54 protein-coding genes, 1 tRNA gene and 1 pseudogene (2 of these 56 cut by a window edge) are annotated in these 56381 nt (G+C 64.4%); 26 read left to right on the top strand and 30 right to left on the bottom strand.

Annotated features, from left to right (window positions below; translation table 11 throughout):
• The 6 genes from clpB to FJV83_RS25395 form a co-directional block, all read right to left on the bottom strand.
• Positions 1-2084, bottom strand: the 5' portion of a protein-coding gene (clpB, locus tag FJV83_RS25420; protein WP_095772317.1) for an ATP-dependent chaperone ClpB. The gene continues 523 nt to the left of window position 1, outside the view; only the first 2084 of its 2607 coding nucleotides appear in the window; its start codon is at positions 2082-2084; its stop codon lies off the left edge, out of view.
• Positions 2085-2304: 220 nt separating this feature from the next.
• Positions 2305-3246, bottom strand: a complete 942-nt coding sequence (locus tag FJV83_RS25415; RefSeq protein ID WP_142885593.1) for a DUF4167 domain-containing protein — start codon at positions 3244-3246, stop codon at positions 2305-2307.
• A gap of 310 nt (positions 3247-3556) precedes the next feature.
• Positions 3557-4429: a peptide chain release factor N(5)-glutamine methyltransferase gene (gene prmC / locus FJV83_RS25410; protein ID WP_095787846.1), complete on the bottom strand. Its 873-nt coding sequence runs from the start codon at positions 4427-4429 to the stop codon at positions 3557-3559.
• A complete protein-coding gene (gene prfA / locus FJV83_RS25405) occupies positions 4422-5501 on the bottom strand; it encodes a peptide chain release factor 1 (protein ID WP_142885594.1) in 1080 nt (359 codons plus the stop codon). Before prfA ends, prmC begins: the two co-directional genes overlap by 8 nt.
• Positions 5502-5511: 10 nt before the next feature.
• The gene (gene ptsP, locus FJV83_RS25400) at positions 5512-7782 is read right to left on the bottom strand and encodes a phosphoenolpyruvate--protein phosphotransferase (protein ID WP_019861345.1); all 2271 of its coding nucleotides are present in this window, start codon (positions 7780-7782) and stop codon (positions 5512-5514) included.
• Positions 7783-7863: 81 nt separating this feature from the next.
• A complete protein-coding gene (locus tag FJV83_RS25395; protein WP_095772313.1) occupies positions 7864-9117 on the bottom strand; it encodes an aspartate kinase in 1254 nt (417 codons plus the stop codon).
• A gap of 248 nt (positions 9118-9365) precedes the next feature.
• On the opposite strand from FJV83_RS25395, the gene FJV83_RS25390 reads away from it, so the two are divergent.
• Entirely contained in the window at positions 9366-11204 is a 1839-nt protein-coding gene (locus FJV83_RS25390; protein WP_142885757.1) for a CHASE3 domain-containing protein, read from the top strand.
• A gap of 18 nt (positions 11205-11222) precedes the next feature.
• On the opposite strand, the gene FJV83_RS25385 is transcribed toward FJV83_RS25390, so the two are convergent.
• The gene (locus tag FJV83_RS25385) at positions 11223-11792 is read right to left on the bottom strand and encodes a putative glycolipid-binding domain-containing protein (protein WP_142885595.1); all 570 of its coding nucleotides are present in this window, start codon (positions 11790-11792) and stop codon (positions 11223-11225) included.
• 181 nt (positions 11793-11973) lie between these two features.
• Between FJV83_RS25385 and ubiG the strand changes: the two genes are divergently transcribed.
• Complete coding sequence (ubiG, locus tag FJV83_RS25380) at positions 11974-12723, top strand: bifunctional 2-polyprenyl-6-hydroxyphenol methylase/3-demethylubiquinol 3-O-methyltransferase UbiG (protein WP_095772310.1); 750 nt, start codon at positions 11974-11976, stop codon at positions 12721-12723.
• Between the two features lie 234 nt (positions 12724-12957).
• Here the strand turns inward: ubiG and FJV83_RS25375 are convergent, their stop codons facing one another.
• Complete coding sequence (locus tag FJV83_RS25375; RefSeq protein ID WP_095772378.1) at positions 12958-13455, bottom strand: flavin reductase family protein; 498 nt, start codon at positions 13453-13455, stop codon at positions 12958-12960.
• Positions 13456-13479: 24 nt separating this feature from the next.
• Complete coding sequence (locus tag FJV83_RS25370; RefSeq protein ID WP_142877936.1) at positions 13480-14604, bottom strand: LLM class flavin-dependent oxidoreductase; 1125 nt, start codon at positions 14602-14604, stop codon at positions 13480-13482.
• Positions 14605-14691: 87 nt separating this feature from the next.
• Between FJV83_RS25370 and FJV83_RS25365 the strand changes: the two genes are divergently transcribed.
• Positions 14692-15312 (top strand): winged helix DNA-binding protein, encoded by a 621-nt coding sequence (locus FJV83_RS25365; RefSeq protein WP_142885596.1) that lies wholly within the window; start codon positions 14692-14694, stop codon positions 15310-15312.
• 6 nt (positions 15313-15318) lie between these two features.
• Here FJV83_RS25365 and FJV83_RS25360 read toward each other — a convergent pair.
• Positions 15319-16226 (bottom strand): annotated as a pseudogene (locus FJV83_RS25360) (DMT family transporter).
• Between the two features lie 117 nt (positions 16227-16343).
• Here FJV83_RS25360 and FJV83_RS25355 point away from each other — a divergent pair.
• The gene (locus FJV83_RS25355; protein WP_095787852.1) at positions 16344-16829 is read left to right on the top strand and encodes a MarR family transcriptional regulator; all 486 of its coding nucleotides are present in this window, start codon (positions 16344-16346) and stop codon (positions 16827-16829) included.
• A 3-nt stretch (positions 16830-16832) separates the two neighbouring features.
• Here the strand turns inward: FJV83_RS25355 and FJV83_RS25350 are convergent, their stop codons facing one another.
• The 4 genes from FJV83_RS25350 to FJV83_RS25335 are packed head-to-tail and all read right to left on the bottom strand — an operon-like array spanning position 16833 to position 19231.
• Positions 16833-17258: a DUF1178 family protein gene (locus FJV83_RS25350; protein ID WP_095793253.1), complete on the bottom strand. Its 426-nt coding sequence runs from the start codon at positions 17256-17258 to the stop codon at positions 16833-16835.
• Positions 17255-18124 (bottom strand): carbon-nitrogen hydrolase family protein, encoded by an 870-nt coding sequence (locus tag FJV83_RS25345; RefSeq protein WP_095772304.1) that lies wholly within the window; start codon positions 18122-18124, stop codon positions 17255-17257. The genes FJV83_RS25350 and FJV83_RS25345 overlap by 4 nt, the downstream gene beginning before the upstream one ends.
• A gap of 10 nt (positions 18125-18134) precedes the next feature.
• Complete coding sequence (gene grxC / locus FJV83_RS25340; protein WP_095772303.1) at positions 18135-18404, bottom strand: glutaredoxin 3; 270 nt, start codon at positions 18402-18404, stop codon at positions 18135-18137.
• A 26-nt stretch (positions 18405-18430) separates the two neighbouring features.
• The gene (locus FJV83_RS25335) at positions 18431-19231 is read right to left on the bottom strand and encodes a ComF family protein (RefSeq protein WP_095772302.1); all 801 of its coding nucleotides are present in this window, start codon (positions 19229-19231) and stop codon (positions 18431-18433) included.
• 65 nt (positions 19232-19296) lie between these two features.
• On the opposite strand from FJV83_RS25335, the gene FJV83_RS25330 reads away from it, so the two are divergent.
• A complete protein-coding gene (locus FJV83_RS25330) occupies positions 19297-20169 on the top strand; it encodes a methyltransferase domain-containing protein (RefSeq protein ID WP_095787855.1) in 873 nt (290 codons plus the stop codon).
• Positions 20170-20193: 24 nt separating this feature from the next.
• Here the strand turns inward: FJV83_RS25330 and FJV83_RS25325 are convergent, their stop codons facing one another.
• From FJV83_RS25325 to argJ, 5 genes are all read right to left on the bottom strand, one after another.
• Complete coding sequence (locus FJV83_RS25325) at positions 20194-20373, bottom strand: Flp family type IVb pilin (RefSeq protein WP_095772300.1); 180 nt, start codon at positions 20371-20373, stop codon at positions 20194-20196.
• 107 nt (positions 20374-20480) lie between these two features.
• Complete coding sequence (locus FJV83_RS25320; protein WP_142885597.1) at positions 20481-20798, bottom strand: hypothetical protein; 318 nt, start codon at positions 20796-20798, stop codon at positions 20481-20483.
• 202 nt (positions 20799-21000) lie between these two features.
• A complete protein-coding gene (locus tag FJV83_RS25315; protein WP_142885598.1) occupies positions 21001-21423 on the bottom strand; it encodes a (deoxy)nucleoside triphosphate pyrophosphohydrolase in 423 nt (140 codons plus the stop codon).
• A gap of 8 nt (positions 21424-21431) precedes the next feature.
• Positions 21432-22184 (bottom strand): GNAT family N-acetyltransferase, encoded by a 753-nt coding sequence (locus FJV83_RS25310; protein WP_142885599.1) that lies wholly within the window; start codon positions 22182-22184, stop codon positions 21432-21434.
• 29 nt (positions 22185-22213) lie between these two features.
• A complete protein-coding gene (gene argJ / locus FJV83_RS25305; protein WP_142885600.1) occupies positions 22214-23455 on the bottom strand; it encodes a bifunctional glutamate N-acetyltransferase/amino-acid acetyltransferase ArgJ in 1242 nt (413 codons plus the stop codon).
• Positions 23456-23622: 167 nt separating this feature from the next.
• On the opposite strand from argJ, the gene FJV83_RS25300 reads away from it, so the two are divergent.
• A complete protein-coding gene (locus tag FJV83_RS25300; RefSeq protein ID WP_142885601.1) occupies positions 23623-24852 on the top strand; it encodes a caspase domain-containing protein in 1230 nt (409 codons plus the stop codon).
• A 22-nt stretch (positions 24853-24874) separates the two neighbouring features.
• Here FJV83_RS25300 and FJV83_RS25295 read toward each other — a convergent pair whose 3' ends face one another.
• Positions 24875-26092: an MFS transporter gene (locus FJV83_RS25295; RefSeq protein WP_142885602.1), complete on the bottom strand. Its 1218-nt coding sequence runs from the start codon at positions 26090-26092 to the stop codon at positions 24875-24877.
• Between the two features lie 259 nt (positions 26093-26351).
• On the opposite strand from FJV83_RS25295, the gene FJV83_RS25290 reads away from it, so the two are divergent.
• Positions 26352-26948 carry a TetR/AcrR family transcriptional regulator gene (locus FJV83_RS25290; protein WP_142885603.1) on the top strand — a complete coding sequence of 199 codons (597 nt, stop codon included), beginning with the start codon at positions 26352-26354 and terminating at the stop codon, positions 26946-26948.
• Between the two features lie 67 nt (positions 26949-27015).
• Here FJV83_RS25290 and FJV83_RS25285 read toward each other — a convergent pair whose 3' ends face one another.
• Positions 27016-27927 (bottom strand): peptidylprolyl isomerase, encoded by a 912-nt coding sequence (locus FJV83_RS25285; RefSeq protein ID WP_095787858.1) that lies wholly within the window; start codon positions 27925-27927, stop codon positions 27016-27018.
• A gap of 262 nt (positions 27928-28189) precedes the next feature.
• Here FJV83_RS25285 and secA point away from each other — a divergent pair, with 262 nt between their 5' ends.
• From secA to FJV83_RS25260, 5 genes are all read left to right on the top strand, one after another.
• Positions 28190-30922, top strand: a complete 2733-nt coding sequence (gene secA, locus FJV83_RS25280) for a preprotein translocase subunit SecA (protein ID WP_142885604.1) — start codon at positions 28190-28192, stop codon at positions 30920-30922.
• 400 nt (positions 30923-31322) lie between these two features.
• Positions 31323-32723: a lipopolysaccharide biosynthesis protein gene (locus tag FJV83_RS25275; RefSeq protein ID WP_142885605.1), complete on the top strand. Its 1401-nt coding sequence runs from the start codon at positions 31323-31325 to the stop codon at positions 32721-32723.
• On the top strand, positions 32723-34003 hold the full coding sequence (locus tag FJV83_RS25270; RefSeq protein WP_142885606.1) for a GNAT family N-acetyltransferase: 1281 nt from the start codon (positions 32723-32725) through the stop codon (positions 34001-34003). The genes FJV83_RS25275 and FJV83_RS25270 overlap by 1 nt, the downstream gene beginning before the upstream one ends.
• A gap of 149 nt (positions 34004-34152) precedes the next feature.
• Positions 34153-34947, top strand: a complete 795-nt coding sequence (locus tag FJV83_RS25265; protein WP_246691919.1) for a creatininase family protein — start codon at positions 34153-34155, stop codon at positions 34945-34947.
• 161 nt (positions 34948-35108) lie between these two features.
• Positions 35109-36116, top strand: a complete 1008-nt coding sequence (locus FJV83_RS25260; protein WP_246691918.1) for a YncE family protein — start codon at positions 35109-35111, stop codon at positions 36114-36116.
• 21 nt (positions 36117-36137) lie between these two features.
• Here the strand turns inward: FJV83_RS25260 and FJV83_RS25255 are convergent.
• A tRNA-Leu gene (locus FJV83_RS25255) sits at positions 36138-36222 on the bottom strand.
• A gap of 276 nt (positions 36223-36498) precedes the next feature.
• Between FJV83_RS25255 and FJV83_RS25250 the strand changes: the two genes are divergently transcribed.
• Complete coding sequence (locus FJV83_RS25250; protein WP_095772374.1) at positions 36499-37083, top strand: YqaA family protein; 585 nt, start codon at positions 36499-36501, stop codon at positions 37081-37083.
• A gap of 28 nt (positions 37084-37111) precedes the next feature.
• Positions 37112-37630 carry a disulfide bond formation protein B gene (locus FJV83_RS25245; RefSeq protein WP_095772290.1) on the top strand — a complete coding sequence of 173 codons (519 nt, stop codon included), beginning with the start codon at positions 37112-37114 and terminating at the stop codon, positions 37628-37630.
• 19 nt (positions 37631-37649) lie between these two features.
• Here the strand turns inward: FJV83_RS25245 and FJV83_RS25240 are convergent, their stop codons facing one another.
• The 3 genes from FJV83_RS25240 to FJV83_RS25230 form a co-directional block, all read right to left on the bottom strand.
• Positions 37650-37913 (bottom strand): hypothetical protein, encoded by a 264-nt coding sequence (locus FJV83_RS25240; protein WP_142885609.1) that lies wholly within the window; start codon positions 37911-37913, stop codon positions 37650-37652.
• A 31-nt stretch (positions 37914-37944) separates the two neighbouring features.
• Positions 37945-38502 carry an HNH endonuclease gene (locus FJV83_RS25235; protein ID WP_010911702.1) on the bottom strand — a complete coding sequence of 186 codons (558 nt, stop codon included), beginning with the start codon at positions 38500-38502 and terminating at the stop codon, positions 37945-37947.
• Positions 38503-38630: 128 nt separating this feature from the next.
• The gene (locus FJV83_RS25230; RefSeq protein WP_095788036.1) at positions 38631-39272 is read right to left on the bottom strand and encodes a DNA-3-methyladenine glycosylase; all 642 of its coding nucleotides are present in this window, start codon (positions 39270-39272) and stop codon (positions 38631-38633) included.
• Between the two features lie 75 nt (positions 39273-39347).
• Between FJV83_RS25230 and gluQRS the strand changes: the two genes are divergently transcribed.
• Both gluQRS and FJV83_RS25220 read left to right on the top strand, forming a co-directional pair.
• Positions 39348-40223: a tRNA glutamyl-Q(34) synthetase GluQRS gene (gene gluQRS, locus FJV83_RS25225; RefSeq protein ID WP_142885610.1), complete on the top strand. Its 876-nt coding sequence runs from the start codon at positions 39348-39350 to the stop codon at positions 40221-40223.
• Between the two features lie 149 nt (positions 40224-40372).
• The gene (locus FJV83_RS25220) at positions 40373-41287 is read left to right on the top strand and encodes an EamA family transporter (RefSeq protein WP_142885611.1); all 915 of its coding nucleotides are present in this window, start codon (positions 40373-40375) and stop codon (positions 41285-41287) included.
• Between the two features lie 117 nt (positions 41288-41404).
• Here the strand turns inward: FJV83_RS25220 and FJV83_RS25215 are convergent, their stop codons facing one another.
• Positions 41405-42256 carry a YihY/virulence factor BrkB family protein gene (locus FJV83_RS25215; RefSeq protein WP_027047430.1) on the bottom strand — a complete coding sequence of 284 codons (852 nt, stop codon included), beginning with the start codon at positions 42254-42256 and terminating at the stop codon, positions 41405-41407.
• Positions 42257-42314: 58 nt separating this feature from the next.
• Here FJV83_RS25215 and FJV83_RS25210 point away from each other — a divergent pair, with 58 nt between their 5' ends.
• The 7 genes from FJV83_RS25210 (at position 42315) to FJV83_RS25180 (ending at position 47872) form a co-directional block, all read left to right on the top strand.
• Positions 42315-43181 carry an SDR family oxidoreductase gene (locus FJV83_RS25210; RefSeq protein ID WP_095772372.1) on the top strand — a complete coding sequence of 289 codons (867 nt, stop codon included), beginning with the start codon at positions 42315-42317 and terminating at the stop codon, positions 43179-43181.
• Positions 43182-43206: 25 nt separating this feature from the next.
• Entirely contained in the window at positions 43207-43398 is a 192-nt protein-coding gene (locus FJV83_RS25205) for a twin transmembrane helix small protein (protein ID WP_095772287.1), read from the top strand.
• An 18-nt stretch (positions 43399-43416) separates the two neighbouring features.
• Positions 43417-43998 (top strand): cob(I)yrinic acid a,c-diamide adenosyltransferase, encoded by a 582-nt coding sequence (locus tag FJV83_RS25200; protein WP_095772286.1) that lies wholly within the window; start codon positions 43417-43419, stop codon positions 43996-43998.
• A gap of 39 nt (positions 43999-44037) precedes the next feature.
• Positions 44038-44838 (top strand): rhomboid family intramembrane serine protease, encoded by an 801-nt coding sequence (locus tag FJV83_RS25195; protein WP_095772285.1) that lies wholly within the window; start codon positions 44038-44040, stop codon positions 44836-44838.
• Between the two features lie 202 nt (positions 44839-45040).
• Positions 45041-45790 (top strand): electron transfer flavoprotein subunit beta/FixA family protein, encoded by a 750-nt coding sequence (locus FJV83_RS25190; RefSeq protein ID WP_019861385.1) that lies wholly within the window; start codon positions 45041-45043, stop codon positions 45788-45790.
• A gap of 157 nt (positions 45791-45947) precedes the next feature.
• Positions 45948-46877, top strand: coding sequence for an electron transfer flavoprotein subunit alpha/FixB family protein (locus FJV83_RS25185; RefSeq protein ID WP_142885612.1), 930 nt, complete (start codon positions 45948-45950; stop codon positions 46875-46877).
• 116 nt (positions 46878-46993) lie between these two features.
• Positions 46994-47872, top strand: coding sequence for a 3-hydroxybutyryl-CoA dehydrogenase (locus tag FJV83_RS25180; protein ID WP_142885613.1), 879 nt, complete (start codon positions 46994-46996; stop codon positions 47870-47872).
• A gap of 96 nt (positions 47873-47968) precedes the next feature.
• Here the strand turns inward: FJV83_RS25180 and FJV83_RS25175 are convergent, their stop codons facing one another.
• From FJV83_RS25175 to FJV83_RS25165, 3 genes are all read right to left on the bottom strand, one after another.
• Positions 47969-49930, bottom strand: a complete 1962-nt coding sequence (locus tag FJV83_RS25175) for a PAS domain S-box protein (RefSeq protein WP_246691917.1) — start codon at positions 49928-49930, stop codon at positions 47969-47971.
• Positions 49931-50093: 163 nt separating this feature from the next.
• A complete protein-coding gene (locus tag FJV83_RS25170) occupies positions 50094-50732 on the bottom strand; it encodes an NrsF family protein (RefSeq protein WP_142885615.1) in 639 nt (212 codons plus the stop codon).
• A 1-nt stretch (position 50733) separates the two neighbouring features.
• Complete coding sequence (locus tag FJV83_RS25165; protein WP_095772280.1) at positions 50734-51285, bottom strand: sigma-70 family RNA polymerase sigma factor; 552 nt, start codon at positions 51283-51285, stop codon at positions 50734-50736.
• A gap of 318 nt (positions 51286-51603) precedes the next feature.
• On the opposite strand from FJV83_RS25165, the gene FJV83_RS25160 reads away from it, so the two are divergent.
• The 3 genes from FJV83_RS25160 to FJV83_RS25150 all read left to right on the top strand — a co-directional run bounded on the left by FJV83_RS25160 (position 51604) and on the right by FJV83_RS25150 (position 55446).
• Positions 51604-52611 carry an iron ABC transporter substrate-binding protein gene (locus FJV83_RS25160; protein WP_095772371.1) on the top strand — a complete coding sequence of 336 codons (1008 nt, stop codon included), beginning with the start codon at positions 51604-51606 and terminating at the stop codon, positions 52609-52611.
• A gap of 175 nt (positions 52612-52786) precedes the next feature.
• On the top strand, positions 52787-54367 hold the full coding sequence (locus tag FJV83_RS25155; protein ID WP_185973356.1) for an iron ABC transporter permease: 1581 nt from the start codon (positions 52787-52789) through the stop codon (positions 54365-54367).
• Positions 54364-55446 carry an ABC transporter ATP-binding protein gene (locus FJV83_RS25150; RefSeq protein WP_142885617.1) on the top strand — a complete coding sequence of 361 codons (1083 nt, stop codon included), beginning with the start codon at positions 54364-54366 and terminating at the stop codon, positions 55444-55446. The genes FJV83_RS25155 and FJV83_RS25150 overlap by 4 nt, the downstream gene beginning before the upstream one ends.
• 132 nt (positions 55447-55578) lie before the next feature.
• Here the strand turns inward: FJV83_RS25150 and FJV83_RS25145 are convergent, their stop codons facing one another.
• Positions 55579-56381, bottom strand: partial view of a phosphodiesterase gene (locus FJV83_RS25145; protein WP_142885618.1) — the 3' portion only. Its footprint extends 7 nt past the window's final position; only the last 803 of its 810 coding nucleotides appear in the window; its start codon lies beyond the right edge, outside the window; its stop codon occupies positions 55579-55581.

The raw sequence follows: 56381 nt of genomic DNA, 5'->3' as shown, positions 1-56381 counted from the left end.
TCGAGCACCTGCAAGAGCACGTTGAAGACATCGGGATGCGCCTTCTCGATCTCGTCGAACAGCACGACCTGATAGGGCCGGCGCCGCACCGCTTCGGTCAGCGCGCCGCCTTCCTCATAGCCGACATAGCCGGGAGGCGCGCCGATCAGCCGGGCGACCGAGTGCTTTTCCATGAACTCCGACATGTCGATGCGCACCATGGCGCTGTCGTCGTCGAACAGGAAGCTTGCCAGCGCCTTGGTCAGTTCGGTCTTGCCGACGCCCGTCGGCCCGAGGAAGATGAACGAGCCGATCGGCCGGTTCGGATCCTGCAGCCCGGCACGGGCACGCCGCACCGCCTTGGAAACGGCTTGCACCGCCTCGCCCTGGCCGACGACCCGCTTGCCGATCTCGTCTTCCATGCGCAGCAGCTTGTCACGCTCGCCCTGCAGCATCTTGTCGACTGGAATGCCGGTCCAGCGCGAGACGATATGGGCGACGTGGTCCGGGGTGACCACTTCCTCGACCATGCCGGCCTTGCCGTCCTGGGCCTCGGCTTCCTTCAGCTTCTTCTCGAGTTCCGGGATCTTGCCATAGGCAAGCTCGCCGGCGCGCTGGAACTCGCCCTTGCGCTGGGCAATGGCAAGCTCGTTGCGTGCCTCGTCGAGCTGCTTCTTCAAGTCGGCCGCAAGCCCGAGTTTCTGTTTCTCGGCCTGCCACTTGGTTGTGATCTCGGTCGATTCCTCCTCAAGGCCGACAAGTTCCTTCTCCAGGCGGGCGAGCCGGTCCTTCGAGGCATCGTCCGTCTCGACCTTCAGCGCCTCGCGCTCGATCTTGAGCTGCATGATGCGGCGGTCGATCTCGTCCAGCGCCTCGGGCTTGGAATCGACCTGCATCCTCAGCCGCGAAGCGGCCTCGTCGACCAGGTCGATCGCCTTGTCCGGCAGGAAGCGGTCGGCGATATAGCGGTTGGACAGCGTCGCCGCCGCCACCAGCGCCGAGTCCGAGATACGCACCTTGTGGTGCTGCTCGTATTTTTCCTTCAGGCCGCGCAGGATCGAGACGGTGTCCTCCACCGTCGGCTCATCGACAAAGACCGGCTGGAAACGGCGGGCAAGTGCCGGATCCTTCTCGACATGTTTTCTGTATTCATCGAGCGTGGTCGCGCCGACGCAGTGCAGTTCACCGCGCGCCAGCGCAGGCTTCAGCAGGTTCGACGCATCCATCGCGCCGTCCGCCTTGCCGGCGCCGACCAGCGTGTGCATCTCGTCGATGAACAGGATGATGTTGCCATTGGCCGACGTGACTTCGGAGAGCACGGCCTTCAGCCGCTCCTCGAACTCGCCGCGATATTTGGCACCGGCGATGAGTGCGCCCATGTCGAGCGCCATCAGCTGCTTGTCCTTCAGCGATTCCGGCACGTCGCCATTGACGATGCGCAGCGCCAGGCCTTCGGCGATCGCCGTCTTACCGACGCCCGGCTCGCCAATCAGCACCGGATTGTTCTTGGTGCGGCGCGACAGCACCTGGATGGTGCGGCGAATCTCGTCGTCACGACCAATGACCGGGTCGAGCTTGCCGGCGCGCGCGTCGGCGGTCAGGTCGCGCGCGTACTTCTTCAGCGCGTCATAGCCTTGCTCGGCACTCGCCGAATCGGCGGTGCGGCCCTTGCGGACATCATTGATGACCTGGTTCAGCGCCTGCGCGGTCACGCCGGCCTTTGCCAGTATGTCGGCGGTCTTGGCCGACTTTTCCATGGTGAGCGCCTGCAGCAGCCGTTCGACCGTGACGAAGCTGTCGCCGGCCTTCTTGGCCAGTTCTTCGGCCGTCGAGAACACCTTGGCCAGCGGCTGCGCCAGGTAGAGCTGGCCGTTACCGCCCTCCACCTTCGGCATTGCTTCGAGCGCCGTCTCGACGCCGAGCTTGACGTCGCGGACATTGCCGCCGGCGCGTTCGATCAGCGACGCGGCCAAGCCCTCGTCATCGTCGACGAGCACCTTCAGAATGTGTTCGGGGGTGAATTGCTGGTGATTGCGGGAGAGCGCCATGGTCTGCGCGGACTGGATGAAGCCGCGCACGCGCTCGGAGTACTTCTCAAGGTTCATATCTGTCTCCTTCCATCACCGGCCCGCTTTGCGGCACCGGATCAGATTGCGGTGACGGACCCGCCCATTCGAGCCGGATCCTGTTCAGCCGAGATATGGTGCATAGGCCATGCCGTCTCAAGACGCCTTGATGTCGGTCAATGCATAATATTCCACGTCAGCCGAAACGAAAACGGCGGAGATTTCTCCCCGCCGTTCAACGTCTTGAAATGCCGTTCGATCAGTTGTCGATGTCGACGATCGCTGGCTCGGCATTGCCGCTATCGGCCGGGGCCGCGGCCACCTCGCCGGCATCCGCATTGTCGCCACCGCTATCGACCTGGTCGGCATTGGTGCGCGGACGGCGCGGACGGCGCGGGCGACGGGCAGCGCCGCTCTCGGCGGCCGCCTCGTTGAGCTCGGCTTGGGCGGCAAGAGCCGCCGGCGAAAAACTCTCGAACAGCGGCGCCGGCTCGGCGACGGCAACGGTCTCGGCCGGTGAACCAGGCTCTAGCTGCACCTCCGCCTGTGCCGGGGCTTCGTTGCGCTGCTGGCCGCCTTGCTCGGTCGGTGACGGGTAATCACGCTGGCCATAGCCGCCATTTGGGCGGCGATCGCGGTGACGCCCGCCATTGTTGTCGCGGCCACCATTGTTGCGCCCGTTGTTGTCGCGCCCGCCATTGTCGCGATTGTCGCGGCCGTCACGGTTCAGCGCGACCTCGGCCGGCATGCCCTCGATCACCGGCTGCGGACCGGCGCCATGGTTGATGACAGGAATTTGCGGATCGGAGACGGTGTTGCCGCCATTGTTGCCGGCATTGTCGAAATCGTCGCGATCTTCATCGCCGTCATCGTCGAAATCGTCACGGTTTTGCTGGACGTTCTGGATCGGCATCTGCGCCTGCGCGGCGGCAATGATGCGATTGTAGTGTTCGGCGTGCTGGAGATAGTTCTCCGCCATGACCCGGTCGCCGGAGCTTTGCGCGTCACGGGCCAGGGTAGCGTATTTCTCGGCGATCTGCTGAGCCGATCCACGGATCTTCACATCCGGGCCGTTGCTCTCGTAGTTGCGCGTCAGGGGATTCGGGCCCTTGCGGTTGTTGTTGTTGTTATTGTTGTTGCCACCGCCGCCGCCATTGTTGTTGCGACCGCGCATGCGCCTGTTCTGCTGTTGTGGCCTCATTCGACTCTCTTCATCTTGAAATTTTCGAAAACTCGTTACGAACGGAGGCGCTCATGCAGCCAGCCGTTTCGTTTCTTCACCGGCGTTCGCCCGCATCAATTGCGTTGGCGCCACGTGCCATCCTGTTCCGGTTACATCACTTGCCGGACGATTCCCGCACGAAGCTTGGGCGTCGTTTGCGCAAGAAGGCAGCTATTTCCAAGGAGGACCGAATCGCTAAGAGCACTGCCTGCTTCGTCTCATCCGGTTGAGGCGACCCTAGCCGCATTCCCTGGTATTGCCAAGCGGTTTTTTCGCACTGCGTCAAGGCTTATCCCCATTGAAAGACAAGAACCCTGTCGTTTCCGCCGAGATCACGCAAAGCAGCAGCCGATGCATAACCAGCCGCCTTGAATATATCCGTAACCTCGTTGCGTTGCGTATGGCCGATCTCGACCGCAATCCTGCTTTCGGCTTCTAGAAACCGTGCCGCCTCGGCGGCAATGATCCTGTAGGGGTTCAGCCCATCCACGCCGCCATCCAAGGCTTGGCGTGGGTCGAAATCGCGGACCTCGTCCTGCAGATTTCCAATGTCTCCTGACGGTATATAGGGAGGGTTTGCGGCAATTACATGGTATCGGCCGGAAACTTTTTCGAACCAGTCCGACTGCACCGTCGTGAACCTGGCCTCGAGTCCGAGTTCCCCGGCATTGCGCGCCGCCGTCGCCAGCGCACCGGCGGAAATGTCGACACCGGTGGCGGTCGCGGCCGGCACGGCACTCAGCAGCGCCAGCGCGATCGCTCCCGTCCCGGTGCCGAGATCAAGGATGCGGCAGGCCCCCTCCCGCGCGGCCATTGCCTTGACGAAAGGCAGCACGGCCTCGACCAGCGTTTCGGTATCCGGCCTCGGCTCGAGCGTTTCCGGCGACAGCAACAGGCGCAAACCGTAGAATTCGCGGTAGCCGAGGATGCGGTGCACCGGTTCGCCACCCGCCCGGCGTCTCAGGGCGGCATCGATCGCGGCGATGGTGTTGCTGTCGATCATGCGTTCAGGATCGGCAATGGCCTGCGTGCGCGTCGTGCCGGAAAAATGTTCGACGATCAGCCGCGCATCGAGCGCCGGATCGCCGACCCCGGCCGCCATAAGCCTGGCCCGCGCTGCCCGCAGCAGCGGCCCCAGCGCCTCGGGCAGAGGGTCAGCCATCAAGGCCGATATCGGCCAGCAGCTTCGACTGGTGATCGGCGATCAGCGCGTCGATGATCTCGTCGAGCTCGCCCATCATCACCCGGTCGAGCTTGTAGAGCGTCAGGTTGATGCGATGGTCGGTGACGCGGCCTTGCGGGAAATTGTAGGTGCGGATGCGCTCCGAACGGTCGCCGGAGCCGACCTGCGATTTGCGCGATTCAGAGCGTTCCTCATCTGCCTTGCCGCGCTCCAGGTCATAGAGCCGGGCGCGCAGGATCTGCATGGCCTTCGCCCGGTTCTGGTGCTGCGACTTCTCCGCCTGCACCACCATGATGCCGGTCGGCAAATGGGTAATGCGCACCGCCGAATCGGTGGTGTTGACGTGCTGCCCGCCGGAGCCCGAGGCACGCATCGTGTCGATGCGGATGTCTTCGGCGCGGATTTCGATGTCGACCTCTTCCGCTTCCGGCAGAACGGCCACGGTCGCCGCCGAGGTGTGAATGCGCCCACTGGCCTCGGTCGCCGGCACGCGTTGCACGCGATGAACGCCGGATTCGAATTTCAGATGGGCAAACACGCCTTTGCCCGAGACGGTGGCGATGATTTCCTTGAACCCGCCGGCATCGCCGTCGCTGGCCGACACGGTTTCGAACCGCCAGCCGCGTTCGGCGGCATAGCGCTCATACATGCGAAACAGGTCGCCGGCGAAGAGCGCCGCCTCGTCACCGCCGGTGCCGGCACGGATTTCGAGGATGGCGTTCTTGTCGTCGGCGGCATCCTTGGGCAGGAGCAGGATCTGGATATCCTTCTGCAGCGCTTCGATACGCTCCTCCACGCCGGGCAGATCCGCCTCGGCGAGCGCCCGCATCTCGGCGTCGGTGCCCTTGTCGGCAAGCATTGCCTCGAGGTCGGCCTGCTCATGCTCGGCCGAGCGCAATTCCCTGACCTTGGCCACCATGTCCTGCAACTCGGCATATTCCGATGCCATCCTCACATAGGCATCCGGCGCCGGGCCGGCCGACATCTGCGCTTCGAGCATCTCGAAACGCTTGACGACTTGATCCATACGATCGCGGGGCAAATTGACCATGAGGGGGACGCTACAACGGAATCGAGCGGTCGTCGGCGAAGGCCTGCAGCAGCGCCCGCATCGGCAACCCCTGTGCCGGCGCCATCAGATTGTCGTCGAAGAACGCCGTCAGCTCATCCAGCGGCAGTTCCGTCAGCATCGCCTTGACCGGTCCGATCGAGGCCGGCGACATCGAGATCGAGCGGAAGCCAAGACCGATCAGCGCCATCGCCGAGATCGGCTTGCCGGCCAGTTCACCGCACAGCGTCACCGGCGTGTGGTTGCGGATGCCGGCGTCGGCGATCTGCTTGAGCACGCGCAGGAACGGCGCCGACAACGTGTCGAAGCGGTTGGCCAGTTGCGTGTTGCCGCGGTCGACCGCCATGACGAACTGGAACAGATCGTTCGAGCCGACCGAGACGAAATCGACCGCCTTCATCAATTCGTCGAGCTGGAACAGAAGCGACGGCACTTCCAGCATCGCGCCCAGCTTGAGGCTGGTCGGCAGATGATGGGCGAAACGCGAGAGATGCCGCACCTCGCGGTCGATGATTTCGCGCGCCTGGGCGATCTCGCCAAGCTCGGTCACCATCGGCAGCATCAGCTTGAGCTCGCGCCCGCCGCTGGCCTTCAGCAGGGCGCGGATCTGGGTACGCAGCAACCCGGGCCGGTCGAGCGTCAGCCGGATCGCCCGCCAGCCGAGCGCCGGGTTTTCTTCCTGGATGGCGCCCTTGAAATAGGGCAGCACCTTGTCGCCGCCGATGTCGATGGTGCGGAAGGTGACAGGTTTGCCGCGCGCGGCCTCCAGCACGTCGCGATAGAGCTTCTCCTGCGCCTCGGCGCGCGGAAACGTCGAGGCGACCATGAACTGCAGTTCGGTGCGGAACAGGCCGATGCCGGCAGCGCCCGATTCGGCCAGTTGCGGCAGGTCGACGGCAAGCCCGGCATTCATCAGGAGATCGACTTGCACGCCGTCCCTGGTCGTCGACGGCTTCTTGCGCAGTTCGCGATAGACCTCTTGCCGTCGGGCGCGGAACCGCACCTTTTCGGCATAGGCCGCTTCGAGATCGGACTGCGGCCGCAGATGAATCGTGCCTTCCTCGCCGTCGACGATGATGGCGTCGCCGTTTTCCGCCATGGAAACGGCGCCCTTCATCTGGCCGGCGACCGGAATGCCCATGGCGCGCGCGACGATGACGACGTGGCTGGTGGCGGCACCATCCTCGAGCACCAGCCCGCGCATTTTCTCCCTGGGGTAGTCCAGCAGCTCTGCCGCGCCCATCGAGCGGGCGACGATGATGGCGTCCTTTGGCAGCGAGGCCGCGACATCTTCCGGCCCGCGGCCCATCAGCTGGCGCAAGAGCCGGTTGGCGAGGTCGTCGAAATCGCTCATCCGCTCGCGCAGATAGGGGTCGGTCATGTGCAGCATGCGGGCGCGCATGTCGCTCTGCACCTTTTCCACGGCCGCCTCGGCCGTCAGGCCGTTGCGGATTGCCTCCTCCAGGCGCCGCACCCAGCCGCGGTCGTTGGCGAACATGCGGTAGGCTTCCAGCACCTGGCGATGCTCGCCCTCGAAGGCGACGTCGCGGCGCTCCAGCATGTCGTCGATGGAGAGCCGCAGCGAACCGAGGGAGCTCTCCAGCCGCCGGACCTCTTCCTCGCTGTCCTCATTGAACAGATTGGTAACGACGATGCGCGGCTCATGCAGCACGACATGGCCGAGCCCGACGCCGTCGTTGAAGGACAGGCCGGTGAAACTGACGGGCCGGCGCAGGTCGAGTTCCAGCCCAGGCCGGGTCAGCCGCGCCAGATCGCCGGTGGCGATCATCTCGGCGATGACCATGGCGGTGGTTTCCAGCGCCTCGACCTCGTCGTCGCGATAATGGCGCATGGTCTTGTTCTGCACGACCAGGACGCCCAGCGTGCGCCCGGCCCTGAGCACCGGCACGCCAAGGAAGGAATTGTAGATCTCTTCCCCGGTCTCCGGCAGATAGGCGAAAGCCGGATGTTCCTGCGCATTGGACAGATTGAGCGGCCGCGCGCTGGCCGCGATGGTGCCGACCAGGCCTTGCCCGAGTCGCAGCTGCGCCAGGTGGACGGCGTTCGGGTTCAGACCCTCGGTGGCATAGAGCTCAAGCACCGAATCGGCGCGCAGCACATAGAGCGAGCACACTTCCGCGACCATGTTGGAAGCGATGTCGCGCACGATCCGGTCAAGCCGCTCCTGCGGCTCCAGCGGCTCTTGCATGAGCTCGCGGAGCCGTTTCAGCAAAACGCGCGGGCCGCTGGCCTGGTCACGCATCGCGGCTTCTTCTCCAATGAAACACTTGCCGGCGCAGTTTCCGCCGCTGCCGGCATGCGCGCAACAACTGATTCAGTCTTGCTACTGCTTATCCAGACCGTAGACGGAATGCAAAGTGCGAACCGCAAGTTCGGTGTACGGACCGTCGATCAGTATCGAAATCTTGATCTCGGAGGTGGTGATGGCGCGGATATTGATCGCCTTCTCGGCCAGCGCCTTGAAAGCCGTGGCGGCGACACCGGCATGGCTCCTCATGCCGATGCCGATGACCGAAACCTTCGACATGCCGGCTTCCGACTGCACGACATCGTAGCCGACCTCGGCCTTCAGCCCGTCGAGCACGGCCAGCGCCTTGTCGACGTCACCCGAAGGCACGGTGAAGGTCATGTCGGTGAACTTGCCGTCCTCGGAGATGTTCTGGACGATCATGTCGACATTGATGTTGGCCTCGGCCAGCGGCCCGAAAATGCCGGCGGCGACGCCAGGGCGGTCGCCGACGCGGCGCAGCGAAATCTGGGCCTCGTCCTTGGCGTAGGCAATTCCGGTGACGACCTGCTGTTCCACGATCTCTTCCTCGTCGCAAATGAGCGTTCCCGGAGGATTGAGCAAATCCCCCATTCCGGGCGCGTCGGGATCGTCGAAGGACGACCGCACGAAGGTACGCACCCTGTGCACCATGGCAAGCTCGACCGAACGCACCTGCAGAACCTTGGCGCCGAGCGAGGCCATTTCAAGCATTTCCTCGAAGGAGATCTTGGCCAGCCGCCGCGCCTTGGGCTCGATGCGCGGATCGGTGGTGTAGACCCCGTCGACGTCGGTGTAGATGTCGCAGCGGTCTGCCTTGACCGCCGCGGCGATGGCGACCGCGCTGGTGTCGGAACCGCCGCGGCCGAGGGTCGCGATGCGGTTGTCCGGCCCGATGCCCTGGAAGCCGGCGATGACGGCCACCTGGCCCTCGCCGAAGCGCTTGATCAGGAAGGCGCCGTCAATGTCGAGGATGCGCGCCGCGCCATGCGCGTTGTCGGTCTTGATCGGGATCTGCCAGCCCTGCCAGGAGCGGGCATGTACGCCCATGTTCTGCAAGGTGATGGCCAGCAGGCCGGCGGTGACCTGTTCGCCGGAAGCGACGACCGCGTCATATTCGCGTGCGTCGTGCATCGGCGAGGCCTCGCGCGTCCAGCCGACCAGCTCGTTGGTCTTGCCGGCCATCGCCGAAACCACCACCGCCACCTCATGGCCGGCATCGACCTCGCGTTTGACGTGACGCGCCACGTTGCGGATGCGGGCGATGTCGGCGACGGAGGTTCCGCCGAATTTCATCACGATACGCGCCATGGAAGCGAAATGCCTTTGACTGAAGCCGGCCAGGAGCCGAAAACGAAGGAAAGCGCCCGGCTGGCGCCGGCCGCTGAATGCGCGGCCTCCTTAGCCAAATGCTTTGGGTTTCGCAAGGCTGGCGGCGGAATGCCGGCTTCAAGAAGACGGCATATTGCCATCCAGGCCAGCGCCGCGTACCAAATGCTGCCCGCGGGGGATTTCCTTTTGGCTCGGCATAACAGATGATTGCTCGTCTTCGGCGCGCCATGCGGTTGCAATCGCTGCCGCTTGTCGCCGGCTTTGCTGTGCTGTCGCTGATCGTCGGCACCCGCGCGCTGCTCGTCGAGGGACAAAGGGCCAATCGTGCCGCCGCGCGCGAGACAATCGAATACCAGCAACAGCTTTCAGGGCTGCTTTCATTGGCGCAGGAAGCCGAGGCAGGCCAGCGCGGCTATCTGCTGACCGGCGAGAAATCCTATCTCGAACCGTACCAGAAGGCTGTCGACGCAATTCCGGGCCAACTTGCCCACATCGATGCCATGACATCGTCCAATGATCAGCTCGCCCCGCAGATCAGCCATATCAAGGATGCGCTGGCGCAAAAGCTGGCTGAAATGTCCGAGACCATCGCCCTCTACGACAAGGGCGATGCGTCAAAGGCGCTGGAACTCGTCCGCGGCGGCCAGGGCAAGGCCGCCATGGACGATATCCGCGCCAGCATAGACACGATCCGGCGCATCGGCGCCGCCGACATCGCCGCGCGCGATGAACACACGGACCAGGCCGAGGCCTGGCTGCGTGTCGGTTCGCTTGCGGCCCTCGTCGCGATCTTCCTGCTCGGCGCCTATACCATCCGCCAATCCCGCCGCCGATTCCGCGAGGTCGCCACCGCCCAGGAAGAGCTGATGCGCAAGAACATCGAGCTCGGCAACGAGATCGACACGCGCGAGAAGGCCGAATCCCAGATTCGCCAGATGCAGAAAATGGAGGCGGTCGGCCAACTGACAGGCGGCATCGCCCACGATTTCAACAATATGCTGGCGGTCATCCTCAGCGCGATGAACCTTGCCCAGCGCAAGCTGAAGCGCGGCGAGAATGACATCGAGAAATTCATCGAGGCCGCGACGGATGCGGCCAACCGTGCCGCCAATTTGACCTCCCGGCTGCTTGCCTTCTCGCGCCTGCAGCCGCTGGCGCCGCAGGTGGTCGACACCAACCGGCTGTTGACCGGCATGTCCGACCTTCTGCACCGCGCGCTCGGCGAAGGCATCCGCGTCGAAACCGTGCTGGCGGCGGGCCTTTGGAAAACCTACGCCGACCCCAGCCAGATCGAGAACGCCATCCTCAACCTTGCCGTCAATGCCCGTGACGCCATGGACAATGACGGCCAATTGACCATCGAGACCGCCAACAGCCACCTCGACGACGCCTACGCCGCGACGCATGCCGAAGTCACGCCAGGCCAATATGTGATGATCGCGGTAACCGACGCCGGCACCGGCATGTCACCCGAGGTCATCGCCAAGGCGTTCGAACCCTTCTTCACGACCAAGCCGGTCAACAAGGGCACGGGACTTGGGCTGAGCCAGGTGTTCGGCTTCGTCAAGCAGTCGGGCGGCCACGTCAAGATCTACTCCGAACCGGGCCAAGGCACGACGATCAGGATCTATCTGCCCCGGTTTTTCGGACCGGAGGAGCCGGCGGCACCCGCCGGGCGCGGCAAGAGCGCCGCCAGGGTCACCGGAACGATCCTCGTCGTCGAGGACGACGCCCGCGTACGGGCCGCCACGACAGAGGCCATGCGCGAACTCGGCTACACGGTCATCCACGTTGGAAGTGGCCAGGAAGCCCTTCAGCAGCTGGCGGCGACATCGGACATCGCCGTGCTTTTCACGGATATCGTCATGCCTGCGATGAACGGCCGCAAGCTCGCCGAGGAAGCGGTTGCACGCCAACCCGGTCTGAAGGTCATCTTCACCACCGGTTTCACCAGGAATGCCGTCGTCCATAACGGCGTGCTCGACCATGACGTGCACTTCCTGGCCAAGCCGTTCACCATCGAGCAACTCGAAGCCAAGCTGCGCGACGTGCTGGACGCAAAATAGGCCGCGCCAGAACGTCCTTCAGCCTGAGGCAGTCACGCTTGTCCACAGGCCGGGATAGTCGGCGACGAAGCCGTGCGGCGAGACACCAAGGATCTCGTCATAGCCGAACACGGGCGCGCTGTAGGCGTAGCGGGTCTCGTCGAGACGCCGATAGCTTTGCTCGAGAAGCACCATGTCGAGCGTTGGAAAGCTCAGATAGGCGGCTGGAGCGGGCGTCGCCTCGCCGATGCCGAGGTCGAACCGGCGTATCGCCAGCAGGTTCGATGCCGGCGTGAAGCCGAGGTCGACGTCGACAAGGCCGGCAACGCCCCGCTTAGGCTCGCCGTTCAGCATCCACTCGCCGTCGGCACGTCGTTCAATGGCATAGTGCAGCTCGCGCATGCCGAGAAAACCATCGACCCGCGCCGATCGCGTGCACCAGCCGGCGTCGCAAATCACCTCATAGGCAAGGCAGCATGGCTTGCCGTCCTGGACGAAGATGGCCTGTCCCTGGAGGCTGTGCCCGCCATCGGCTTGCGACAGCAGGCAGGCGTCGTGGCCCTCCACATCCAGCCTGCGCCAAAGGATCGAAGCCGTCATGACCTTCATCGTGCACTCCTTCGAATCCAAACGATGCCCCTCATTCGCCAGCCGGCCAATTGTGTTTCACCGCCGCGGTCGACAACTGACATGCCCTGACAGGATGTTCCGCCCTGTCGGCAGAGGAAAATTGTTGCCTTGACTTTCCCGCCTACACGCCCGACTTCCTAGCGTTCGAGGAGACCAACCAATGCCAGAAGCCCGACGATCGACGATCGATGCCGGAGAAGTGGAACGCTTTTCCGCCCTTGCCGCCGAATGGTGGAACCCGAACGGCAAGTTTCGTCCGCTGCACAAATTCAATCCGGTCCGGCTTTCCTATATCCGCGACCAGATAGCGACGCGCTTCGGTCGTGACCCGCGTGCCGCGCGGCCGTTCGAGGGGCTGCGCATCCTCGATATCGGCTGCGGCGGCGGTCTTTTGTGCGAGCCGATGGCGCGTCTTGGCGCCGAGGTCGTGGGAGCGGACGCCTCCGAGACAAACATCGAAGTGGCGAAACTGCACGCAGCCGAGGGCAATGTGATCGTCGACTACCGAGCCACAACTGCCGAGGATCTTGCCGACGCCGGCGAAACATTCGACGTCATCCTCAACATGGAAGTGGTCGAGCACGTCGCCGACATCGATCTGTTCGTCGCCAAATGCGGCCAGATGGTCCGCCCCGGCGGCATCATGTTCGTGGCCACCATCAACCGCACGCTGAAGGCGCTGGGGCTCGCCATCATCGGTGCTGAATATGTGCTGCGCTGGCTGCCGCGCGGCACTCACCAGTTCGGCAAGCTGGTGCGCCCGGAAGAACTGGAGAAGGCGCTCGACGGCGCCAGCCTGACGGTCATCGACCGCACCGGCGTCACCTACAATCCGCTTGCCGACCGCTGGGCGCGGTCGAAGGACATGGACGTCAACTACATGGTGCTGGCGGAGAAGGGATCCGTCTGATCCGGCGCACTTTTCCTGGAATTTCCTCCAAGGTGTGTCGGGATTGAGGTCAGGCCGAGTCGAAAATGGTGGCTTCCGAGAACCGGAGCGGAGCGCATTTTTGGCCACGCGAGCACCGGCCTGCGCCGGCCGTAGCCTTAGCTGCCGCGCCATTCACGAGTGCTTCGGCCGGCGAGGCCGGAAGCGCAGGAAGCCGCCATTTGCAGGCCGGCATCACCTGAATATCACCACACCTCAGGCGTCGAGGGGCCGATAGCCTCCGCGCCAGTAGATCAGCGCCTGGCCGGCATCGCGGGTGCGCACTGCCTCGACCGAACCGATGACGATGGAGTGCGTGCCGCGGTCGATCATCTCGTCGAGGCTGCAGTCGAAGGTGGCCACCGCGTCCGAAAGCAGCGCGGCTCCGGTCTTCAGCGTCACCCATTCGGCGCCCTCATAGCGGTCCTTGCCCTTGATGCCGCCAAAGCCGGAGAAACGCTCCGCCACGGCTTGATGCCGGGGCCCCAGCGAATTGACGCCGAAATGCCGGTAGCGCTCAATAACCGGCCAGGTCGATGACGATCGGTTGACGCAAGCGATCACCTTGGGCGGTTCGGCCGACAGCGAGACCACCGAAATGACGACAAGGCCGGACCGGTCGTCGCCGACACCGGCGGTGATGACGCTGACATTGCCGACGATGAGCCGCATGGCGGCGCGGAAGTCGGCGACGCTGACCGAAGCTTCTGTCATGGACATTGCCTCTTCGCTTCTTTGCTAAGCCGCCGACTGCATTGCGGCCGGTGCGATGCGGATGCCCCTCTCTTCGAGAATGGGGAGCACGGTGTCGCGGAAATAGGGGAATTCCTCGACATAATCGACGAAGGACAGTGTCGAGCCGCGAAAGCCTGCCGCGTGCAGGGCGGTGATCCCGTCGGCGACCTGCTCGGGCGTGCCGGTGAGCGGGAAGCCGCCATGGCCCGCCGCCATGCGGTCGCGAATGAGCGCCAGAAGATCATGCGGGAACGACTGCGCATGGGCGAACTGCAGCCGAACCAGATTGTCGACCGCCGCCCAGTCGGCGTTGGCGCGGCCGAAATGTTCGAGATAGTCCTTGGCTTCCTTTTCGGTCGGCCGGCAGACGACATGGGCAAAGGTCAGCACGTCGACTTTGCTGCCGGCGGCCCTCGCCTGCTCCTTCAGCGCAATGATCTCATCCTTGGAGCGCGCCAGGTCGATTGCCGGCGTGAACAGGAAATCGGCGTTGCGGACCGCGAATTTGCGGCCCTCCTCCGAACCGGCGGCATTGAGGATCGGCAGCCGAGACGACGGACGCGGGTCGCCAAGCACATTCTTGAGCTTGAACCAGGTGCCGTCCCAGTCGAAGGCTTCCGTGCGCTCCCACAGCGCCTGGACAATATCGAACCATTCCTGGGCATAGCCGTAGCGCGTGACATGGTCATCGGGCAGTGTCAGCCCTAGCGCCTCATATTCCGGCTTGTTCCAGCCGGCGACGATGTTGAGGCCGATGCGCCCGCGGCTGATCTGGTCGATGGTCGCCAGTTGCTTGGCGACGACCACCGGATGGTTGGCCGCCGTGTGGGTGGTGGCGAAGACCGTGATGTTGCGGGTCAGCGCCAGGAGCCCGGCCGCCCAGGTGATCGTCTCCAGCACATTGCCGTGGAAATTCGTCTCGCCGCCATAACCGATCCAGCGCGCGATCGGCAGCATGAAGTCGATGCCGGCCTCGTCGAGCAGATGCGCCAGCCGCAGATTGTTGTCCCAGGAACTGGCCCAGCGCTCGGGAACCTTGGTGACGGTCATGCCGCCGGAACAATTGGACGCGAAAGTGCCGAGAAAGAAGGGTTGCGCGTGAGGCGCGGTCTTGTCGAGCATGCTCATTGGCGGTGTTCTCCTCATTTTTTGCTTATAATTTATAATAGAAAGTCTATCATAAATTCATGTGGACGCAATCACCGGGATCAGCGCATGCTGACGGCAGGGGACAGGCAGATGAACGAACGGCGCAAATCTTTGGAAACACAGGCCGAACTGCTGGATCGCGGCTGGCATCTGGCGCGCACGCCGCTGGAGATCGACGTCACCGAAGTCGAGTACGCGCTGATGCGCTCCTACGAGGCGTTCGGCCATTGGCAGGCTGAATGCCTAGCCACGGTCATCGAATTTTCCGCCAGCGGACCCGAGAACGCGCTGCTCCACATCATCCGCATGAACGACCGCCCGAAAAGCGTGCGCGATCTTGCCCAGATGACCAACCGCGACGACATCCCCAACATCCAGTACAGCCTGCGCAAACTGCTGAAGGGCGGTTTGATCACCCGCACCGGCAGCGGCAGGGCCGGCGTCACCTACGAAGTGACGCCGCTCGGGCATCGCGTGACCGAGCGCTATGCCGACATCCGCTCCGTCCTGCTCATCGATGCGGTGACGCGCATTCCCGAAATGGCCGACAAGCTTGAAGATGTCGCGCGCACGCTCGAACTGATGACCGGCATCTACGAACAGGCGGCGCGGGCCGCCGCCACGCACCGCCGCCGGAACCCAAGGCCGGAGCCCGGCGGCGACGCCGACGGCGGCGGAAAACTCTGACGACGTTTACGCAGGCTGCGGCTCCGCGACGACCTGGCTCTGCGCCTTCGTGGTGATGAAGACGCCGGCGGTGATGATGGCGGCGCCGGCCCAGGTCAGCAACTGATAGTGCTCGCCAAGGAAGATCGTGCCGGCAAACAGGCCGACCGCGGCCGCCACATAGCCGATCTGGCTGAGATAGACCGGGCCGCCGACCGCCTGCAGCCGGAAGAAGAAGGCAAACATCGCAGACGCCGATGCTACCTGCGCGATGACGACCAGCGGCACGCCTCCGAGCGGCGCGAAGGCCTTGATGCCGAACAGAGCGAGAATGCCGGCGAGCAGCAGCGTCGCCGACGCCAGATGGCTGCCGACGGCAAGCTCGATCGGGCCGGTGCCTTCCGGCCAGTCGACGGTGCGGTAGATGTTGCCGGCGCAAGGCTGACCGGGATCAGCAGCCCCATCACCACCCAGAACAGATCGGCCGGCTGGCTGGCCTCGCCGCGCGTCGCCGCCACCATCACGGCGCCGACGAAACCGACGGCTATGCCGATGATGCCCAGCATGTTGGGGCGCCGGACGCGCAGCAGGATCGAGAACACCAGCGTGACGACAGGCGACAGCGTGAACATGATGCCGGTATAGCCGGCGCCCAGATGCGGGATGGCCGAGAACATCAAGAGATTGGGGACGGCATAGGACACGGCGGCCGTGACGAAGAAATAGCGCAGTTTGTGCGCGGTGAGCCGGATACGCTGCCCGCGCAGCAAAAGCACGCACAAAAGCACGCCGCCGGCGCCGAGCGAAATGACGAAAGCCCAGACCATGGCCGGCACGCCGGCTGCCGTGGCGAGCTTGCCGAAGGGCAGTGTCAGGCCGAGCAGGCCGCCGGTGACGACTAGCAGGCCGAGCGCCGAATCCCAGAGAAATTCCATCGGATGGTCCCGTCACTCAATCGTAAAATTTGGCACTTGCGGCGCTTGGCCGGTGCTGTACCTTAAGATAAGATAACGCAAAGATTCTTAACGTCAAGATATTTAACGGTGAGACAGATGGATCGCGCGGCGAAGGCGATCGAGCAGTGGAAACGGGAGCGGCCGGACCTTGATGTCTCGCCGATGGGCGTGCTTGGGCGATTGAACGAAGCCTCGTCGTTGATCGCGCGTGATCGCCTGGCTCCGCTGTTTGCGCAATTCGGATTGCAAGCCGGCGAGTTCGACGTGCTGGCAACGCTGCGCCGCTCAGGCTCACCTTACGCGCTGACGCCGACAGATCTCTACGAAGCGACCATGGTAACCTCAGGCGCCATGACCAACCGGCTCGACCGATTGGAAAAGGCCGGATTGATCCTGCGCGGCCCGCACCCCAACGACCGGCGCGGCATCGTCGTGCAGCTTACCGAGAAGGGTCTCGCCTTGATCGACGAGGCCCTGACCGCCCACGTCGCCAATGAGCACGAGATCCTCGCGGGCCTGACGCCTGCGGAACGGGAAACGCTCGCGCACCTGCTTGAGAAATTGATAGGCAGCGTGAGCTGAACCTCAGTTGCGGTCGTCCGGAAACACCGGGATCGGCATGAAATCGACGCCATCCTCGGCCAGCCCCTTGGCCTCTTCCAGCGTCGCCTCGCCATAGATGCCGCGCGGGTCGGTTTCGCCGAAATGGATTTTTCGCGCTTCCTCGGCGAATTTGTCGCCGACATAGTCGGCATTCTCGCGCACCTTCTCGGCCATCGCCTTCAGTTGCGCCAGGGCCTGTTTCTGCGCCTCGCCCATGGCGAGCGCTATGGTCTCCTGCTTGCGCGCCGTGGAAACGGCGGGCGCCATCAGGGCCTTCTCTACCTTGTGCGAGCCGCAGCTCGGGCAATCGACAAAGCCACGCTTCTTCTGGGTATCGAAATCGTCATTGCTGCGGAACCAGCCCTCGAACTCGTGCTCGTTCTCGCAGATCAGGGTAAAGCGGATCAAGAGGCAGCACCCCTGAGACGCGGCGCGTCCACCGCGCCGGCATTGATGGTGAAATCCCGCGCATTCTTCAAATTGGGGATCTTCTTGCGCGCCGCAAGCGACTGCGCCGGGTCGATCTCGGCGACGATGACCGCTGGCTCGTCATGCGCGGCTTCGGCGATGATGCGCCCCCAGGGATCGACGATCAACGAATGCCCAAACGTCTCGCGGCCGTCCTCGTGCAGGCCGCCTTGCGCGGCGGCGACGACAAAGGCGCCGTTCTCGATGGCACGGGCCCTGAGCAGCACATGCCAGTGCGCCTCGCCGGTCTGTCGGGTGAAGGCGGCGGGCACGGTCAAAACATCGGCGCCAGCCAGCGCCTCGGTGCGGAACAGTTGCGGGAAACGCAGGTCGTAGCAGACCGCAAAGCCAAGCTTCGCGGCGCCCGCTACCTCGGTCACGACGGCCTCGGTGCCTGGTTCGTAGGCCGCAGATTCGCGCCAGCTCTCGCCATTGTCGAGGTCAACGTCGAACATGTGGATCTTGTCATAGGTGGCGAGCGTCGCGCCGTCCGGACCGAACAACAGCGCCCGGTTGGCGAGCTTGCCGTCGGCGCGCAGGAGGGCGGTCGAGCCGATATGCAGGAAGACGCCGAGTTCGCGCGCCAGTCCGCGCCCAGTCGCGACGATGATGTCCTTGTCTTCGGAGGTGAAGGAGGCGGCGCGCGCCTGCTTGTCGCGGATCAGCGCCCCGGTCATTTCCGGCGTCTGGATATAGGTCGCGCCCTGACCGGCCGCCTCCCGCACCAGCCGTTCGAGATCGACCGCATTGCGCTCGGGGCTTTCACCGGAACGCATCTGGACCGCCGCAGCCTTGAAAACACCCATCGTCACACCCTTAGATCGTCGCGCCGTTGGCGAGCAGCCTGTCCAGCTGGCCTTCGGCCTCCAACTCGTGGAGATCGTCGCAGCCGCCGACATGCGTGTCGCCAATGAAAATCTGCGGAAAGGTCGTTCGGCCGTGGGCTCGCGAGATCATCTCCTGGCGCAGTTCCGGCGAAAACGAGGCGTCATGCTCGGTATAGGTGACGCCCTTGCGCTCCAGCAGCCGCTTGGCCGCCGTGCAGTAACCGCACATCATGCGCGTATAGATCGTGACATCGACCATGACGAATTTCCGCTTCCGTTGCCGACTTATATAGTCACGGACTCGTCCGCCCGGAAGTCCCCCGGCAGCACACGCGCGAAGGTCAGCACGTCGACGGCGGCGGCACCTCCCTTTTTCAGCGCCTTGGTGGCCGCGCGCACGGTGGCGCCCGTGGTGTAGACGTCATCGATCAGAAGCACCCTGCGGCCGGCGATCTCGATCTCCGCCTCGGCAGGCACGCGGAAGGCGGCTCGCACATTCTCCTCGCGCTCCTGCCGCTCGAGCCCGACCTGCTGGCGGGTGAGTTTTACGCGCCGCATGGCGGAAGGCGCGAAAGACAGGCCGCTGAGCTCACAAACCGCACGCGCCAGTTCCGCCGACTGGTTGAAGCGCCGCCGGAAAAAACGCCGCCAGTGCAGCGGCACCGGCACCACCACATCGGCTTCGGCGATGAGATCGGCGCCTGCGCGCACCATCCAGCGCGCCATCCAAGGCGCCAGATCGGTGCGATCCTGGTATTTCAGCCCTTGCACCATCTGGCGGGCAACGCCGGAATAGGCGACGGCTGCCCGCGCCCGCTCGAAGGGCGGCGGATCCGCGATCGCCTCGGCCGACAGAAAACCCTCGCCCATATGGTGGGTGAACGGCGTGCCCATCACCGGGCACCAGGGCCGTTCCAAGAGCCGCAGCTTTGGCCAGCAGGCGCCGCACAGCACGCCCGGCTGCGAGACATGCCGGCGGCAACCGGCACAGACCGGCGGAAACAGCATGCGCGCCGGCCAGCCCAGGGCCGATCGGGCGAGGTTCCTGATCCCGATGGACTTGATCTCTGGCATCGGATCGGCCACGTGGTTGGTTCTCCGCACCGAGTGTACCAAGTATATCAGGGCGTGGACAAACAAGGATCCACCCGTTGCAGCCTATTATGGATACCTCTTTGTGGCTGGCGCACAAGCGGCGCGCGCTCAGCCATCCTGTCGACGGCGCCGATTTCCTGATGAACCGTGCCGCCGAGGACCTTGCCGACCGGCTGGGTGCCGTCGAGCGGCGGTTCGGCAAGGCGGCGGTGCTGTTTTGCCAGACGCCGGCCGTGGCCGATGTGCTCGCCGCGAGCGGCAAGGTGGCGGAGATCGTCCGCGTCGAGACGGACGCCGTCTTCCTGATGGGTGCCGTCGGCCTGGTCGCGCCGCTGGAAACCGTGCCGTTCGAGCCGGCAAGCCTCGATCTGGCGGTATCGCTTCTGTCGTTACAGGCGATGAACGACATTCCCGGCATGCTAATCCAGATCCGTCGCGCGCTGCGGCCGGACGGGCTCTTTCTCGGCGCCTTCGCCGGCGCCGGCACGCTCGGCGAGTTGCGTGAGAGCCTGCTTGCCGCCGAGACCGAGCTTTACGGCGGCGCCAGCCCCCGCGTCATCCCCTTTACCGACGTGCGCGACGCCGGTGCGCTGCTGCAGCGCGCCGGTCTTGCCCTGCCGGTCGCCGATGTCGAGACCGTGACGGTGCGCTATGCCAATTTGTTTGCCTTGATGGCCGATCTGCGCGCCATGGGCGAAACCAGCGCCCTCACCGATCGCAGCCGGCGGCCGGGCACACGCAGACTGTTTGCGCGTGCCGCGGAAATCTATGCCGAGCGGTTTTCCGACGCCGACGGCCGGATCCGCGCAAGTTTCTCGATGGTCTGGATGTCCGGCTGGGCGCCCGATGCATCGCAGCAGAAACCGCTGAAGCCGGGTTCCGCCAAAGTCTCGCTGAAGACGATACTGGAAGCTCCCGACGGGCAATGATCGGGTCAGCCGCGGACAGCCGGATCAGGGTGCGAACGCGTTCGCAAGCCGGCTGCCATTGTCGCTGAACAGCCAGGTGATCGAGTTGAACACCTGACCGATGCCGGCGACGATGGTCAGCGACAACACAGCGATGATCAAGCCATATTCGACCGCCGTGGCGCCGGATTCGTCTTTCAGAAAATGCAGCAGCACTGGTTTCATCACCTCGATCCCCTCGCCGAGGACCTTACCGCCGACCTGTTAAGAAAGGTTAACGGCAAAGCCTTAACAGGCGGTGAAACCGCCAACTCTTGCAAATTCCAACCATGTCAGCAGTCGCCGCTGGTTCTGCCATCGGAGCCGATGATGCAGACCGAATCGGGCTGCGCCTGCAGCACGCTGCGCCGCACCGTATAGGTGGTGCGATGGCCGATCGAGCCGGTGGCCGTCATGTCGAGACCACCGGGAAAATCATCGCGCGCCGATTGCGAGCGCGTCTGGCTGTCGAGGTATGGGGTCGCGATCAGCGCCAGCGCCACCGCGGCCGAGCCGAACAGCAGTGTCACGCGCAGGATGCCCATGCCCGCATCGGCGGCACGAAAGCCGCGGTCGGGCCGGATCGAATCCCAATCCCTGTCCAGGCTCATCCTATCGCTCCCCCGCCAATCCGCGACGCGGCCGCGACGACGCGGCCATGCATCAATTTTTCATGATGAGATAAATCTTCCATTAACGCTGGCTGATATGGGCGGTGGCCCGCTCCTCAGAGCAACTCCAGGAAAACGTGTGAAGCGGTTTTCCCGGCAAAGCGCGGAGCGCTTCCCTTGGGAATCGCGTCAAGACAAATCCTCAGAGCAGATCGATCAGGAACGGAATCAGCGGCGCGTCGGCCGGCGGCATCGGATAGTCACGCATCTGCTTCGGCCGTACCCATTTCAGCGCCTGTCCTTCCCGGGGCTGGGCGATGCCGCGGAAGCGGCGGCAGACAAACAGCGGCATCAACAGATGGAAGTCGTCATAGGAATGGCTGGCGAAGGTAAGCGGCGCCAGGCAAGGGATTTCGGTCTCGATGCCGATCTCCTCGTGCAATTCTCGGATGATGCATTGTTCCGGCGTCTCGCCGGGCTCGACCTTGCCGCCGGGAAATTCCCACAGGCCGGCAAGCTGCTTGCCCTCGGGCCGCTGCGCAAGCAACACGCGGCCGTCGGTATCGACAAGCGCGCAGGCCGCGACCAGGAGCAGACGCTTGCCGGTATTGGCCGGATCACTCATGCCCAATTTCACTCATGACCGGGCGGCCGGCGATAATGGTAGCGATAGACTTCCTGGAAGCCGAGCGACCGATAGAGCGCCAGAGCCGGCACATTGCCGGCCTCGACCTGCAGCCAGGCTTCCCGCGCGCCGCGCAGCCGCGCCCATTTCAGCGCCGACCGGATCAGGTTGCGGCCATGGCCTTTGTTGCGCGCCGCCTTGTCGGTGGCGACTTCGAACAGGCCGGCGAGATCGCCGTCATGCACGCAGATCAACGTCGCCAGCGCCTCTGTCCCATCTTCCAGCGCGAACAGCCCGGCCTCGGGCTGGATGGCGCCGATGATCTCCGACAGGCCGGGCCGCAGCGAAACATCCGAGCCGCTGACCTTGAGCGACGCGCCGATGAAGCGGCTGATGTCCTTGAGCGGAATCTGATCCATGGCGGCATCGAGCTGGGCGTCGGCCAGCGGCAGCCGCATGACCAGCGATTCGTCGAATCGGCTCCAGCCCTCCTTGTCGAGATGGCCGGCAAGATCGGGACCCGACAGCGGCGACATGCGGAACGTCAGCGGCCTGCCATAGGCGTCGAAACGGCGGCTGGCGCGGCCGATGCGGTCGGCTATGTGCTGGATGTCGCCGGGATCGAGCGGGTTGACCGAATTCAACCGCTTCGCCGGATGGCCGGCGGTGAGCCGCACCACCCAGGTGCCGTCATAATGGACGGCGGCCGCCGGCCAGGCGCGAAAGCCGGCCGCCTCGTAGCGGCGCACGATCGCAAGCATGCTTGCCGGATGCCTGGAAGCCAAAACCGTCAGCTCCGATAATCGCCGTTGATGGCGACATATTCCTTGGTGAGGTCGCAGGTCCACACCGTCGCCTTGCCGCGGCCAATGCCGATATCGGCACGGATGCGGATATCGTCGCGCTTCATGTAGGCCGAGGTCTTTTCTTCCGAATAGGCCGGATCGCGCTCGCCCTCATGCGCCAGCCGGTTGTCACCGAACCAGATCGACAGCCGGTCGCGGTCGGCGGGCTCGCCGGCCTTGCCGACGGCCATGACGACACGGCCCCAATTGGCGTCCTCTCCGGCGACCGCCGTCTTGACCAGGGGCGAATTGGCGATCGACAGCGCGATGCGCTTGGCCGAGCGGGCCGATTTCGCGCCAGTGACGGTGACTTCGACCTGCTTGCGGGCGCCCTCGCCGTCGCGCACCACCTGCAGCGCCAGCGACTTCAGCACCTTGCCGAGCGCCCGGCGGAACTGACCGAGCCGTGCGTCTTTCGGGTCGGTGATTTCGGGCGCACCGCGCTTCGCCGCCTTGCCGGTGGCGAAGATCAGCAGCGTGTCGCTGGTCGAGGTGTCGCTATCGACGGTCACCGCGTTAAAGGTCTTGGCCGTGCCGCGCGACAGCAGATCCTGCAGCACAGGGGCCGCGATCGGCGCGTCGGTGGCGATGAAGGACAGCATCGTCGCCATGTCGGGCGCGATCATGCCGGCGCCCTTGGAGATGCCGTTGATGGTGACCTCGGTATCGCCAAGCTTGACGGTCTGCGTCGCCACTTTCGGATAGGTGTCCGTGGTCATGATGGCCTTCGCCGCCTCGGTCCACAGGTCGGGCTTGCCAACGCTGACCAGTCCGGCGAGCAGGTGGCTGAACTTGGTCGCGTCGAGCGGCTCGCCGATGACACCGGTCGAGGCCAGGAAGACCTCCCCTGCCGTGCAGCCGGCAGCCTTTGCCGCCGCCTCGCCGGTCAGCGCGGTGGATTCGCGGCCCTTCCTGCCGGTGAAGGCGTTGGCATTGCCGGAATTGACGACCAGCACCCGCGCCTTGCCGGCGGCAAGGTTCTGGCGGCAGAAATCGACCGGCGCCGAGGGGCATTTCGACCTGGTGAACACGCCGGCGACCGCGGTGCCGGCATCGAACACCATGGCCAGCAGGTCGGTGCGGTTCTTGTACTTTATCCCCGCTTCGGCGGTGGCGATGCGCACCCCTTCAATGACAGGCATCTTGGGGTACTTCTTCGGCGCGAGCGGCGAAATCGTCGTGGACATGGGGACCTCGGGCGGGAAAATCGCAAGGGAAGGCCGGTTTGCCCGATACGGCGCGCGGGCGCAAGGGCGTTTTCGCCGCGCCTGCCGGGGCGGCGAACCACGCCGGATTAAGCCTGCATTTCAAATCTGTTGGCATCGCCGGGCGCTGTGACGCTATGATCGCGCCCATGGGCAGGCTCGCGATCCTCGCTTGGGCATTTCTGGGACTGTTGCTGCTGAGCGCCGACGCTGAGCCGGCGCGGCGCGTGGCTCTCGTCATCGGCAACGGCACCTATGCCGAGGCCGGTACGCTGGCCAATCCGGTCAACGACGCGCTCGACATCGCCGACAAGCTGCGCTCCATCGGTTTCGAGGTCATCGAAGGCAACGATCTCGGCAAGCGCGAGCTCGAACGCAGCATCGGCGAATTCTCCGATGCCCTCCAAGGCGCGGGCGTCGGGCTTTTCTACTATGCCGGCCACGGCCTGCAGGTCGACGGGCGCAACTACATCGTGCCGGTCGACGCCAGGCTCGAGATGCCGGTGAAACTGCAGCTCGAAGCCGTGCCGATCGACGAAGTCCTCGACATCATGGAACAGCAGACCAAGGTGAGCCTGGTGTTTCTCGATGCCTGCCGCAACAACCCGTTTGCGCGCAGCCTGAGCCGCACCGCCACCACGCGCTCGGCGACGGCGCTCGCCGGCCTGGCGCAGTTCGATTCGACGCGCGGCTCCTTCATCGCCTTCTCGACGGCGCCGGGCGCGGTCGCCATGGACGGCACCGGGCGCAACTCGCCCTTTGCCGCCGCCCTGTTGCGGCACATCGCCGAGCCCGGCCAGAGCATCAACGACATGATGATCGCGGTGCGCCGCGACGTCGTTTCGCAAACCCGCGAAGGCCAGCGCCCCTGGGAGCAGGGCTCGCTGCTCGAACGCTTCGAATTCGTCCCGGGTGAAGGCCCTGCCCCGAAACCCAAGCCGGCGGCCGAGCCGGCGCCGGCTCCACAGGTCGCTGCACTTGAACGCTCCGTGGGTGACGACAAGGCTTCGATCGAACAATTCCTGCGCCGGGATTATCTGACGCCGGACACCAAGACGATGGCTGAAACGGTCAAGCGGATCTACGGCGCGTCGGCCACCATTTTCGGCACACGCTACGACGCCGATGCCATCGTCAAGGTGAAGACCGACTGGTTCGCGCAGTGGTCCTCGTGGTCGCTCGGGCTGGAACCCGGCAGCCTGGAGATCACGCCGCATGGCGAGGACCGCGCCGACGCCGCCTTTGCCATGCGCTACGACTACGTGCCGAAGGACAAGTCGGCGGCACGGCTGACCGGCAAGGCGCGCGTCACGCTCGGGCTGGTCAAGGCCGTGGAGGGATGGCGCATCGAATCCGAAACCTCGCAGGCGACGCAATGATGCGCTGACCCGGGGCGCGAATTCACGGGCTTTGGCGCGACATGAATTCGGTGCCGAAACTGAGCAGTGCAGCAACCGGCAGCGCCAGGCCGATCCAGGACACCAGTGGCCAGCCGCCTTGCGCATAGGCCCAACCGCCGACGCCCGAGCCGATCGCGCCGGCGATGAAGAACGTCGCCATGTAGAGTCCGTTCAGGCGGCTGCGATGCGCGGCGCCGAGCGCGAACAGGTCCCGATAGCCGAGGACAAGGTTGGTCTGCACGCCGAAGTCGAGCACGATGGCGGCGGCGACCAGCAGCGCCAACGAAAGCGTCGAACCGCTATGGGCGATATGGGTTACAAGAAAGGCGGCGGCGACGCACAGCATGGCAAAGGCTGTCGCCGGGCGGCTCCATCCGCGGTCGGCGACCCTCCCGGCGAGCGGCGCGGCGATTGCGCCGGCGACGCCCGCCAAAGCGAACAGGCCTATGCCGCGCTGCGTCAAGCCAAAATCGGGTCCGGCCAGCAGCAGCGGCGTCGTCGTCCAGAACAGGCTGAAGGCCGCGAACAGGAAGGCCTGATAGAGAGCCCGCCGCCGCAGGACCGGTGTCGAGCGCGCAATCTGTACCATGGACGCCAAAAGCGCGCCGTAGCTCAGACGCGCCGTCGGCACGCGCCTGGGCAGCGCGAACCGCAGCACCACGGTCAGCACGATCATGACAATGCAAGAGGTGAAGTAGACGACATGCCAGGACGACAGCGCGGTGATGAAGGAGGAAAACGGCCGTGACAGCATTATGCCCAGCAACAATCCCACCGAGACATTGCCGACCACGCGGCCACGCCTGGCTTCCGGCGCCAGGTGGGCCGCATAGGGGATAAGGGTCTGCACCGCGACCGAGCCAAGGCCGACAAAAAGCATCGCGGCCAGAAATGCCGCCGGCTGCGTTGAAATCGCCGCGCCCAGCAAGGCCAGCGTCGCAACGGCGAGTATGCCAAGCACGAGCCTGCGGTTCTCGACGAGGTCGCCAAGCGGCACGATGAACAGCAGGCCCACCCCGTAGCCGATCTGCGCCATCGTAACGATCAGGCCAGCCGCATGCGGGGGCAGGCCAAGTTCGGCGCCGATCGGGCCAATCAATGGCTGTGCGTAATAGATATTGGCGACGATCAGCCCGCAGGCGGCAGCCAGCAAGAAGGTGATCCAACTCGAAATTGTCGTCTCGGCGGGTGCGGAGCCGGATGCGATAATGGTTGTCATGGTGATGTCCATCGGAACGAAACGTTTCGTTGAATAGAACGAACCGTTCCGTTTCGTCAAGCGATGATGTATGAACGTCTCTTGGCGTCAGCGTATGTTGCGGCCAAATGACTTCATTTGGCGCCAGCAGGAACGCTGCAAGGAAAACGACCGCTTTTGCTCCCGGATGGCCGGCCTCCAGCTGGCGAATGCGGGCGAAGGCAACGGTTGCAGTTGGGTTGTCGTAGCCGACCCGCAACCGCTTCAGGAGGAACGGCTCATGGGCGAAATCGCCGATCCGGCACGCAAATCGATTGGCGCCAGGCGCAATCCCGACAGCGCCGAAGCCATTCTGGAGGCTGCCGAAGCCGTGCTGGTCGAGGCCGGCTATGCCGGCTTCTCGATCGAGGCGGTGGCCCGCCGCGCCCGTGCCGGCAAGCCGACCATCTACCGCTGGTGGCCGAGCAAGGCGGCACTGCTGCTCGAAGTCTACCAGCGCCAGAAGCGCGTCGACATTCCCGATACGGGAAGCCTGGAGGAGGATCTCGTCGGCTTCCTGGTCAATCTGTTCACGCACTGGCGCGAGACATCGTCGGGCAATGTTTTCAAGTCGCTGATCGCCGAGGCACAGTCGGATGAAACCGCGGCGGCCGCCCTGGCCGGCTATGCCGGAGCGCGTCGCACCCACACTGGCCAGATCATCGAGCGCGCCAAGGCACGGGGCGAGATCGCCGGCGAGATCGATGCGGGCGTGGTCGCCGATCTCATCGCTTCCTACGCCTGGCGGCATCTCCTGACCAACCGGCTCGACGAGCCCGAGGCAACGATACGCAAGATGGTCCGCTATCTCCTGCAGGGCATAGCAGCCGGCAGATAGCGGTATGCCGGTCAAAAAAAGGCGCGGCAACCCTTGGCTGCCGCGCCCTTTTGAAACTCAATCAGGCTTACTTGCCGGCTTCCATCGTGTCGACGGCCTGCTTCAGCTTGGCGTCGGGGATCTCGACCTTGGCGCCGGCGCGCAACGACTTGACCAGCGCGAAATACTTGTCGCGGATGACTGCCTGCTTGGCCTGGTCCTTGACGTCGTCGAAGGCCGGCGGCTGCTTGGCGCGCTTGTCCTCGAGCTTGATGACATGCCAGCCGAACTGCGTCTGCACCGGCTGCTCGGTATATTTGCCGACCTCGAGCGCGAGGGCCGCCTTGTCGAACTCCGGCACCATCTGGCCGGGTCCGAACCAGCCGAGATCGCCGCCATTGGACTTGCCCGATGGATCGCTGGTGTGCTCGTTGGCGAGCTTCTGGAAATCGCCGCCGCCGTCGAGCTGCTTGATGATCGCCTCGGCCTCTTCCTTCGTCTTCACGAGGATGTGACGGGCATGCACCTCGTTGACCGGCGGCGTGTTGGCGATTTCCTGGTCGTAGCGGGCGCGGATCTCGGCGTCGGTGACCTTGTTGACGACGCCCTTCTCGACCATCTCGCCATGCAGCGCGCGCTGCTGCAGGAAGGCCATGCGGCGCTGGAAGTCGGGATCCTTGTCGAGGCCGTCGGTAACGGCCTTGGCGGCCATGACGCGGATCTCGATGGCCGCCGAAAGGGCAGCCGCGCGGCGCTGTTCGGGCGGCAGCTGCGCGAACTGCTGCGACAGCTCGCCCTCGGCAAGCACCAGGTCGGCTTCGGTCAGGGGCTGGCCATTGACGGTGGCGACCACGGCATTGGGGTCGACCGGCGCCGCCGCGGGTGCGGCCGGAGCAGCAGGAGCGGCCTCCTGCGCCATGACGGGCGACAGGCAAAGAGCCGACAGGCCGAAGGCCAGGCCAAGGCTGGCAAGCGACGCACGGCGGAACAACAAGGGCATAAGGATGACTCCGGTGGAGGATTGTAAGGAGGGGTGGCTTCCAGATCAGCCAGATTGTGGCGGAATTTGGCGCGACCGGCAGGGCCAGCGCGGCGTTGACATCAGTTGAGCCCCCTCTTATCTGTCCAACGACTTTGCGTCCAGAACCGTTTTCCGGGCGCTTTTTGTGTTTGCCCGTATTCAGGCGGTGCGATCACGCGGATTTGATGGGGCCGGCCGGCGCCTGTCTCAAGATTGAGAATTCTATCGAAAGGACCATTGGATGGTCAGTCTCGGCGGTCTCGCCCGTAAGGTTTTCGGTTCCTCCAACGACCGTCGGGTCAAATCGACCCGGCCCCGTGTCGAGGCGATCAACGCCATGGAAAACGAGATGCGGGCGCTCTCCGACGCCGAACTCGCGGGGCGTACGGAAAAATTTCGCCAGGACATCGCCAATGGCGCCACCCTCGACGACCTTCTGGTCCCGGCCTTCGCCACCGCGCGCGAGGCGGCACGCCGTGTGCTCGGCATGCGTCCCTTCGACGTCCAGCTGATCGGCGGCATGGTGCTGCACAATGGCGGCATCGCCGAGATGCGCACCGGCGAGGGCAAGACCCTGGTCGCGACACTGCCGGTCTACCTCAACGCGCTCGCCGGCAACGGCGTCCATGTCGTCACCGTCAACGACTATCTCGCCACCCGCGACTCCGAATGGATGGGCCGCGTCTACAAATTCCTCGGCCTCTCGGTCGGCGTGATCGTCCACGGCCTGTCCGACGAGGAGCGCCGCGTCGCCTACGCGTCCGACGTCACCTACGCCACCAACAACGAGCTCGGCTTCGACTACCTGCGCGACAACATGAAGTACGAGCGCGCCCAGATGGTCCAGCGCGGCCACAATTACGCGATCGTCGACGAAGTCGATTCCATCCTGGTCGACGAGGCGCGCACGCCGCTGATCATTTCCGGTCCGCTCGAGGACCGCTCGGAAATGTACAACACCATCGACACGTTCATCATCCAGCTGCAGCCGCAGGATTATGAGATCGACGAGAAGCAGAAGACCTCGATCTTCACCGAGGAAGGCACCGAGAAGCTGGAGAACCTGCTGCGCGATGCCGATCTGCTGAAGGGCGAGTCGCTCTATGACGTCGAGAACGTCGCCATCGTCCACCACGTCAACAACGCGCTGAAGGCGCACCAGCTGTTCCAGCGCGACAAGGACTATATCGTGCGCAACGGCGAGATCGTCATCATCGACGAGTTCACCGGCCGCATGATGCCCGGCCGCCGCTATTCGGAAGGCCTGCACCAGGCGCTGGAAGCCAAGGAGCATGTGGCGATCCAGCCGGAGAACCAGACGCTCGCATCCGTCACCTTCCAGAACTACTTCCGCCTCTACAAGAAGCTGTCCGGCATGACCGGCACGGCGCTGACCGAGGCTGAGGAATTCGGCAACATTTACGGTCTCGAAGTCACCGAGATCCCGACCAATCTGCCGGTCATCCGCAAGGACGAGGACGACGAGGTCTACCGGACGGTCGAGGAGAAGTACAAGGCGATCGTCAAGGAGATCCGCGAGGCCAGCGCCAAGGGCCAGCCGACGCTGGTCGGCACCACCTCCATCGAAAAATCCGAGCAGCTGGCCGAGCGCCTGCGCAAGGAAGGTTTCAAGGACTTCGAGGTGCTGAACGCCCGCCACCACGAGCGCGAGGCGGCGATCGTCGCCCAGGCCGGCAAGCCCGGCGCCATCACCATCGCCACCAACATGGCCGGCCGCGGCACCGACATCAAGCTCGGCGGCAATGCCGAGATGCGCATCGCCGACGAACTGGGCGACATGCCGGAAGGCCCGGAGCGCGAGGCGCGGGAAAAGGAAATCAATGACGACGTCGAGCGCCTGAAGGAAAAGGCGCTGGCGGCCGGCGGCCTCTACGTGCTCGCCACCGAGCGCCATGAATCGCGCCGCATCGACAATCAGTTGCGCGGCCGTTCCGGCCGTCAGGGCGACCCGGGCCGTTCGAAATTCTTCCTGTCGCTGCAGGACGACTTGATGCGCATCTTCGGCTCCGAGCGCATGGACGGCATGCTGCAGAAGCTCGGCCTCAAGGAAGACGAGGCGATCATCCACCCCTGGATCAACAAGGCGCTGGAAAAGGCACAGAAGAAGGTCGAGGCGCGCAATTTCGACATCCGCAAGAACCTGCTGAAGTATGACGACGTCTCCAACGACCAGCGCAAGGTGGTATTCGAACAGCGCATCGAACTGATGGACGGCGAAGGCCTGTCGGAAACCATCGCCGAGATGCGCGAGGGCGTCATCGACGAGATCGTCGCCAAGGCCATCCCCGAAAACGCCTATGCCGAGCAATGGGATGTCGCCGGCCTGAAGGCCGAGGTCGCCGAATTCCTCAATCTCGACCTGCCGGTCGAGGACTGGGCCAAGGAAGAGGGCATCGCCGAGGACGACATCCGCGAGCGCATCACGGCTGCCGCCGACGCCGCCGCCAAGGAGCGCGCCGAGCGCTTCGGCCCCGAAGTGATGAACTATGTCGAACGCTCCGTGGTCCTGCAGACGCTCGACCATCTGTGGCGCGAGCACATCGTCAACCTCGACCACCTGCGCTCGGTCGTCGGCTTCCGCGGCTACGCGCAGCGCGACCCGCTGCAGGAGTACAAGGGCGAGGCGTTCGAGCTGTTCCAGGCGATGCTGGGCAATCTGCGCCAGGCCGTCACCGCGCAGCTGATGCGCGTCGAACTGGTCCGCCAGGCCGCCGAAGCCCCGCCGCCGGAAGCGCCCGACATGTTCGGCACGCATATTGACGGCACCACTGGCGAGAACGACTTCGAAGGCGGCGAAACCGCCGTCCTGGTGCGCCAGGAGCAGAGCGCCGTCGTCGCCCCCGAAGACCGCGACCCGAATAATCAGGCGACCTGGGGCAAGGTCGGCCGCAACGAAGCCTGCCCCTGCGGCTCCGGCAAGAAGTACAAGCACTGCCACGGGGCGTTTGCGTAAGGACGCGCTCTCCTTCTCCCCGTCACTATCCGGGGGTGAGGCGTGGTCCGCGCAGCGGACGAAAAGCCAATTGCTTGGCTTTTCGAACGACGAACGCCCGGAGCGATAGCGAAGGGCCGGGTGCCCGAAGGGCGGATGAGGGGCGGCGCTGAGCTCCGTGATTAGCCCAAATTTCCAATTGATGAGATGACATTCCGGGCCCGGCAAAGCCCGGTGCGTTCGTAGATAATTCTTCCCGAACTTCCCGCATCAGCAGAAATTCTCGAAGCCGGCGCTGCCCCTCATCCGCCTGCCGGCACCTTCTCCTGCTCACGGGCGAAGGACGCCCACCCACGTTTTCTTAATGTGTCTCCGCTACACCAACGCCTGAAAAAGAGGCGGAAAACGGAGAGAGATCGGGGTGCGCTTTTCCGCGGCCACGACTGCCGGGCGGTTCTTGCCGCAGCGTTTGGCGCTGCGCGTCGGGCCGCTGCTTGGCCGCATCGATGCCGTGCTGTTCACCGCCGATGAGCGTGGCGAGGCCGGCCGCATGTCGGTCATCGCCTTCTCCATCCGCATCGTCAGCGCCGTCATCGCCTTCATCAGCCAGGTGCTGATGGCGCGCTGGATGGGCTCGTTCGAATACGGCATCTTCGTGCTGGTCTGGGTGACGATGGTGATCGTCGGCAACCTCGCCTGCCTCGGCTTCCACACCTCGGTCATCCGCTTCATCCCCGAATACCGCGAGCGCGGCCTGATGGATGAACTGCGCGGCATCGTCGTGGCCAGCCGCCTGTTCGTGCTGATCGCCTCCACCATCATTGCCGGGCTCGGCGCGCTCGGCGTCTGGCTGGCGGCACCCTGGATCGAAAACTATTACGTGATCCCCTTCATCCTCGGCGTCATCTGCCTGCCGATGATCGCGCTGTCGGATCTGTTGCAGGGCCAGGCTAGGGCGAACAGCTGGGCGCTGTTTGCCCTGTCGCCGACCTATCTGATACGGCCGGTGCTGATCCTGCTGTTCATGGCGCTGATGCTTTTCGCCGGCTACGCGGCCGATGCCAGGACGGCGATCTTCGCCTCGATCGGCGCCACCTATGTCACCACGCTCGCCCAGCTGGTCGGCGTCACGCACCGCATGGAAAGGCAGATCCCGGCCGGGCCGATGAAGGTGCATTTCGCGCAATGGTTCATCGTCTCGCTGCCGATCTTCCTGGTCGAAAGCTTCTTCTTCCTGCTCACCAATGCCGACGTGCTGATGGTCGGCGCCTATATGGATCCCAACGACGTCGCCGTCTATTTCGCCACGGTCAAGACGCTGGCTCTGGTGCATTTCGTCTATTTCGCCGTCAAGGCCGGTGTCGCCCAGCGCTATGCGCAATTCACCCATGGCGAGCCGGAAAAGCTTGCCGTCTTTGCCCGCGAGACGGTGTCGTGGACCTTCTGGCCCTCGCTGCTGATGGCGCTGCTGGTGCTGGCGCTGGGCAAACCCATGCTGGTGCTGTTCGGCCCCGAATTCACGTCGGGCTATCCGCTGCTGTTCCTGCTCGTCTTCGGCGTCGTGGCGCGCGCCGCTGTCGGCCCTTGCGAAAGCCTGCTCACCATGAGCGGCAACCAGAACATCTGCGCCGCCGTCTATGCCATGACACTGACCTTCAACATCGGCCTCAACGTGGTGCTGATCCCGCATTTCGGCCTGTGGGGCGCCGCCATGGCCACCGCCTTCGCCATGATCTTCGAGGCCGGCGCGCTGTCCTTCACCGTCTGGCGCAAGCTCGGCATCGTCATGGCGATCTTCGTGCCTGCCAAAGGAGCCGCCTGATGGTCGCCATCCCGTTGCTCGAGGAGACCAGCGGCGGCACCGCCGGCGCCATGGTGTCCGGCCTTGCCGGGCTGGCGCGCGATCCCGATCCCGCCCATATCGAAATCCTCGCCAACAACCGGCCGGAGCGCAAGCTTGCCATCTACCCGGCGTCCGCCGGCTTCGATCTGGTCGAGGAGCTGGATTATCTGTGCGCCCGCACGGTCGAGCCGAACGTCTTCTTCAACCCGCGCTTCCTGGCGCCGGCCATGCCCCGGCTGGAGGATCGCGAGGTACGGCTGGCGGTGATCCGCGACGGCGACGAATACCGCAACCGGCTGCGCCTGCTGGTGCCGATCTCGGTGGAACGCCCGGTGGTGCCGCTCGGCGTTCCGGTGATGCGCACCTGGTCGAGCCCGTTCGGTCCGCTCGGCACGCCGCTGATCGACCGCGACGATCCGGTCGGCGTCGTCGAGGATTTCTTCTCGATGCTGTCGCGGCCGCACCTCAAGCTGCCGAAAGTCTTCGTGCTGCCCGACATCAGGCTCGACGGTCCGGTGGCGAGCCTGCTTGACACCGTGGCCGAGACGCGCGGCCTGACGCTGGTCACCACCGGCCAGACCCCGCGCCCCGTTCTGGAGAGCGAGCTCGACGGCGACGACTACCTCAAGGCTTCGCTGCGCCCGCACCATTATCGCGAGTTCCGCCGCCTGAAGCGGCGCCTTGCCGACCTCGGCAGGCTGGAGCATGTGGTGGCGCGCGGCCCCGAGGATATCCGCCACGCCATCGAAGGTTTCCTGACGCTGGAAGCCTCCGGCTGGAAGGGCCGCGAGCGCACCGCCATGGCGATCGACCGCTTCCGCGCCGCCTTTGCCCGCGAGGCCGTGCACCGGCTGGCCGAACAGGACATGTGCCGCATCCATTCGCTGACGCTCGACGGCCGCTCCATCGCTTGCCTGATCGTGTTCGTCGAGGCCGGCGTCGCCTATACCTGGAAGACGGCCTATGACGAGACGCTGGCCGCCTATTCGCCGGGCACGCTGCTGATGATCGAGGTCACCCGGCAGCATCTCGACGATCCCAACATCATGATGACCGATTCCTGCGCGGTGCCGGATCATCCGGTGATGAGCCGGCTGTGGGCCGAACGCAAGCCGATCGGCACGCTGGTGATCGGGCTGACCCCGGACGCCGACCGGCTCGCCCGCCAGGCCGCCTCGCAGCTGCATCTCTACCGCGAGACCCGCAACATGGCCCGCCTGCTGCGCAACCGCATGAAGAGCCTGCTGAGACGGCGATAGCCATGATCCCGAACCTTCGTGGCCGCCGACGCCATGCCGCGACCTCCGCCCCCGGATTGACTGCAGGAAATCGGCCGACATCCGGTCAGGTGCAACGCATCGCCCGAAGGCTGATCGCACGGCACGATTTCACGCTCGCGAGCATTATCGTGGGCCTTTGGGTTCTGTCGGGTCTTGCCTCGGCGGCCCATGCTGCCAATGCGTCGGTCTTCCTCGAAGACCAGACCTGGACCGAACTGCGCGATCGGATCAGCGCCGGGACGACGACGATCATCGTCCCGATAGGCGGCACCGAACAAAGCGGTCCTGCCATGGCCTTGGGCAAGCACAATGTGCGGGTCAAGTTCCTGGCCGAGAAGATTGCCGGTCAACTCGGCAACGCCTTGGTCGCCCCGGTGATCTCCTATGTCCCGGAAGGAACCATCGACCCGCCGAGCGCCCATATGCGGTTTCCCGGAACGATTACCATCAGCGACAAGATTTTCGAGCAATTGCTCGAATCCGCGGCGCGCAGCTTCAAGCTGCACGGCTTCAGGACCATCGTGCTGATCGGCGACCATGGCGGCTATCAGGCCGACGAGCGCCATGTGGCCGATCGTCTGAATGCCGAATGGAGCAAAAGCCCGGTCCGGGTCTTTGCGGCGCTGCAATACTATCAGATCACCCAGGGCGCCTATGTCGACAGGCTCCTGTCGGCCGGCGCGAGGCAGTCCGAGATCGGATCCCACGCCGGATTGGCTGACACATCGCTGATGCTCGCCATCGACCCTTCCATGGTGCGCAAGGATCGCCTCGCGGCGGCGCCGAAGCTCGGCGCCGACGACGGCGTCTATGGTGGCGACCCGATACGATCGTCGGCCGAGTTTGGTCAACTCGGCGTCGACCTGATCGTCAACGGGACGACCGAAGCGATCCGCGAATTCGCAAGACAGCAGCCCAAATGATCAAGCCATATCCACGGTTCACGAGCTTCCGCGCCCTGCTCGTTTTGTTGCTTGCCCTCTCGCCGGCATCGGCTTGGGCCGGCTCGTGCCCGGAGGATTGCAGCGAGCCGCCGCCTGCTGGCTCTCCGGTCAATATCTACGACCAGACAACCTCTGATCATTTGAGCCCCGCCACGACAGGCGCGCTGCCGCGCGTCTATGTTCCGAACCGCTCGTCCAACAGCGTATCGGTCATCGACCCCGCGACGCTCAAGGAGGTCGACAGGTTCCCTGTCGGGCGCAAGCCGCAGCACGTCGTTCCGGCCTGGGATCTCAGGACGCTCTGGGTCGCCAACAACGCCAGCGGCACCAGCAAGGGCAGCGTGACGCCGATCGACCCCAAGACCGCCAGGCCGGGTCACGAAATCCCGGTCGATGACCCCTACAACATGTACTTCATGCCGGATGGAAGTGCGGCCGTCATCGTCGATGAGGCCTATCAGCGGCTTGATCTGCGCGATCCGCAGACCATGGCGCTGAAGTCATCAATACCGACCCCCACCTGCCCTGGCATCAACCATGCCGATTTCTCCGCCGACAATGCCTACGCCATATTCACCTGCGAATACGGCGATGGCGGACTGTTGAAGGTGGACCTGGAAAACCAGAAGGTGCTCGGCCACCTCGCTTTGTCGAAGATGGGCATGCCGCAGGACATCCGGCTTTCGCCCGACGGCAAGGTCTTCTATGTCGCCGACATGATGAACGACGGCGTGTTCCTGATCGACGGAGACAGCTTTTCCGAGATCGGCTTCATCGCCACCGGCATCGGAACGCACGGCTTTGTCGTGAGCCGCGACGGGACAAAACTCTACGTTTCAAACCGTGGCTCGCACAAGATGGAGCAAGGCCGTGCAAAGGGGCCGGGCAGCGTGACCGTCATCGACTTCGCCACCCGTTCGGTCGTCGCGCAATGGCCAATACCCGGTGGCGGCAGCCCCGACATGGGCAATGTCAGCGCCGACGGCAGGCAATTGTGGTTGTCCGGCCGCTTCGACAGCGAGGTCTACATGATCGACACCACCTCGGGCGCCGTGACGAAAATCCGGGTCGGCGTCGAGCCTCATGGCCTGACGGTCTGGCCGCAGCCCGGCAGATATTCGCAGGGCCATACCGGCAACATGCGGTAGCGTTGCGTTTGCGGAAAAAATTGGTGCCCCTAGCCGGGATCGAACCAGCACTCCTTGCGGAACTCGATTTTGAGTCGAGCGCGTCTACCAATTCCGCCATAGGGGCTCAGGCCGGGCGGCCTGGATGGGCGCGGACTATACGGTCGGAGGCCTGTTCGTCAACTGGCCAAATCTCGAGATCACCAGGATGCGACCAATCTTCGCCTTTTGATTTCGTGACCGCGCTGCCATTGTGCGTCGCGGAAAATCTTTCTAGACAGGCGGCGCATCAAAGCGAGGCGCGTCCCGGCAGATGGATGGCGCGCTTTGGGTTTTTTGTTTTGTGCATGCCATTGCCCCGAAATCGCTGCGCACCGTTTGGGCGACACGCATAGGAGTGCCGATGCTTCGCGGACTTTACGACTGGACCTTGTCGCTGGCGGCCAGGAAATCCGCGGAATGGTGGCTTGCCATCATCGCCTTCATTGAAAGCTCGTTCTTCTTCGTGCCGGCCGATGTACTCTATCTTCCGATGGCGTTGGCACGCCCCGACCGCGCCTACCGCTATGCGCTGACCGCCACCGCCGCCTCGGTGCTGGGCGGCATCGCCGGCTGGATGATCGGCTATTTCGCCTACGACACCATCGCCCGTCCGATCCTGGAGCATTTCGGCGGCCTGGAGACCTTCGAGCGCTGGCAGAATTCTGGCGTCGGTCTGATGCTGGTGCTGCTTGTTACTTCCGGTCTCGCGCACCTGCCGCCAATCAAGGTCGTCACCATCCTTGCCGGCGCCCTGCACGTCAATTTGCTGATCTTCATCATCTCGGCCATCGTCGCTCGCGGCGCGCGCTTCCTGCTCCTGGCCTGGCTGCTGCGGCGCTATGGCGAATCGATCCGCGAATTTATCGAAAAGCGCCTCGGGCTGATCGCAGGCGCCGCGGCGGCTGCCCTGATTTTGCTCTATATCATCGTCAAATACGCGTTCTAAGCGGGCCGGACCAACGGACAAAAGACCCATGACAGCGACCATGAATGCCGACACCGGACGCCAGCGGACACGGACCGCCCTGTTTCTCGCCGTCGCCATGGCCGCGACCGTCGGCTCGGCGCTCGGCTTCCAGTATATTGGCGGCTATATCCCCTGCCATCTCTGCCTCGAGCAGCGCACGCCCTATTATATCGGCGCGCCGCTGATGGTGCTGGCGGTGATCGCATCGATGCTGCGGGCGCCGGCCTGGCTGACGCGCGGCTTGCTGGGCATTGGCGGCCTGTTGATGCTCTACGGCCTCTATCTCGGCGTCTATCATTCCGGCGTCGAATGGCAGTGGTGGGCCGGTCCGACCGACTGCACGGCGGGCGCCGGCCCGGTCGACACCGGCGGCAAGGGCGTGCTCGACGCGCTCGACAAATTCGTGCCGCCCTCCTGCGACAAGGCGGCTCTGCGCATCCTGGGCCTGTCGCTGGCCGGCTGGAACGCCATCGCCAGCCTCATCCTGGCCGCCGTCGCCTTCCGCGGCGCGCTGGCCCGCGATTGACGCGGATCGGGCGCGACTTTCAGTCCCGCTCGACGCTGAGGATGTGCATGGCTCCGTGTTCTCCATGATACGCGGCGAGACAGTCCCAGAATTCGTCGAGGAGCGCCTTTCCGTCGGCGTCAAAGTCATTTCTTGCGATAAGCAGAAGTTTCCCGTCGGCATAGGTACAGCTGGGCTGCCGGTGCCAGGTTCGGCCAGCGCGGAACTCTTGCTCTATGTCAACGGCGGCTCGCGCGCCTAGCGCCGGCGCTACGTCAAGGCACTCGATGGTGATCTTGTACATGCGTCGGCCAATCGGCTCCGCTCGCCGAACTCTATGGTTCCAGTTCGACATCCCAGTAGAGATAATCCATCCAGCTTTCATGCAGATGGTTCGGCGGGAACAGGCGGCCATTGTTGTGCAGATCATGCACGGTCGGCTGATAGGGCTTCTGCAGCGGCCACATCTTGGCATGCGCCGGCATCATGCCGCCCTTCCTCAGATTGCAGGGCGAGCAGGCGGCGACGACATTCTCCCAGGTCGTCGCACCGCCGCGATGGCGGGGGATGACATGGTCGAAGGTCAGGTCGTCGGGCGTGCCGCAATACTGGCACTGGAAGCGGTCGCGCAGGAAGACGTTGAAGCGGGTGAAGGCCGGGTGCCTGGACGGCTTCACATAGGCCTTCAGGCTGACCACGCTCGGCAGCTTCATCGAGAAGGTCGGCGAGGACACCGCATGCTCGTATTCGGCGACGATGTTCACCCGGTCGAGGAACACCGCCTTGATGGCGTCCTGCCAGGACCAGAGCGACAGGGGGTAGTAGCTGAGCGGACGGTAATCCGCGTTCAGCACCAGTGCTGGAAGCCCATCCGGAGATACGGCAACCGTCACGTGTTTACCTCCTTGGTTCTAGACCCGAACGGCGCGGATACTGTAAGCCCGACATGACAGGGATGTGAAGCGGATTGTCGCTTGCCCAAAGCGTCAAAAAACCCCGATTTTTATGCTTTTTTGTAGATTCAGGACGGCGGCGCGGCATCCCTGCCCCTGGTTTCGCGATAATAGGACCAGAAAAGCCGCGATGCGACACCTCGCCACGGGCTCCATGATTCGGCCAATGCGATCAGTGTTTTCTCCGGCGGACGCGGGTCGATACCGAGCGCATGGCCGACCGCGCTTTGCAGCGCAACGTCACGCGCGGGGAAAATGTCGGGGTGCCCGGCGGCAAACAGAAGGTACACTTCCGCCGTCCACGGACCGATACCGGGCACCGCCGTCATCGCGGTGATCGCCTCGGTCGCGTCGAGCGAACAGAGGTGATTGAGGTCGAGCCCGTCGGCCACCGCCTGGGCAACCGCGATCAGTCCGCGCTGCTTGGGCCGCGACAGGCCTGCCTCGCGAAACATGTCCTCGCCGGCGGCCAGGATCGCCTGCGGCGTCAGCGGATCGACGAGTTTCGTCAGCCGGCCGAAGATGGCGTCGGCGCTCGCCCGCGACACTTGCTGCGAGACGACGATCGAGGCCAGGCTCCTGAATCCCGGCTCCGAAAGCCGGAGCGGCACCTCGCCGGCCATGCCGCGCACCTTTTCCAGGCGCGGGTCGATGATGCAAAGCGCATCGAGCCCCCGCGCAATGTCGTCCAGTGTCGCGATGCGTTGCATGGTATCCTTGTCCGCCAATGTGCAGCAAAGTAGCAACCGCCAAAAGCACAGCACAACCCGATTGCCGCCTCAGACATGACGCTCCTGACATTCCGCTTCGCGCCCAGCCCCAACGGCGAACTGCATCTCGGCCATGCCTATTCGGCGCTGCTCAACCAGAAGCTCGCGCAGACCCACGACGGCCGCCTGCTGCTGCGCATCGAGGACATCGACACCACGCGCTGCACGCCGCAATTCGAAGCCGGCGTGCTTGCCGACCTGAAGTGGCTGGGCCTTGGCTGGGAAGAGCCGGTGCGCCGCCAGTCGGAGCATTTCGCAGAATATCAGGCGGTGCTCGACCGGCTGATCCGCGAGGACCTCGTCTACCCCGCCTTCATGAGCCGTGGGGAGATCAGGGCCTTCATAGCCGACAGCGAAAAGCGCGGGCGTGACTGGCCGCGCGATCCCGATGGCGTGCCACTCTATCCTCCGTGCGACAAGGCGTTGCCGCTGAAGGAACGCAAACGGCGTATCGCCGAAAACGAGCCCTTCGCCTGGCGACTTGATGTCGATGCCGCTGTTGCACGCGTAGGCAGGGACCTCGCATGGACCGAATTCAGCGATGAGACGCTATCGGCGACGCGCTCGGTCGAGGCCCGCCCGCAGGACTGGGGCGACGTGATCGTGGCGCGCCGCGACATCCCGACCAGCTACCACCTGGCCGTCATTGTCGACGACGCCCTGCAAGCGGTCAGCCATGTCGTGCGTGGGCAGGACCTGTTTTCCGCCACAGGCGTACAGCGCCTGCTGCAGGAATTTCTTCGGCTTCCGCAACCCGCCTATTTCCACCATCGGCTCATCCTTGGGCCGGACGGGCGGAAACTGTCGAAAAGCCTTGGCGACATCGGCCTTGGCAAGCTGCGCGAGGCCGGCGCATCGCCTGACGACATCAGACGGATGGTCGGTCTCTGAGCCGGTGGAGCTCTGGGCACGCGTGACGAATCCGCCACCGATTGAATTCCGGTGATGCATGGATCAATCGTTTCGTTTTGCGCGCCGGGTAGAACGGGATTAGAGCAGCGCCACGGTCAGTTTCTCACCAGCGTGGCGGTCTCCGGAAAATGCAAAGCATCAAGCGGTTCATCCCCGCCACCTTCGTCGTCCTGTGGGCAACGGGCTTCATCGGCGCGCGCTATGCCATGCCATGGGCGGAGCCGTTCACCTTCCTCGCCGCCCGTTTCGTCATAGCGGCCATCCTGCTGGCAGCCCTGATGCCCGTTCTGGGTTCGAAGCGAGCCACCCGCAAGGAGGCGCTACACGCCACCGGCGCCGGCGTGCTGATGCATGGTGTCTATCTCGGCGCCGTCTTCTGGGCCATCCACAGGGGCATGCCGGCCGGGTTTTCGGCCCTGATCGTCGGGCTACAGCCGCTGATCACCGCGGTGCTTGCCGGCAAGTTCCTGGGAGAAGCGATCCTGCCGCGCCACTGGCTTGGCCTTGGCGTCGGCCTGATCGGCATCATCATCGTGCTGTGGCCAAAGCTTGGCGCGCTCGGCGGCGGCGTGACCGCGGCGACGCTGACCGCCTCGCTGGTCTCGGTGCTCGGCATGAGCGCCGGCACCATCTGGCAGAAGCGTTTTGCTTCCGGCGGCGACCTCGTCGCCGCGACCATGTGGCAATATGTCGGCGGCGCCTCGCTGATGATCCTGGCCGCGCTCGCCTTCGAAACGCACACCGTCATCATCAACGGCGAACTGATCTTCGCCATGGCCTGGCTGGTGCTGGTGCTGTCGCTCGGCGCCATCTTCCTGCTGATGGTGATGATTCGTGACGGTGAAATGTCGAAAGTCGCCTCGCTGTTCTACCTGGTGCCGGCGGTGACGGCGGTCATCGCCTGGGCCCTGTTCGACGAACAGCTCAACGCGCTGCAGATCGTCGGCATGGCGATCACCACCTTCGGCGTCGGCCTGGCGACGGCGCGGCCGGCCAAGGGAAGAATTGAGGGATTGAAAAGAACTGAGGAACTGAGGAATTGAGGAATTGAGGAATTGAGGAATTGAGGAATTGAGGAAGAAGCACACGGCGCCAGATATGGCCGCTTTTTTCTTCAGCTCTCCAGTTCTTCAATTCCCCAATTCCTCATCGGCGCCGCCTCATCCGACCCGGGCACGCGCCTCGAGATAGCGACTGATCGCGGCATTGAGCTCGCCGCCGAGGATGAAGATCGCCGAGACGATGTAGAGGAAGACCACCGCGATCATGATCGAGGCCAACCCGGCGTAAGTCGTCACATAGGACGAGAAATGGTCGAGATAGGTGGCGAACATCGTCGAGCCGATGAGCCATGCGGCCAGTGTGAAGACGATGCCCGGGACCAGCGAGACGAAGCGGCGCTTGCCGGCCGGCAACCAGTAGTGCACGGCAAACAGCCCGCCGATGATGACGGCCGAGGCAATGACGTAGCGCCACAGCGTGATCGTGCCGGTATAGGGCTTTATCCATTCGAAATGCGCCTCCGCCAGCCGCGCCAGCAGGGGCGCGAACACCAGAAGCACGCTGATCGCCAGGAAGCCGGCCGTCGCAATCAGCACGAAGAAGATGCTCTGCACGCGGCGATAGATGATGCCACGCGTTTCGGTGACGCGATAGGCGCGGTTGAGCGAGGTGCGCAGCGCCTCGATGCCGTTCGAGGCAAAATAGGCGGCAAGCAGCACGCCATAGGTCAACAGGTCGGTGCGCCGGACGGTCAGCACGTTCAGCACCTCATGCGCGATCGGCTTGGCGATCTGATCGGGCCAGGTGTCGAAGACCAGGTGCACGGCCGTGTCGGCAAAGGCCTGGGCGCCGAGGAAGCTGCCCAGCGTCGTGGCGAAGATCAGGAACGGAAACAGCGCCATCAGCGAGGTGATCGCCAGATGGCTGGCCATCGCCCAGCCGTCATCGGTGTTGAAATGGCCGAGCGCGTCGTAGAGCACGCGGCGCAGGGCGACTATATTCCGCAACAAGAACCCGCGTTCCCTTCGATTGTCTCGACGCCGCGAATATGGGAAGTGAATGCGGCAAATGGCAACCCTTGGCGAAACCACGAGTCCGACGGCGCAGCAATTGCGCACCATCATCATCACCGGCGCCTCGTCCGGCATAGGGGCATATTGCGCCCGGGCACTCAAGGCGGAAGGCTGGCGGGTCTTTGCAACAGCCCGAAAACCCGAGGACATCGCCGCCCTCGAAAGCGACGGCATCGAGGCTTTCTATCTCGATTACAGCGAACCGGACTCCATTGCAGCCCTGGTAACGGCGGTGCTCGAGCGCACCGGCGGCCGGCTCGATGCCTTGTTCAACAACGGCGCCTACGCCCAGGCCGGTGCGGTCGAGGATCTGTCGGTGGCCGCGCTCAAGCAGCAATTCGAGGTCAATTTCTTCGGCTGGCATGACTTGACCCGCCGCCTGGTTCCGATGATGCGCCGTCAGGGTCACGGCCGCCTCGTCCATTGCTCGTCGATCCTCGGTCTGGTGCCGGTGCGCTTTCGCGGCGCCTATTCGGCATCCAAACATGCGCTCGAGGCGCTGATGCTCTGCCAGCGCCAGGAACTGGTCGGCAGCGGCGTCCATGTTTCACTGATCGAACCGGGGCCGGTGAAATCGAAAATCGCCAGCAACGGCCTGCCCTGGTTCCTGAAAAACATCGACATCGACAATTCCGTGCACAGGGCGGACTATGCCGCGCAGCTGGAGCGGCTGCGCGCCGGCGGCAGCCAATCGGCGCTGAAGCCCGGGCCGGAAGTGGTCCACAAGGTTCTGCGTCATGCCCTTCTGTCGCCGCGCCCGCGTCCGCACTATGTGGTAACTGTGCCGGCCAGAATCGGCGCGGCGCTCAAACGCATCCTGCCGGCATCGATGCTCTACCGCCTGATGGCCAAACGCGCCTGAACGCGAAACAACTGGAAACGCAACAATGGCAACCGTCTTCAACATCCTCGCCATTCTGGTCATGGCCGCCGTGGCGATCGTGCTGATCCGAGGCCTCGTCAACATGATGCGTGGCGGTTCGAGCGTCACCTCGAACAAGCTGATGCAGGCGCGCGTCATGCTGCAGGCCGTGGCGCTGTTGCTGATCCTGCTGGCCGTGTATTTCACCCGCAAGTGAGGCCGTTCGGGAGGCGACATGGTCAAGCTCAACAAGATCTACACCCGCACCGGCGATGACGGCACGACGGGTCTCGGCACTGGTGAGCGGCGGCTGAAATCCGACCTGCGGGTGGACGCCTACGGCACGGTCGACGAAGCCAATGCCTGCATCGGCATGGCGCGCGTGCATACCGCAGCGAACCACCCGGCGATCGATGCCATGCTGTCGCGCATCCAGAACGATCTCTTCGACCTCGGCGCCGATCTCGCCGTGCCCGATGACGGCAAGCCGCTTGGCTACGAGCCGCTGCGTATCGTTGCCGCGCAGACCGACCGCGTCGAGAAGGACATCGACCTCCTCAACAAGGATCTTCAGCCGCTCAAATCCTTCGTGCTCAACGGCGGCACGCCGGCGGCGGCGGCGCTGCATCTGGCCCGCACGGTGGCGCGGCGGGCCGAACGGCTGATGGTGGCGCTGGCTCAAGACCCGGGCGAGCACGTCAACCCTGAGGGGTTGAAATACATCAACCGCGTCTCGGATTTCCTGTTTGTCGCCGCCCGGGCGGTCAATGACAATGGAAATGCCGACGTGCTATGGGTTCCCGGCAAGAACCGCTGAGCTGAACGGATCGAAAAGGCGGGAGGGGACCAGGCACGCATGTTCATCCCGCTTTACGACACAAACAGGCTGCGCCACATCCGCCTGCAATATGTGACGATCGGCCTGATCGTGGTCAACGCGCTGGTCTATTGCGCCACGGCACTCGGCGGCGAGAACTTCACCAATGCCGCCGTGCTTGGCCTCGGCTTTATTCCGTCCGTGGTTCACAACACGGCCGAGCTTGATCCTCGGTTCATCATCATTCCGGAAAGCCTGAGCTACCTTACCTATTCCTTCCTGCATGCGGACATCTTTCATCTTGGCGGCAACATGCTGTTCCTGTGGGTGTTCGGCGACAATGTCGAGGACGCGCTCGGCCACATCCGCTACCTGATCTTCTATCTCCTGTGCGCCATCGCCGGCGCCGCCTTCCAGGGGCTTGTCGCCTGGGATTCGCAGGTGCCGCTGATCGGCGCCTCCGGCGCCATCGCCGGCGTGGTCGTCGCCTATCTGATCCTCTATCCCAGGGTTAAGGTCTGGGTCCTGGCCTTTGCCCGCATCCCGCTGCGCATTCCGGCCTTCATCCCGCTTATCCTGTGGGTGCTGTTCCAGGTCTTCATGTTCGCCGCCGGCGGCGAGGACCAGATTTCCTGGGCCTGCCATATTGGCGGCATCATCGCCGGCGCGGTGCTGGTGCTGGTCCTGCGCAGCCGCGGCGTGCCGCTTTTTGCCGGCGCGGACGAGGATGCCGTGGCTCCCAAGCTCGACCAGCCGCCGGTTGCTGCCGAACCAGCGGCGCCTGAACCGCAGGCCACCACGACGCGCTGGGGCCGGGGAACCCCCCCTGGCCCAAACTGAACCGATTTGAGCCGCTTTCAGCGTATTGACGGCAAGGGTTGCCGCAACTACGGAAACGTCTCCGTCCGAGCCCAAGGCTGTTAAGGAGCAGTCCAAGACGGGCAAAGACCAGAATTTCCATCCGGAATGTCGGCTTTCGACAACTCAGAAGGGGCGCAAGCTGTTATAGCGCGCCCAACTAGCGTGAAGAGGTGACAGGCAAATGAAGATCCTTGTGCCCGTGAAGCGGGTTGTGGATGCGAACGTCAAGGTTCGCGTGAAGGCCGACGGTTCGGCGGTGGAACTCGCCAACGTCAAGATGGCGATGAACCCGTTCGACGAGATCGCGGTGGAAGAGGCGATCCGGCTCAAGGAAGCCGGTAAGGCCGAGGAGATCATTGTCGTCTCGATCGGCCCGCAGCAGGCGCAGGAGACCCTGCGCACCGCGCTCGCCATGGGCGCCGACCGCGCCATCCTGGTCAAGACCGACGAACAGACCGAGCCGCTCGGCGTCGCCAAGGTGTTGAAGGGCGTCGTCGACGCAGAGCAGCCCGGCCTCGTCATCCTGGGCAAACAGGCGATCGACGACGATTCCAACCAGACCGGCCAGATGCTGGCGGCCCTGCTCGGCTGGGCGCAAGGCACTTTCGCCTCCAAGGTTGTGCTCGACGGAGACAAGGCCAAGGTAACGCGCGAAGTCGACGGCGGCCTGCAGACGGTGGAATTGAAGATGCCGGCGATCGTCACCGCCGACCTGCGCCTCAACCAGCCACGCTACGCCTCGCTGCCCAACATCATGAAGGCCAAGAAGAAGCAGCTCGACGAAAAGACCCCGGCCGACTACGGCGCCGACGTCAAGCCGCGGCTGAAGGTCATCAAGACCGAGGAGCCGGGCGGCCGCAAGGCGGGCGTTAAGGTCAAGAGCGTCGCCGAACTGGTCGACAAGCTGAAGAACGAAGCCGGCGTTTTGTAAGGAAATCCGATGAGGCCGGCCTGCAAACGGCCGGTTTCTCCGCTTCCGGTGCTCACGTACAGAGTACGCTCCGCTCCGGTTCTCGAAACCAACCGTTTTCGACTCGGCCTGACCGGATTTCAGGGAGCCTCGAAAACGAAAGTCAGGAATATCATCAATGGCTATTCTTCTGATTGCTGAACACGACAATGCCAGCCTTTCCGACCAGACCGCCAAGGCGCTTTCGGCGGCCCTGCAGATCGGCTCGGACGTGCATGTGCTGGTGGCCGGCAAGGGCGCCAAGGGTGCGGCGGACGCTGCCGCCAAGCTCAAGGGCGTCGGCAAGGTGCTGCTTGCCGACGCAGACGAGCTCGCCGAGCGCCTCGCCGAACCGACGGCAGCCCTCGTCGTGTCGCTTGCTGGCGGTTACGACGCCATCATCGCGCCGGCGACCTCGTCGGGCAAGAATGTCGCGCCGCGCGTCGCGGCCCTGCTCGATGTCGCGCAGGTCTCCGAGATCATCGAAGTGGTCTCGCCGGACACGTTCAAGCGCCCGATCTATGCCGGCAACGCCATCCAGACCGTGCAATCGACAGACGCCAAGAAGGTCATCACCGTGCGCACCGCCTCCTTCCAGGCGGCGCCCGAGGGCGGCTCGGCCGCGGTCGAGACCGTCAAGGCGGCAGCCAATCCCGGCCTGTCCACCTTCGTCGAGAACAAGCTCTCGGAGACGGACCGTCCGGAACTGACCTCGGCCAAGATCATCATCTCGGGCGGCCGCGCGCTCGGCTCGTCGGAGAAGTTCCAGGAGGTCATCCTGCCGGTCGCCGACAAGCTCGGTGCGGCGGTCGGCGCCTCGCGTGCCGCTGTCGATGCCGGCTACGCACCGAACGACTGGCAGGTTGGCCAGACCGGCAAGGTGGTCGCGCCGGATCTCTACATCGCGGTCGGCATCTCCGGCGCCATCCAGCACCTCGCCGGCATGAAGGATTCCAAGGTCATCGTAGCCATCAACAAGGACGAGGAGGCGCCGATCTTCCAGGTTGCCGACTACGGCCTCGTCGGCGATCTCTTCGTCATTCTGCCGGAGTTGCAGAAGGCGCTTTGACGCTCTCTGGCAAAGCGTATTAAATGCTTAGGGTGGGGTAGACGAAGTCGCCCCGCCCTTTTAGTTTGCACCGCGCAAAAAGCAGGCTGCAAAAGCCTTTGGACGGGATCGGTGTAATGAGCAAGATCGAGACGATCGGCATCATCGGCGCAGGCCAGATGGGTGGGGGTATCGCCCATGTCTCCGCGCTTTCGGGCTACAAGGTGCTGGTCTACGATATTTCGCCCGACCGCATTGAAAAGGGCATCGCCACCATCAGCGGCAACATGGCCCGCCAGGTGGGCTCGGGCAAGCTCGACGAGAAGCTGCGCAACCAGGCGATGGCGCGCATTGCCTCCGCACCGACGATGGCCGATCTTGCCGGCGCCGATCTGGTGATAGAGGCGGCGACCGAGGACGAGACGGTCAAGCGCAAGATCTACGCGCAGCTCTGTCCGCAGCTCAATCCCGAAGCCATACTGGCGACCAACACCTCGTCGATCTCGATCACGCGGCTCGCCGCGCAGACCGACCGGCCGGAGCGCTTCATCGGCATACATTTCATGAACCCGGTGCCGCTGATGAAGCTGGTCGAGCTGGTGCGCGGCATCGCCACCGAGGATCAGACCTTCGAGGCCGCCAAGACCTATGTGAAGCAGCTCGACAAGACGATCACGGTCTCGGAGGATTTCCCGGCCTTCATCGTCAACCGCATCCTGCTGCCGATGATCAACGAGGCGATCTACACGCTCTATGAGGGTGTCGGCTCCGTCGACGCCATCGACACCGCCATGCGGCTCGGCGCCAATCATCCGATGGGACCGCTGCAGCTGGCCGATTTCATCGGCCTCGACACCTGCCTGTCGATCATGCAGGTGCTGCATGACGGCCTGTCGGATTCGAAGTATCGCCCCTGCCCGCTGCTGGTGAAATATGTCGAAGCCGGCTGGCTCGGCCGCAAGACCGGGCGCGGTTTCTACGACTATCGCGGCGAGCACCCCGTTCCGACGCGCTAGGCCAATTCCACGAAAAGAGTGAACGGTTTCCCGGGAAGAGCGCGAAGCGCTTTCGCTTGGGAATTGCGTTAAAACAAAGAGATAGAGCGCGTCCGTTCACGACGCCGCGGCAAGCGGCGCCTGCGGCTCCGACTTGTCGTCGGGCGCCACGCAGACGCACCCGCGGCCGGCCGCCTTGGCGGCATAGCAGGCGGCGTCGGCCCTTGCGATGATCTCGTCTGCTTCGCCGCAATTGGCGTTGATTGCGGCAACACCGATGCTGGCGCCGATGGCATGCGGCCGGCCATCCCAGCTGAAGTTCAATCCCGCTATCGCATCGATGATGGAGCGCGCCGCGACCCTGGCGCCGGCGGTCGAGCCCGATTTCAGGATGACCGCGAATTCGTCGCCGCCCAGGCGCGCGACGAGGTCTTCGGGCCCGACTACGCCACGCACGGCCTGTGCGACCCGCTTCAGCAAGGCGTCCCCGGCGGCGTGACCGCCGGTGTCGTTGACCAGCTTGAAATGGTCGAGGTCGATGAACATGAACTGATGGCCGCTGCTGCCAGCCCTGGCGGCATCCTTACGGGCCTGAACGACCAGCTCCTCCATGGTGCGGATGAAGCTCGAGCGATTGGCAAGGCCGGTCAGCGCATCATGCGCGGCGGCGTGTGCAAGCTGCCGCTGCAGGGCGCGTGCATCGGTAAAATCCTGGAAAACGATGACCAGCCCGCAGAATTCGTTGCGCTCGTTCATGATCGGCGACACGACCTGACGGATACTGCAGCGTGTGTCGTCGCGGCGGACCAGCACGGCGCGGCTGTTCTGGTCGGAGGGCGTCTCCGCACCGATCGCCGGCCGTGTCACGCCGATCCTGTGTCCCGTCTCCTCGTCCACCGCCCAATAGACATGACCGAGCGTCTTGCCGAGAGCCGCCTCCGTCGGGACGCCGGTCAGCTTCTCGGCAACCGGATTCATGAAGGTGACGCGGTTCGCCGCATTGGTACAGATGACGGCATCGCCGATCGATTGCAGCGTCACCCGGAGCCGCTCTTTCTCGTCGGCCAGCATTGCCGCCGATACGGTCAGACGCTCCTCGGCCTCCTTGCGCCGGGTGATGTCGGTCAGGCTGCCGATGGCCCGGATCAGACGCCCGTCCCCGTCACGCTCGATGGCCTTGCCGCGGTCGAGGATCCAGATCCAGCGGCCGTCCTTGTGACGCATCCTGAACTCGGCCTCGAAGAACTCTGTCTGGCCGTCGAGATGGGCGCGATCCGCCTCGGCGACGGTTTCGCGGTCGTCGGGATGGATCATCGTCAGCCAAAGATCGGGGTCGCCGTCGAGTTCGCCATCCGCATAACCCAGCATCTTGACCCAGGTCGAGGAGTAGGTCGTGCCGCCCTTGCGGATGTCGAGATCCCAGACGCCCTGGCCGGCGCCGGCAAGCGCGAAATTCCAGCGCGTTTCGGCCTCGGCGATACGCGCCTCGGCCTGTTTGCGCGCGTCGATGTCCTCGATCTGTGAAACGAGATAGAGCGCGCGGCCGCTCTTCTCCTCTCGAATGACGGAGCCGGCGAGATGCGCCCAGACGGCTGTACCGTCCTTCTTGAGGTAGCGCTTCTCGAATTGGAAGGCGTTGACCGTGCCAGCTTTGATGCCTTCCATGGTCTCCCGCCCGACATGCAGGTCGTCGGGGTGCGTGATCTGGAAGAAGGTCAGCGCCTCGATCTCTTCGCGGCTGTAGCCGAGCATCGAGGCGAACGCCGGATTGGTTTGCACAATGCGCCCATCGAGGCCGACGACGGCGATGCCGATTGCCGAGTCCTCCATCGCCTGGCGGAAGCGCTGCTCGCTCTCGGCGATCTGCCGCCGATCTTTCGAGATGCGGCCGATGAAAAGACAGGCGAAGAAAAGCGCGCCGATTGTCATCGCGACCGACATTTGAAGGCAAAGTCTGAGCGCTTCCGCGCCAAGGTCCAGCCTCGACAGCACGACCAGGACCGCGGCCACCGCGAAGCCGGCCACGAGCAACGCCGGAGTTGCATGTTTGTCGAGCCTGATCGGTCCTCGCAGTCTCACGATCCGTGCCACCCCCGTGGGCAATCGCTTTTTTCTCGAGAGAACCCTGAAGGATCGATTTTAAGGAAAGGTTGCGTGGGGGTACCGCGATATGGTCAACCGGCAAACAATCGCCGGCATGATTAAGGATCGGTGTGCACGGGGTGTGGTCGCTTCTATCCTGCTACCAGCGCACGAAAAACCGTCCGCCGAGCGCGCCGAGCAAGGTGAGAAGGGCGATCGCGATCGTGTACCAGGTGGCGACGAAAAGCGGCGAATCGTCGAAACAGTGCGCGGCATAGAAGGTCGCCGCCAGCCCGCCGGCGAGCAACCCCGCCACCGCGCCGGCAAGCACCGGCCGTGTCGGCGCGCCATAGCGCAGCATCCACAGGAAGATGGCCAGCGGGCCGATGCCGATCAGCGGGATGAAGCCCATGCAGATCATCATGTTGGAGCCGATCATCCTGGTGCCCCACAACGCCTCCGGCACCATGAAGAGCTCCAGAACCACCGCCACGGCCACCAGCAGAGGAGCCGCGGCCATCCAGGCCATGGCCCTGGCCGTTGAGGCGCCAGGTGTCGACAGCGCCCGGATCAGGCCGAAGGCGGTGAAGGCAAGCACGATGGTGAAAACGAATTTGGACAGGAAGCGCATCGTGTGCGCGGCCACCATGAAATCGGGGCGCGGGCCGATCGTCAGCAGGAAAACGATTGCCGCGATGACAATGGCCACGCCAGCCGCCAGCCACCAGGCCGAGCGCAGCGGCATCGCCCTGCTGCTTGCATCGGCGTCGAGCGCCTTGATGAGATCTTCGGTCCTCATGTCATTCCCGCCCGACTCGCCCCTGCCCGAATCGCTTGGCTATGGCGGCTAGCCCGCGATGCAGCGACACACGCACCGCCGTCTCGCTGATGCCGAACTTCGCTGCCGTCTCGCCGATCGAGCGGCCTTCCACGGATACGGCCGAAACCACCGAACGCTGTGCCGGCGGCAGCCCGTCCAGGGCCCTGTTGATGTCGCGCTCGCTGACGGTTTCGGTTTCCGGTTCGGCGAAGGTCTCCGCAATATCGTCGACATCGATTTCGATGCGCCGACCGCGCCGCCGGAACGCATCGATCAGCTTGAAGCGGGCAATCGCATAGATCCACGGCAGCACCGGCGCGTCCTGGCGCCAGGTATGCCGTTTCACATGAATGGCCAGCAAGGTTTCCTGCACGACATCCTCGGGATCGACTCCGCCCTGCACGATCTTGCGCCGGACAAAGCCGCGCACCAGCGCGGCAATCCTGTGCAGAAAGTCGGCATAGGCCTTTTCATCTCCGGCGATCGCGGCCCGCAACAGCCGGGAAAGCTCGGCCTCGTCCTTGCCGCTCACAAGAGTTCACTCCCCCGATTTTCGTGCCTCGGCACTGATTTGTTACGTGGCCGGCGAAATAATGTCCAAGCCAAACTGCGGGCAAATCACGAAAGTTTGCGGGTCCTGGAGGCTCAGCCTCAGGCCGGACGACTTCATGGGCCTTGCTCATACGTCTTGCGGAAACCGTCGGTCCGGGATGCCATCACATGGAATTGTCCGCCTCGCGCCGCTCTTTGTGCCTCAGCGACCGATTGAAGCAGGCCAACAATGTTGACTATTCGTGTCATGTATCGATAGGTGCGGCGTGCCAAGACCAACGAAAGCGAGGATGACGCCATGAGATACACCCTTTCCGCCCTTGTCGGCGCCACCGCACTTGCAATCGGCCTGGCCGCCGGTCCGGCGCGGGCCGAGGATGCCGGCATCATCGTCTACAACGCCCAGCACGAAAGCCTTGGCAAGGAATGGGCCGAAGGTTTCACCAAGGAGACCGGCATCAAGGTCACGCTGCGCAATGGCGGCGACAGCGATTTCTCCAACCAGATCGTTGCCGAAGGAGCCGCCTCGCCCGCCGACGTGTTCCTGACGGAGAATTCGCCCGCCATGGTGCTGGTCGAGAATGCCGGCCTGTTCGCGCCCGTCGATGCCGACACGCTGGCACAGGTGCCGCAGGACTATCAGGCGGCCAGCGGCAAATGGGTGGGTGTTGCCGCGCGCAGCACCGTCTTTGCCTACAACACGACCAAGCTCAAGACCGAGCAGTTGCCCAAGTCGCTGCTCGACCTCGCCGACCCGAGTTGGAAGGGCCGCTGGGCGGCCTCGCCGTCGGGCGCCGATTTCCAGGCCATCGTCAGCGCGCTGCTGCAGCTCAAGGGCGAGGCCGCCACGGCGGACTGGTTGAAGGCGATGAAGGAGAACTTCACCGCCTACAAGGGCAACAGCACGGTGATGAAGGCGGTCAACGCCGGCGAGATCGAGGGTGGGGTGATCTACCACTATTACTACTTCGGCGATCAGGCCAAGACCGGCGAGAACAGCAAGAACGTCGCGCTGCACTATTTCAAGAACCAGGATCCAGGCGCCTTCGTCTCGGTCTCGGGTGGCGGCGTGCTCGCCTCGAGCAAGCATCAGAAGGAAGCCCAGGCCTTCCTGAAATGGGTGACCGGCAAGGGCGGCCAGGATGTGCTGAAGAACGGAAACTCCTTCGAATACGCCGTCGGCAAGGGTGCCGAGTCCAACCCGAAGCTCGTTCCGCTGGCCGACCTGCAGGCACCGAAAGTCGACGCCACGACGCTGAACTCCAAGAAGGTCACCGACCTGATGACGGCAGCCGGCTTGCTTTAGTTGCCGTTCGTCCTAATAAGGACAAACCGACCGTGCTCCCGCGGGAATCCACCTTCCGCGGGAGCGTTTTGTTTTCGAGATGGCATTCGTCGATGACGACACGCTGCGTTCCTGACCTCCGACAGTGGTCCCTCGATTGCCGGCACGCCGCCGCAACCGTCGGGCGTCCGAGCTGATGCAGTCCGCCGTAGATCTCGGGCGCGCCGGCTTGCCGTCGAAGATGCGCCGAATGCCGCATCGGCGGGCGGCACGCTGGCTTGTCTCCGTCGCCGTCTTCGTCGCGCTGTTCGCGCTTTTGCCGCTTGCCTTCATCGTCTGGATCGCGGTGCAGACCGGCTGGGAGACCGTGTCGGCGCTGGTCTTCAGGCCGCGCGTCGGGGAACTGCTGGTCAACACCACGCTGCTGGTGCTGCTGACCGTGCCGATCGCCATCATACTGTCTGTCGCGCTGGCCTGGCTGACCGAGCGCAGCGACCTGCCCGGCGCCAGGCTGTGGGCCTGGCTGTGCGTGGCGCCGCTCGCCATCCCCGCTTTCGTGCACTCCTATGCCTGGATCACCATGGTGCCCGGCCTGCATGGCCTGTGGGCCGGCGTGCTGGTGTCCGTGATCGCCTATTTTCCCTTCCTCTATCTGCCCATATCGGCAGCGCTGCGCCGTCTCGATCCGGCCCTGGAGGACGCGGCCGCCGCCCTTGGCCTTGGGCCATCGCGCGTCTTCTGGCGTGTCGTGATGCCGCAGCTCAGGCTCGCCATCTGCGGCGGCTCGCTGCTGGTCGGACTGCATCTGCTGGCCGAATACGGCCTCTATGTCTTCATCCGCTTCGACACCTTCACCACGGCGATCGTCGACCAGTTTCAATCGACCTTCAACGGACCGGCCGCCAACATGCTGGCCGGCGTGCTGGTGACCTGCTGCTTCGTGCTTCTGGGCCTCGAAGTGCTGGTGCGCGGCGAGGAGCGTTATGCCCGTGTCGGCGCCGGCGCGGCGCGTTCCCAGCAGCGCACGAACCTCGGCCGCGCCACCATGCCGAGCCTGCTCTTGCTGGTCGCCACCACGCTGCTGGCGCTCGGCGTGCCGTTCGTGACCATCGGCCGCTGGCTCATCGCCGGCGGCGCCGAGGTCTGGCGTCTCGACGAGATTGGCCTGGCGCTCGGCCAGACGCTGTTCCTGTCGCTTGCCGGGGCACTGCTTGCCACTGTCGCCGCCATGCCGATGGCCTGGATCTCGATCCGCGCCCCAGGGCCGCTGCAGCGCCTGCTGGAAGGTTGCAACTACATCGTCGGATCGCTACCGGGTGTCGTCATTGCGCTGGCGCTGGTCACCATCACCGTGAGCATTGCGCTTCCGCTCTATCAGACCCTGTTCACCATCCTGGTCGCCTATGCCCTCATGTTCCTGCCGCGCGCCCTGGTCAGCCTGCGCGCCTCGATCGCCCAGGCGCCGGTCGAGCTCGAGCGCGCCGCGTCCAGCCTCGGCAGGCGTCCGCTCAACGCGCTGTGGTCGACCACCATCCGCCTGTCGGCCCCTGGTGCCGCGGCCGGCATGGCGCTGGTGGCGCTCGGCATCATGAACGAACTGACCGCGACCCAGATGCTGGCACCGAACGGCACCCGCACGCTGGCGATGGCATTCTGGTCCTACAGCAGCGAGATCGACTACGCCTCGGCGGCCCCCTACGCCTTCATCATGGTGGCGATGTCGCTGCCGCTGACCTGGCTGCTCTATGTCCAGTCGAAACGGATGGCCGGACGATGAGCTTTCTCGAAATCCGCGGTTTGCACAAGCATTACGGCCCGGTCGCCGCATTGGCCGGTGTCGACCTCGATGTCGCCAGTGGCAGCCGCACCGCGATCGTCGGCCCCTCCGGCTGCGGCAAGACCACTTTGCTGCGGCTGATCGCCGGCTTCGAGGCACCGGACCAGGGCCGCATCGTGCTCGGTGGCGAGGTGCTGGCCAATGGCGGCGCCGCCGTCCCGGCGCATCGCCGCGGCATCGGCGTGGTGGCGCAGGACGGCGCCCTGTTCCCGCATCTGACCATCGGCGACAATATCGGTTTCGGCATGGGCCGCGGCGATGACAAACGCGCCGAGCGCATCGTCGAGTTGGCCTACATCGTCGGGCTCGACAAGGCGATCCTCAAGCGCCGCCCGCACGAGCTTTCCGGCGGCCAGCAGCAGCGTGTGGCGCTCGCCCGCGCCATGGCGATGAAGCCGCGGCTGATGCTGCTCGACGAGCCGTTCTCGGCGCTCGACACCGGCTTGCGCGCCTCGATGCGCAAGGCCGTGGCCGAACTTCTGGAGGCGGCCGGCATCACCACCATCCTGGTGACACACGACCAGGCCGAAGCACTGTCCTTCGCTGCCCAGGTGGCGGTGATGCGCGATGGAAAATTCTCGCAGGTCGGCACGCCTCGCGATCTCTACCTCAAGCCGAAGGACAGGATGATCGCCGAATTCCTCGGCGAGGCCATCATCCTGCCGGCGAGCATTTCGGGCGGCTTCGCCAACTCGCCGCTCGGCCGCATCGCCGTCGATACCAATGACAGCCGCGATGTCGCCCGCATCATGCTGCGGCCGGAGCAGATCGGGCTGAAACGCACGTCGCGCGAAGGCATGTCGGGCACCCCAGACATGCTGTTCGGCGAAGTGACGGAATCGGAATTCGCCGGCTCGACATGCATGATCGCGGTGCGGCTCCTGAACAATGCCGATCCCCCGGACGCCGCCGCCATCGGCAACACGCCGCTGATCCTGCGCAAATCCGGCATGGACGCACCGACGGTCGGTGAGATCGTCCGGCTCACCGTGTCGGGAAAGGCGCATGTGTTCGTCTAAAGCGCGTCGCGTTGAAATGGATCCATGCGACGCGCTTTAGGTCTCTGCTTTATGCATGTCGTTCTCCCAAAACCGAGGTCACTTTTGGGCGACATGCATTAGGCGACCGAAGGCCGGCGCCCGGCGCGCGGTTCATGCCGTGATGCGTTCGCCGGTTTCGGCTGAATAGATCGGCCAGCGCTCGAGAAAATCACAGCCATGCACGACAACCGTCTCGTTGGCGCTGTCGACAAGGATGACGGCATAGGCGGGCGGCGCCTGCTCGACAATTTCGCTCGACCGGTCAAGCGCAAGTTCGAACCTTGCGTGCAGGCCGCGCTGCGCCGAGAACGAAATTCCGGCGACGGTGCCGGCGATGTCGCGATGGACATGACCGAAGAAGATGTGGCGGACATCGCCATGGCGCTTCAGCAGGCCGAGCAACCGCTCGGGCTGCTCGAGCGCCAGCGGATCGAGCTGCGGCAGGCCGAGCGCGACCGGCGGATGGTGCAGGAAGATGTAGGCGGGCCTGCCGGCTGATCGGTTCAGGCGGGCTTCGAGCCAGGCAAGCCGCCTGTCGCACAATTCGCCTTCGATGCGCCCTTCCGCCAGGCAGTCGAGAAACAGCAGCACTTCGTTGCCTGTGTCATGGACCGACTGCACGAAGCCATTCTCGTCGACCGGATTTTCCGGGAACGTTGCGACGAGATTGGCCCGCCGGTCATGGTTGCCGGGCAGAAGCCTATACGGCACCGACAGCGTGTTCAGGGCAGCCCGCAGATCCGCGTAACTCTCCGGCGCGCCGCTCTCGGTCAGGTCGCCGGTGAAGACGCAAAGGGCGGCGTCGGCGTGATGCGCATTGATATGCGCGATGCAGAACGCCAGCCTTTGATGCAGGTCCGCGCCATAGCGGCGCTCGCCTTGCCGGCCAAGATGCACATCGGTGACCTGGATGA

It is taken from the genome of Mesorhizobium sp. WSM4307, from assembly GCF_007003945.1.
Lineage (GTDB): Bacteria > Pseudomonadota > Alphaproteobacteria > Rhizobiales > Rhizobiaceae > Mesorhizobium.
The sequence above is the reverse complement of the archived record's forward strand: the minus strand, read 5'-3'. Positions and strand labels throughout refer to the sequence as shown.

Coding starts and splice junctions, on each gene's coding strand:
- FJV83_RS25290 (WP_142885603.1), top strand. CDS start 26,352: ATGGGCGAAATCGCCGATCCGGCACGCAAATCGATTGGCGCCAGGCGC.
- FJV83_RS25200 (WP_095772286.1), top strand. CDS start 43,417: ATGGTCAAGCTCAACAAGATCTACACCCGCACCGGCGATGACGGCACG.
- FJV83_RS25395 (WP_095772313.1), bottom strand. CDS start 9,117: ATGGCGCGTATCGTGATGAAATTCGGCGGAACCTCCGTCGCCGACATC.
- FJV83_RS25365 (WP_142885596.1), top strand. CDS start 14,692: ATGCTGACGGCAGGGGACAGGCAGATGAACGAACGGCGCAAATCTTTG.
- FJV83_RS25310 (WP_142885599.1), bottom strand. CDS start 22,184: ATGCTTGCGATCGTGCGCCGCTACGAGGCGGCCGGCTTTCGCGCCTGG.
- FJV83_RS25240 (WP_142885609.1), bottom strand. CDS start 37,913: ATGTACAAGATCACCATCGAGTGCCTTGACGTAGCGCCGGCGCTAGGC.
- ubiG (WP_095772310.1), top strand. CDS start 11,974: ATGCCAGAAGCCCGACGATCGACGATCGATGCCGGAGAAGTGGAACGC.
- FJV83_RS25390 (WP_142885757.1), top strand. CDS start 9,366: ATGCGGTTGCAATCGCTGCCGCTTGTCGCCGGCTTTGCTGTGCTGTCG.
- argJ (WP_142885600.1), bottom strand. CDS start 23,455: ATGTCCACGACGATTTCGCCGCTCGCGCCGAAGAAGTACCCCAAGATG.
- FJV83_RS25160 (WP_095772371.1), top strand. CDS start 51,604: ATGAGATACACCCTTTCCGCCCTTGTCGGCGCCACCGCACTTGCAATC.
- FJV83_RS25375 (WP_095772378.1), bottom strand. CDS start 13,455: ATGACAGAAGCTTCGGTCAGCGTCGCCGACTTCCGCGCCGCCATGCGG.
- prmC (WP_095787846.1), bottom strand. CDS start 4,429: ATGGCTGACCCTCTGCCCGAGGCGCTGGGGCCGCTGCTGCGGGCAGCG.
- FJV83_RS25190 (WP_019861385.1), top strand. CDS start 45,041: ATGAAGATCCTTGTGCCCGTGAAGCGGGTTGTGGATGCGAACGTCAAG.
- ptsP (WP_019861345.1), bottom strand. CDS start 7,782: ATGCGTGACCAGGCCAGCGGCCCGCGCGTTTTGCTGAAACGGCTCCGC.
- FJV83_RS25300 (WP_142885601.1), top strand. CDS start 23,623: ATGGGCAGGCTCGCGATCCTCGCTTGGGCATTTCTGGGACTGTTGCTG.
- secA (WP_142885604.1), top strand. CDS start 28,190: ATGGTCAGTCTCGGCGGTCTCGCCCGTAAGGTTTTCGGTTCCTCCAAC.
- FJV83_RS25315 (WP_142885598.1), bottom strand. CDS start 21,423: ATGAGTGATCCGGCCAATACCGGCAAGCGTCTGCTCCTGGTCGCGGCC.
- FJV83_RS25185 (WP_142885612.1), top strand. CDS start 45,948: ATGGCTATTCTTCTGATTGCTGAACACGACAATGCCAGCCTTTCCGAC.
- FJV83_RS25270 (WP_142885606.1), top strand. CDS start 32,723: ATGGTCGCCATCCCGTTGCTCGAGGAGACCAGCGGCGGCACCGCCGGC.
- FJV83_RS25295 (WP_142885602.1), bottom strand. CDS start 26,092: ATGACAACCATTATCGCATCCGGCTCCGCACCCGCCGAGACGACAATT.
- FJV83_RS25385 (WP_142885595.1), bottom strand. CDS start 11,792: ATGAAGGTCATGACGGCTTCGATCCTTTGGCGCAGGCTGGATGTGGAG.
- prfA (WP_142885594.1), bottom strand. CDS start 5,501: ATGGTCAATTTGCCCCGCGATCGTATGGATCAAGTCGTCAAGCGTTTC.
- FJV83_RS25155 (WP_185973356.1), top strand. CDS start 52,787: ATGCAGTCCGCCGTAGATCTCGGGCGCGCCGGCTTGCCGTCGAAGATG.
- FJV83_RS25170 (WP_142885615.1), bottom strand. CDS start 50,732: ATGAGGACCGAAGATCTCATCAAGGCGCTCGACGCCGATGCAAGCAGC.
- FJV83_RS25230 (WP_095788036.1), bottom strand. CDS start 39,272: ATGCAACGCATCGCGACACTGGACGACATTGCGCGGGGGCTCGATGCG.
- FJV83_RS25355 (WP_095787852.1), top strand. CDS start 16,344: ATGGATCGCGCGGCGAAGGCGATCGAGCAGTGGAAACGGGAGCGGCCG.
- FJV83_RS25150 (WP_142885617.1), top strand. CDS start 54,364: ATGAGCTTTCTCGAAATCCGCGGTTTGCACAAGCATTACGGCCCGGTC.
- FJV83_RS25245 (WP_095772290.1), top strand. CDS start 37,112: ATGACAGCGACCATGAATGCCGACACCGGACGCCAGCGGACACGGACC.
- FJV83_RS25320 (WP_142885597.1), bottom strand. CDS start 20,798: ATGAGCCTGGACAGGGATTGGGATTCGATCCGGCCCGACCGCGGCTTT.
- FJV83_RS25205 (WP_095772287.1), top strand. CDS start 43,207: ATGGCAACCGTCTTCAACATCCTCGCCATTCTGGTCATGGCCGCCGTG.
- FJV83_RS25370 (WP_142877936.1), bottom strand. CDS start 14,604: ATGAGCATGCTCGACAAGACCGCGCCTCACGCGCAACCCTTCTTTCTC.
- FJV83_RS25250 (WP_095772374.1), top strand. CDS start 36,499: ATGCTTCGCGGACTTTACGACTGGACCTTGTCGCTGGCGGCCAGGAAA.
- FJV83_RS25180 (WP_142885613.1), top strand. CDS start 46,994: ATGAGCAAGATCGAGACGATCGGCATCATCGGCGCAGGCCAGATGGGT.
- FJV83_RS25285 (WP_095787858.1), bottom strand. CDS start 27,927: ATGCCCTTGTTGTTCCGCCGTGCGTCGCTTGCCAGCCTTGGCCTGGCC.
- FJV83_RS25220 (WP_142885611.1), top strand. CDS start 40,373: ATGCAAAGCATCAAGCGGTTCATCCCCGCCACCTTCGTCGTCCTGTGG.
- FJV83_RS25195 (WP_095772285.1), top strand. CDS start 44,038: ATGTTCATCCCGCTTTACGACACAAACAGGCTGCGCCACATCCGCCTG.
- FJV83_RS25345 (WP_095772304.1), bottom strand. CDS start 18,124: ATGGGTGTTTTCAAGGCTGCGGCGGTCCAGATGCGTTCCGGTGAAAGC.
- FJV83_RS25210 (WP_095772372.1), top strand. CDS start 42,315: ATGGCAACCCTTGGCGAAACCACGAGTCCGACGGCGCAGCAATTGCGC.
- FJV83_RS25325 (WP_095772300.1), bottom strand. CDS start 20,373: ATGAAACCAGTGCTGCTGCATTTTCTGAAAGACGAATCCGGCGCCACG.
- gluQRS (WP_142885610.1), top strand. CDS start 39,348: ATGACGCTCCTGACATTCCGCTTCGCGCCCAGCCCCAACGGCGAACTG.
- FJV83_RS25415 (WP_142885593.1), bottom strand. CDS start 3,246: ATGAGGCCACAACAGCAGAACAGGCGCATGCGCGGTCGCAACAACAAT.
- grxC (WP_095772303.1), bottom strand. CDS start 18,404: ATGGTCGATGTCACGATCTATACGCGCATGATGTGCGGTTACTGCACG.